Annotated in this window: 59 protein-coding genes and 2 riboswitches (1 of these 61 running past the window's edge); of the genes, 13 read left to right on the top strand and 46 right to left on the bottom strand. The window is 40.3% G+C overall.

Features of this window, described 5'->3' with window-relative positions:
- The 20 genes from V7121_RS10090 to V7121_RS09995 all read right to left on the bottom strand — a co-directional run.
- Positions 1–592 carry the 5' portion of a sulfite exporter TauE/SafE family protein gene (locus tag V7121_RS10090; RefSeq protein ID WP_335502060.1) on the bottom strand. The gene continues 230 nt to the left of window position 1, outside the view, so the window shows 592 of its 822 coding nt (coding positions 1–592); it begins with the start codon at positions 590–592; its stop codon lies beyond the left edge, outside the window.
- A 20-nt stretch (positions 593–612) separates the two neighbouring features.
- Positions 613–1458, bottom strand: coding sequence for a DUF72 domain-containing protein (locus tag V7121_RS10085; RefSeq protein WP_335502058.1), 846 nt, complete (start codon positions 1456–1458; stop codon positions 613–615).
- A gap of 113 nt (positions 1459–1571) precedes the next feature.
- On the bottom strand, positions 1572–2969 hold the full coding sequence (gene sufB, locus V7121_RS10080; protein ID WP_335502056.1) for a Fe-S cluster assembly protein SufB: 1398 nt from the start codon (positions 2967–2969) through the stop codon (positions 1572–1574).
- Positions 2970–3026: 57 nt separating this feature from the next.
- Positions 3027–3464, bottom strand: a complete 438-nt coding sequence (gene sufU / locus V7121_RS10075) for a Fe-S cluster assembly sulfur transfer protein SufU (RefSeq protein ID WP_098572377.1) — start codon at positions 3462–3464, stop codon at positions 3027–3029.
- Positions 3454–4683 (bottom strand): cysteine desulfurase, encoded by a 1230-nt coding sequence (locus tag V7121_RS10070; RefSeq protein WP_335546495.1) that lies wholly within the window; start codon positions 4681–4683, stop codon positions 3454–3456. The genes sufU and V7121_RS10070 overlap by 11 nt, the downstream gene beginning before the upstream one ends.
- Positions 4683–5993 carry a Fe-S cluster assembly protein SufD gene (gene sufD / locus V7121_RS10065; protein WP_335502051.1) on the bottom strand — a complete coding sequence of 437 codons (1311 nt, stop codon included), beginning with the start codon at positions 5991–5993 and terminating at the stop codon, positions 4683–4685. Before sufD ends, V7121_RS10070 begins: the two co-directional genes overlap by 1 nt.
- A 21-nt stretch (positions 5994–6014) precedes the next feature.
- Positions 6015–6800, bottom strand: coding sequence for a Fe-S cluster assembly ATPase SufC (sufC, locus tag V7121_RS10060; protein WP_335502049.1), 786 nt, complete (start codon positions 6798–6800; stop codon positions 6015–6017).
- Positions 6801–7158: 358 nt separating this feature from the next.
- Complete coding sequence (locus V7121_RS10055) at positions 7159–8010, bottom strand: MetQ/NlpA family ABC transporter substrate-binding protein (protein WP_335546493.1); 852 nt, start codon at positions 8008–8010, stop codon at positions 7159–7161.
- Between the two features lie 13 nt (positions 8011–8023).
- A complete protein-coding gene (locus tag V7121_RS10050) occupies positions 8024–8653 on the bottom strand; it encodes a methionine ABC transporter permease (protein ID WP_335502210.1) in 630 nt (209 codons plus the stop codon).
- 34 nt (positions 8654–8687) lie between these two features.
- Entirely contained in the window at positions 8688–9713 is a 1026-nt protein-coding gene (locus V7121_RS10045; protein ID WP_335502045.1) for a methionine ABC transporter ATP-binding protein, read from the bottom strand.
- A gap of 169 nt (positions 9714–9882) precedes the next feature.
- A riboswitch (SAM riboswitch) is annotated at positions 9883–9991 on the bottom strand.
- 131 nt (positions 9992–10122) lie between these two features.
- A complete protein-coding gene (locus tag V7121_RS10040; protein WP_335502043.1) occupies positions 10123–11439 on the bottom strand; it encodes an O-acetylhomoserine aminocarboxypropyltransferase/cysteine synthase family protein in 1317 nt (438 codons plus the stop codon).
- Positions 11440–11510: 71 nt separating this feature from the next.
- Positions 11511–11620: riboswitch (SAM riboswitch) on the bottom strand.
- An 81-nt stretch (positions 11621–11701) separates the two neighbouring features.
- The gene (locus tag V7121_RS10035) at positions 11702–12061 is read right to left on the bottom strand and encodes a hypothetical protein (protein ID WP_335502041.1); all 360 of its coding nucleotides are present in this window, start codon (positions 12059–12061) and stop codon (positions 11702–11704) included.
- A 207-nt stretch (positions 12062–12268) separates the two neighbouring features.
- The gene (locus tag V7121_RS10030) at positions 12269–12577 is read right to left on the bottom strand and encodes a thioredoxin family protein (RefSeq protein ID WP_335502039.1); all 309 of its coding nucleotides are present in this window, start codon (positions 12575–12577) and stop codon (positions 12269–12271) included.
- A 7-nt stretch (positions 12578–12584) separates the two neighbouring features.
- Positions 12585–12941 (bottom strand): toprim domain-containing protein, encoded by a 357-nt coding sequence (locus V7121_RS10025; RefSeq protein WP_335502038.1) that lies wholly within the window; start codon positions 12939–12941, stop codon positions 12585–12587.
- A gap of 147 nt (positions 12942–13088) precedes the next feature.
- Positions 13089–13328: a YusG family protein gene (locus V7121_RS10020; RefSeq protein WP_335502036.1), complete on the bottom strand. Its 240-nt coding sequence runs from the start codon at positions 13326–13328 to the stop codon at positions 13089–13091.
- Between the two features lie 107 nt (positions 13329–13435).
- The gene (gene gcvH / locus V7121_RS10015; RefSeq protein WP_335502034.1) at positions 13436–13819 is read right to left on the bottom strand and encodes a glycine cleavage system protein GcvH; all 384 of its coding nucleotides are present in this window, start codon (positions 13817–13819) and stop codon (positions 13436–13438) included.
- Between the two features lie 81 nt (positions 13820–13900).
- Complete coding sequence (locus V7121_RS10010) at positions 13901–14257, bottom strand: arsenate reductase family protein (RefSeq protein WP_335502032.1); 357 nt, start codon at positions 14255–14257, stop codon at positions 13901–13903.
- 191 nt (positions 14258–14448) lie between these two features.
- On the bottom strand, positions 14449–16233 hold the full coding sequence (locus V7121_RS10005) for an acyl-CoA dehydrogenase family protein (RefSeq protein WP_335502030.1): 1785 nt from the start codon (positions 16231–16233) through the stop codon (positions 14449–14451).
- Between the two features lie 82 nt (positions 16234–16315).
- On the bottom strand, positions 16316–17491 hold the full coding sequence (locus tag V7121_RS10000) for an acetyl-CoA C-acetyltransferase (protein ID WP_335546491.1): 1176 nt from the start codon (positions 17489–17491) through the stop codon (positions 16316–16318).
- 75 nt (positions 17492–17566) lie between these two features.
- Positions 17567–19990 carry a 3-hydroxyacyl-CoA dehydrogenase/enoyl-CoA hydratase family protein gene (locus tag V7121_RS09995; protein ID WP_335546489.1) on the bottom strand — a complete coding sequence of 808 codons (2424 nt, stop codon included), beginning with the start codon at positions 19988–19990 and terminating at the stop codon, positions 17567–17569.
- A 171-nt stretch (positions 19991–20161) separates the two neighbouring features.
- On the opposite strand from V7121_RS09995, the gene V7121_RS09990 reads away from it, so the two are divergent.
- From V7121_RS09990 to V7121_RS09980, 3 genes are all read left to right on the top strand, one after another.
- Complete coding sequence (locus V7121_RS09990) at positions 20162–20293, top strand: YuzL family protein (protein ID WP_098572409.1); 132 nt, start codon at positions 20162–20164, stop codon at positions 20291–20293.
- A 118-nt stretch (positions 20294–20411) separates the two neighbouring features.
- Entirely contained in the window at positions 20412–20690 is a 279-nt protein-coding gene (locus tag V7121_RS09985; protein WP_335502022.1) for a hypothetical protein, read from the top strand.
- Between the two features lie 120 nt (positions 20691–20810).
- A complete protein-coding gene (locus tag V7121_RS09980) occupies positions 20811–21146 on the top strand; it encodes a spore coat protein (RefSeq protein WP_335502020.1) in 336 nt (111 codons plus the stop codon).
- A gap of 41 nt (positions 21147–21187) precedes the next feature.
- Here the strand turns inward: V7121_RS09980 and V7121_RS09975 are convergent, their stop codons facing one another.
- The 5 genes from V7121_RS09975 to V7121_RS09955 are packed head-to-tail and all read right to left on the bottom strand — an operon-like array spanning position 21188 to position 25059.
- Positions 21188–21439: a DUF2573 family protein gene (locus V7121_RS09975; protein WP_335502018.1), complete on the bottom strand. Its 252-nt coding sequence runs from the start codon at positions 21437–21439 to the stop codon at positions 21188–21190.
- Positions 21399–22175, bottom strand: coding sequence for an IucA/IucC family C-terminal-domain containing protein (locus V7121_RS09970; RefSeq protein WP_335502016.1), 777 nt, complete (start codon positions 22173–22175; stop codon positions 21399–21401). The genes V7121_RS09975 and V7121_RS09970 overlap by 41 nt, the downstream gene beginning before the upstream one ends.
- Positions 22168–22986 (bottom strand): ABC transporter ATP-binding protein, encoded by an 819-nt coding sequence (locus V7121_RS09965; RefSeq protein ID WP_335502014.1) that lies wholly within the window; start codon positions 22984–22986, stop codon positions 22168–22170. Before V7121_RS09965 ends, V7121_RS09970 begins: the two co-directional genes overlap by 8 nt.
- A gap of 16 nt (positions 22987–23002) precedes the next feature.
- Positions 23003–24058, bottom strand: a complete 1056-nt coding sequence (locus V7121_RS09960) for a FecCD family ABC transporter permease (protein WP_335502012.1) — start codon at positions 24056–24058, stop codon at positions 23003–23005.
- Positions 24055–25059, bottom strand: a complete 1005-nt coding sequence (locus V7121_RS09955; RefSeq protein ID WP_335546486.1) for a FecCD family ABC transporter permease — start codon at positions 25057–25059, stop codon at positions 24055–24057. The genes V7121_RS09960 and V7121_RS09955 overlap by 4 nt, the downstream gene beginning before the upstream one ends.
- A 181-nt stretch (positions 25060–25240) precedes the next feature.
- On the opposite strand from V7121_RS09955, the gene V7121_RS09950 reads away from it, so the two are divergent.
- On the top strand, positions 25241–26224 hold the full coding sequence (locus V7121_RS09950) for an ABC transporter substrate-binding protein (RefSeq protein WP_335502008.1): 984 nt from the start codon (positions 25241–25243) through the stop codon (positions 26222–26224).
- A 598-nt stretch (positions 26225–26822) separates the two neighbouring features.
- On the opposite strand, the gene V7121_RS09945 is transcribed toward V7121_RS09950, so the two are convergent.
- Positions 26823–27992 carry an FtsW/RodA/SpoVE family cell cycle protein gene (locus V7121_RS09945; RefSeq protein ID WP_335502006.1) on the bottom strand — a complete coding sequence of 390 codons (1170 nt, stop codon included), beginning with the start codon at positions 27990–27992 and terminating at the stop codon, positions 26823–26825.
- A 169-nt stretch (positions 27993–28161) separates the two neighbouring features.
- Complete coding sequence (locus V7121_RS09940) at positions 28162–28926, bottom strand: DUF4931 domain-containing protein (RefSeq protein WP_335502004.1); 765 nt, start codon at positions 28924–28926, stop codon at positions 28162–28164.
- A 204-nt stretch (positions 28927–29130) separates the two neighbouring features.
- On the opposite strand from V7121_RS09940, the gene V7121_RS09935 reads away from it, so the two are divergent.
- The gene (locus V7121_RS09935; RefSeq protein ID WP_335502003.1) at positions 29131–29913 is read left to right on the top strand and encodes an undecaprenyl-diphosphate phosphatase; all 783 of its coding nucleotides are present in this window, start codon (positions 29131–29133) and stop codon (positions 29911–29913) included.
- Between the two features lie 186 nt (positions 29914–30099).
- On the opposite strand, the gene V7121_RS09930 is transcribed toward V7121_RS09935, so the two are convergent.
- Entirely contained in the window at positions 30100–30762 is a 663-nt protein-coding gene (locus V7121_RS09930; RefSeq protein WP_335502001.1) for an FMN-dependent NADH-azoreductase, read from the bottom strand.
- Between the two features lie 237 nt (positions 30763–30999).
- On the opposite strand from V7121_RS09930, the gene V7121_RS09925 reads away from it, so the two are divergent.
- From V7121_RS09925 to V7121_RS09910, 4 genes are all read left to right on the top strand, one after another.
- Complete coding sequence (locus tag V7121_RS09925; protein ID WP_335501999.1) at positions 31000–31950, top strand: helix-turn-helix transcriptional regulator; 951 nt, start codon at positions 31000–31002, stop codon at positions 31948–31950.
- On the top strand, positions 31944–32810 hold the full coding sequence (locus V7121_RS09920) for a substrate-binding domain-containing protein (RefSeq protein WP_335501998.1): 867 nt from the start codon (positions 31944–31946) through the stop codon (positions 32808–32810). The genes V7121_RS09925 and V7121_RS09920 overlap by 7 nt, the downstream gene beginning before the upstream one ends.
- Positions 32811–32879: 69 nt before the next feature.
- The gene (locus tag V7121_RS09915; RefSeq protein WP_335501996.1) at positions 32880–33578 is read left to right on the top strand and encodes an ABC transporter permease; all 699 of its coding nucleotides are present in this window, start codon (positions 32880–32882) and stop codon (positions 33576–33578) included.
- Positions 33575–34318: an ABC transporter ATP-binding protein gene (locus V7121_RS09910; protein ID WP_335501994.1), complete on the top strand. Its 744-nt coding sequence runs from the start codon at positions 33575–33577 to the stop codon at positions 34316–34318. The genes V7121_RS09915 and V7121_RS09910 overlap by 4 nt, the downstream gene beginning before the upstream one ends.
- A gap of 72 nt (positions 34319–34390) precedes the next feature.
- Here the strand turns inward: V7121_RS09910 and V7121_RS09905 are convergent, their stop codons facing one another.
- Positions 34391–35764: a HAMP domain-containing sensor histidine kinase gene (locus V7121_RS09905; protein WP_335501992.1), complete on the bottom strand. Its 1374-nt coding sequence runs from the start codon at positions 35762–35764 to the stop codon at positions 34391–34393.
- Positions 35742–36452 carry a response regulator transcription factor gene (locus V7121_RS09900; protein ID WP_335501991.1) on the bottom strand — a complete coding sequence of 237 codons (711 nt, stop codon included), beginning with the start codon at positions 36450–36452 and terminating at the stop codon, positions 35742–35744. Before V7121_RS09900 ends, V7121_RS09905 begins: the two co-directional genes overlap by 23 nt.
- A 349-nt stretch (positions 36453–36801) precedes the next feature.
- Between V7121_RS09900 and V7121_RS09895 the strand changes: the two genes are divergently transcribed.
- Positions 36802–38163 carry a sensor histidine kinase gene (locus tag V7121_RS09895; RefSeq protein WP_335501990.1) on the top strand — a complete coding sequence of 454 codons (1362 nt, stop codon included), beginning with the start codon at positions 36802–36804 and terminating at the stop codon, positions 38161–38163.
- Between the two features lie 43 nt (positions 38164–38206).
- Here the strand turns inward: V7121_RS09895 and V7121_RS09890 are convergent, their stop codons facing one another.
- The 9 genes from V7121_RS09890 to nadE all read right to left on the bottom strand — a co-directional run bounded on the left by V7121_RS09890 (position 38207) and on the right by nadE (position 49461).
- Positions 38207–40600: an immune inhibitor A domain-containing protein gene (locus V7121_RS09890; RefSeq protein ID WP_335501989.1), complete on the bottom strand. Its 2394-nt coding sequence runs from the start codon at positions 40598–40600 to the stop codon at positions 38207–38209.
- Between the two features lie 318 nt (positions 40601–40918).
- Complete coding sequence (locus V7121_RS09885; RefSeq protein ID WP_335501034.1) at positions 40919–42436, bottom strand: flotillin family protein; 1518 nt, start codon at positions 42434–42436, stop codon at positions 40919–40921.
- A 13-nt stretch (positions 42437–42449) separates the two neighbouring features.
- Positions 42450–42992, bottom strand: coding sequence for an NfeD family protein (locus V7121_RS09880; RefSeq protein ID WP_335501032.1), 543 nt, complete (start codon positions 42990–42992; stop codon positions 42450–42452).
- 259 nt (positions 42993–43251) lie between these two features.
- Complete coding sequence (locus V7121_RS09875) at positions 43252–43986, bottom strand: amino acid ABC transporter ATP-binding protein (protein ID WP_335501030.1); 735 nt, start codon at positions 43984–43986, stop codon at positions 43252–43254.
- 15 nt (positions 43987–44001) lie between these two features.
- Entirely contained in the window at positions 44002–44700 is a 699-nt protein-coding gene (locus V7121_RS09870) for an amino acid ABC transporter permease (protein ID WP_335501042.1), read from the bottom strand.
- Positions 44687–45514, bottom strand: a complete 828-nt coding sequence (locus V7121_RS09865; protein WP_335501028.1) for an amino acid ABC transporter substrate-binding protein — start codon at positions 45512–45514, stop codon at positions 44687–44689. The genes V7121_RS09870 and V7121_RS09865 overlap by 14 nt, the downstream gene beginning before the upstream one ends.
- A gap of 142 nt (positions 45515–45656) precedes the next feature.
- Positions 45657–47087, bottom strand: a complete 1431-nt coding sequence (locus V7121_RS09860) for an amino acid permease (protein ID WP_335501026.1) — start codon at positions 47085–47087, stop codon at positions 45657–45659.
- Positions 47088–47278: 191 nt separating this feature from the next.
- The gene (locus tag V7121_RS09855; protein WP_335501024.1) at positions 47279–48487 is read right to left on the bottom strand and encodes an MASE3 domain-containing protein; all 1209 of its coding nucleotides are present in this window, start codon (positions 48485–48487) and stop codon (positions 47279–47281) included.
- A 152-nt stretch (positions 48488–48639) separates the two neighbouring features.
- Positions 48640–49461, bottom strand: coding sequence for an ammonia-dependent NAD(+) synthetase (gene nadE / locus V7121_RS09850; protein WP_335501022.1), 822 nt, complete (start codon positions 49459–49461; stop codon positions 48640–48642).
- 132 nt (positions 49462–49593) lie between these two features.
- Here nadE and V7121_RS09845 point away from each other — a divergent pair, with 132 nt between their 5' ends.
- Positions 49594–50106: an acyl-CoA thioesterase gene (locus V7121_RS09845; RefSeq protein WP_335501020.1), complete on the top strand. Its 513-nt coding sequence runs from the start codon at positions 49594–49596 to the stop codon at positions 50104–50106.
- A gap of 98 nt (positions 50107–50204) precedes the next feature.
- Here V7121_RS09845 and V7121_RS09840 read toward each other — a convergent pair whose 3' ends face one another.
- Positions 50205–51200: a DUF3231 family protein gene (locus V7121_RS09840; protein ID WP_335546484.1), complete on the bottom strand. Its 996-nt coding sequence runs from the start codon at positions 51198–51200 to the stop codon at positions 50205–50207.
- A 75-nt stretch (positions 51201–51275) separates the two neighbouring features.
- The gene (locus tag V7121_RS09835; protein WP_335501040.1) at positions 51276–52253 is read right to left on the bottom strand and encodes a cation diffusion facilitator family transporter; all 978 of its coding nucleotides are present in this window, start codon (positions 52251–52253) and stop codon (positions 51276–51278) included.
- 153 nt (positions 52254–52406) lie between these two features.
- Between V7121_RS09835 and V7121_RS09830 the strand changes: the two genes are divergently transcribed.
- A complete protein-coding gene (locus V7121_RS09830) occupies positions 52407–53114 on the top strand; it encodes a DNA alkylation repair protein (RefSeq protein WP_335501016.1) in 708 nt (235 codons plus the stop codon).
- 40 nt (positions 53115–53154) lie between these two features.
- On the opposite strand, the gene V7121_RS09825 is transcribed toward V7121_RS09830, so the two are convergent.
- The 3 genes from V7121_RS09825 to V7121_RS09815 form a co-directional block, all read right to left on the bottom strand.
- Positions 53155–53388: a hypothetical protein gene (locus V7121_RS09825; protein WP_335501015.1), complete on the bottom strand. Its 234-nt coding sequence runs from the start codon at positions 53386–53388 to the stop codon at positions 53155–53157.
- A 73-nt stretch (positions 53389–53461) separates the two neighbouring features.
- Complete coding sequence (locus V7121_RS09820) at positions 53462–54457, bottom strand: AI-2E family transporter (protein ID WP_335501012.1); 996 nt, start codon at positions 54455–54457, stop codon at positions 53462–53464.
- 97 nt (positions 54458–54554) lie between these two features.
- On the bottom strand, positions 54555–55565 hold the full coding sequence (locus V7121_RS09815) for a polysaccharide deacetylase family protein (RefSeq protein ID WP_335501010.1): 1011 nt from the start codon (positions 55563–55565) through the stop codon (positions 54555–54557).
- Between the two features lie 201 nt (positions 55566–55766).
- On the opposite strand from V7121_RS09815, the gene V7121_RS09810 reads away from it, so the two are divergent.
- Positions 55767–56234, top strand: a complete 468-nt coding sequence (locus tag V7121_RS09810) for a hypothetical protein (protein WP_335501008.1) — start codon at positions 55767–55769, stop codon at positions 56232–56234.
- Between the two features lie 42 nt (positions 56235–56276).
- Here the strand turns inward: V7121_RS09810 and V7121_RS09805 are convergent, their stop codons facing one another.
- Together V7121_RS09805 and V7121_RS09800 are read right to left on the bottom strand one after the other, a co-directional pair.
- The gene (locus tag V7121_RS09805; RefSeq protein WP_335501006.1) at positions 56277–56642 is read right to left on the bottom strand and encodes a 2Fe-2S iron-sulfur cluster-binding protein; all 366 of its coding nucleotides are present in this window, start codon (positions 56640–56642) and stop codon (positions 56277–56279) included.
- A gap of 4 nt (positions 56643–56646) precedes the next feature.
- Positions 56647–57495, bottom strand: coding sequence for a family 1 encapsulin nanocompartment shell protein (locus V7121_RS09800; RefSeq protein WP_335501004.1), 849 nt, complete (start codon positions 57493–57495; stop codon positions 56647–56649).
- Positions 57496–57671 lie beyond the last annotated feature (176 nt).

The raw sequence follows: 57671 nt of genomic DNA, 5'->3' as shown, positions 1-57671 counted from the left end.
TAGCCGTAGCCACATGGGGCGGAAAAAAGAATATTAATATCATCGTCGGTACCATTAACGAACCGCCGCCTACTCCAAAGATTCCTGAAATAAAACCAACAACTAAAGCAATGAGAATCGCCATCACTGGATTGTATCCATATTCTGAAGTATTTCCTCGATTATCGGTAAATGTGCGGACGATTCCCCGATCCTTTTTATATGGTAATGGCTTTAATTTGTCCTTTAGCAATAAAATAATCGACACAAATATAATAAATAGTCCGAAAAAGATATTAAAGGTCTTCATATGTAAGCCTTCGGTAACCCAGGCGCCCAAAATACTTCCTGGTCCGCTGCCAATCAGAAAAATTAAGCCGCTTTTATAATCAATGGTCTTGTGTTTCATATAAGCTAAGGTCGAAGAGAGCCCTGTAAAAATCATCGTAAAAAGAGATGTTCCCACTGCAACCTGCGGTGTGATATGTCCGAAGGCTGACAGGGTTGATAAATAAAGTAATGAAGGGACAATTACAATCCCGCCTCCTAAACCAATGAGCGAGCCTAAGGAGCTTCCGAGTATACCGATAATTACAATTAAGATCCATTCCATGTTATTCCTTCTCCTAACTTTTATAATAGATCCAACTGGCGTGGAGCAAGCCCATTGTATTCAAGATGCAAAAGATTGATCATTTCCTTAGCATTATCTGCTGCATCTCCGCCAGAATTGTTGTTAAAAAGGAGATAGATATCTTTCGAGTCTTTGACTAATTCTTGAATCGAGTTTGACCATTCTTCTAGCTCTTGATGGTTATAGCGGTAAAGATAACGAACCTCGCGCCAATCCACTCCTATTCGTTTTTGCCAGCCATGAATATTACGGCCATGAAATCGGACGAGGACCTTCTCAGGCGTGGTGGAGTGCAATACTGTTGGGATGGACCCTTCACCTGACTGTGGTTCATCACAAATGCTATGGATCCATTTTTCTTCCGTCATAAACTCGATTGTTTTTTGAAGATATTTCGGTGAGAACCAGGACTGGTGTCTGAATTCTAACGCACAGGGAATCTCTCCCATTTCCTGCTTACACCATCTTAAGTATTGGACATTTTCTCTCGTACACCTAAACCACGGTGGGAATTGGAAGAGAGACATCGCTAATTTATTTGTTTCTATGTATGGTTCGAGCGACTCTTTGAAGGCCATAAACATCGCCTGTTTATTTTCAAATGGAATCCCTCCGCGCATATGTCCGGTCATTCCTTGGTAAGCCTTGACGATAAACTGAAAGCTGGCTGGTGTGTCTTTAACCCACTTTTCAGCGTTGCTTTGCGGCTGAATGGCATAGAAGGCTGAATCAACTTCGACAATGGGAAAATGACCCGCATACGCTTTTAGCTTGTCCCGTGAGGATATAGCGCCAGGATAAAGGCTGTCGTGGTCGCCCCAGCCCGTTACACCAATATAGATCAAACAACTCACCTCCAACTATTAATAATAGCATATCCATTTTTTGTAGGTGGCAATTTTTGAATGAAAAAAACCCACCTGCCAACTATGGCAAGCGGGTAAATTTTTCAAAAATATTAACCGATTGAGCCTTCCATCTCAAACTTAATGAGACGGTTCATTTCAACGGCATATTCCATTGGCAATTCTTTTGTAAATGGCTCGATAAAGCCCATTACGATCATTTCAGTCGCTTCCTGTTGCGAAATTCCACGGCTCATTAGGTAGAAGAGCTGCTCCTCGGAAACCTTTGAAACCTTGGCTTCATGCTCTAGTGAAATGTTATCGTTTAGAATCTCATTGTATGGAATGGTATCTGATGTTGATTTGTTATCCATAATTAACGTATCACATTCGATATTAGAGCGAGCCCCGTCTGCCTTGCGTCCGAAGTGAACCTGGCCGCGGTAGGTTACTTTACCGCCATGTTTAGAAATCGACTTAGAAACGATGGTGGAGGACGTGTTTGGTGCTAAATGAATCATTTTTGCACCCGCATCTTGGTGTTGACCTTTTCCAGCAATCGCAATCGAAAGCGTCAAACCACGAGCGCCTTCGCCTTTTAAAATAACAGCTGGGTACTTCATCGTTAATTTTGAACCGATGTTGCCATCAATCCATTCCATTGTCGCATTTGCGTCACAAACGGCGCGCTTAGTTACAAGGTTAAAGACATTATTCGCCCAGTTTTGAATGGTTGTATAACGGCAGTATGCATCTTTTTTAATAATAATCTCTACAACGGCACTGTGTAAGGAGTTCGTTGTATAGACCGGTGCTGTACAGCCTTCCACGTAATGCACGTGTGCGCCTTCATCAACAATGATTAGGGTACGTTCAAATTGACCCATATTCTCTGAGTTGATGCGGAAGTAAGCTTGTAATGGCGTATCCACTTTTACACCTGGTGGCACGTAGATGAACGAACCGCCAGACCAAACTGCTGAGTTTAATGCGGCAAACTTATTATCTGTTGGCGGAATAACCTTGCCCCAGTGTTCACGGAAAATATCTTCATTTTCTCGTAAAGCAGAATCTGTATCCTTAAAGACAATCCCTAAATCTTCAAGTTCTACCTTCATGTTGTGGTAAACAACTTCCGATTCATACTGTGCCGATACCCCTGCAAGGTACTTCTGTTCTGCCTCAGGAATTCCTAGTTTATCAAAAGTTGCTTTGATTTCTTCAGGAACTTCATCCCACGATTTCTCAGATTTCTCAGATGGTTTTACATAATAAGTAATTTCATCAAAGTTTAATGAATTTAAATCGCCGCCCCATTGTGGCATTGGCATTTTGTAAAAATGCTCAAGCGACTTCAAACGGAAGTCTAACATCCATTGTGGTTCATTCTTCAACTTAGAAATTTCTTTTACTATATCAGCAGTTAAACCGCGCTTAGATCGGAATATGGAAACGTCTTTATCGGCAAAACCATATTTATAATCACCGATTTCCGGCATTTTTTTTGCCATCGCCCTTGTTCCTCCATTTCTTAAACGAATAAGGCCTAAAAAATGCCCTATTTCATCCTATTCTTTTTCCTCTTCTTTCAATCCTTTTTCCATTGCTTTCCAAGCTAAGGTTGCACATTTGATGCGGGCTGGGAATTTAGCAACCCCTTGAAGTGCCTCGATATCCCCTAAATCGATATCTTCGTCATACTCTTTGCCTTGCATCATGTCCGAAAAGATTGTTGATAGCTTTAATGCTTCCTCAATCGTTTTCCCTTTAATCGCCTGGGTCATCATTGAAGCGGATGACATGGAAATCGAACAGCCTTCGCCTTCTTGCTTGGCATCAACCACAATTCCATCAACTACTTTAAGTGTCAATTGAATTCGGTCCCCACATGTTGGGTTATTCATATTAATCGTCAGACTGCCATCCTCTAAAACGCCACGATTGCGTGGGTTTTTATAATGGTCCATAATCACCCGACGGTAAAGATTATCTAAATTAGAAGACATCGCTGAAATACTCCTTTGTTTTAACAAGTCCTTCAACAAGTTTATCTATATCATCTTCTGTGTTGTATAGGTAAAAGCTTGCACGTGCTGTTGCTGAGGCTTTTAGCCATCTCATTAACGGTTGGGCGCAATGATGTCCGGCACGAACTGCAATCCCTTCTGCGTCAAGAACAGTTGCAACATCATGTGGATGAACATCACTTATATTAAAGGTAATTAGTCCAGCACGCTTTGCCGCATCAAGGGGTCCATAAATCGTCATGCCTTCGACAGCAGCCATTTTTTCTAAAGCATACCCAGCCAATTTATGTTCATGTTCGGCGATTTGGTCTAAGCCTACCTCGTTTAAAAAGTCGATGGCAGCCCCAAGACCAATCGCACCAGCAATAATTGGTGTACCGCCTTCGAACTTCCAAGGCAGTTCTTTCCAAGTTGATTCGTACAATTGAACGAAATCAATCATTTCGCCGCCAAATTCAATTGGCTCCATATTTTCGAGCAGATGTTTTTTTCCATAAAGAACACCAATGCCGGTTGGACCGCACATTTTATGTCCTGAAAAAGCAAGGAAATCACAATCTAACTCTTGAACATCAATCTTCATATGCGGGGCACTTTGCGCACCGTCGACTACCATGATTGCTCCATTTTCATGAGCAATTTGAGCAATCTCTTTGACTGGATTAATGACACCAAGTACGTTGGAAACCTGCATAACAGAAACAATCTTGGTGTTTGCAGTAATCGTTGCTCGAGCATCATCAAGCGAAATGGTTCCATCTTTTTTCAGCGGAATATATTTTAACTGGGCACCAGTCCGTCTTGCCACTTGCTGCCACGGAATGATATTACTATGGTGCTCCATATAGGTAATAACAATTTCATCGCCTGCTTTTAGATTAGCTGCAGCGTAACTTGCAGCTACGGTATTAAGAGAGGTCGTCGTTCCTCTCGTGAAAATAACTTCCTGAGTGGACTTGGCATTGATAAACTTACGAACCTTTTCCCTTGCCCCTTCGTAAGCATCTGTTGCTTTTGTTCCTAGTGTATGCACGCCACGATGGACATTGGAATTAATTTCACGATAATATTTTTCAATTGCCTCGATTACTTGGAGCGGCTTTTGTGATGTTGCAGAACTATCCAAGTATACCAATGGCTTGCCATTGACTTCTTGATCTAAGATAGGAAATTGTGCGCGAATATCCTTGATATTCATTAGCGTACTTTCCTTTCAATGACTTCTGTTAACTGTTTCTTTACCCCTTCAATCGGCAGTTGATTCACTACTGGAGCTAGGAAACCATGGATAACTAAACGCTCAGCTTCTTCTCTACGAATTCCGCGGCTCATCAAGTAGTAAAGTTGAACAGGGTCTACACGGCCGACAGATGCAGCGTGTCCAGCCACAACATCATCTTCGTCAATTAAAAGAATTGGGTTGGCGTCTCCTCGTGCTTTTTCACTTAACATCAACACTCGAGATGTTTGTTCTGCATCAGATTTTGATGCACCATGCTCAATTTTACCAATACCATTAAAAATCGATGTCGCACTATCCTTAACCACACCATGATTTAAGATATTTCCTACCGTATGTTTGCCGAAGTGAACAACCTTTGTAGTAAAGTTCTGAGTTTGTTCGCCACGTCCGACAACCACTGTTTTTGTATCGCCAATAGAACCGTCACCTAGAAGGTTGGTTGTATTTTCAGAAATGGTATTTCCCTCATTCATTAATCCAAGGGCCCATTCAATTTGAGAATCTCTGCCAGCAACGCCGCGACGATTCACATAAGTTGTTGTTCCTTTAGCTAATGTGTCTACCGCACCATAGCGTACACGTGCATTCACATTGGCAACAACCTCAGTTAAGATATTAACTAAATTATTAGATGTTTCCACTGTGGAAATGTAGTTTTCAACGTAAGTTACAGCACTATTATCCTCGGCCACAACAATTACATGGTTAAATAAGTTAGCTTCGGCATTGTCTTGAACGAACACTGCCTGGATAGGTTCAGTGACTTCAACATTTTTTGGAATGTATAAGAAAACTCCACCATTAACCAAGGCAGCATTTAAAGCCGTTAAGCGATGTTCATCAGCATTGATAGCCTGAGTGAGATAATACTTCTTCAGGATTTCTCCGTGCTCTTTTGCAGCAGTAAAAAGATCCGTAAAAATTACACCTTTGCTTTTTAGTTCTTCTGATAAAGATAAAAAGGCAGGAGTCTGATTTCGTTGAATATATAAATTCTTATTTTCGGCTTCCATGTCAATTAATGCTTTCACTTCTTCTGATAAATCAGCAAGCGATGTGATAGGAGCACTTTTTACTGTATGTTGAGTAAACTGGGTGAAGTTCCATTTATCAATCTTTGTTTTATCAGGTCTTGGCATTGGTAGTTGCTCGAAGTCAGTTAATGCCTTCAAACGGAGCTCTTCGAACCAAGCAGGCTCGCTCGTTTCTTTTGAAAAAGAACGAACATTTTCCTGATCAAATGGTAATTTGATTTCTGTTGTCATTGTAATCCTCCTAACCCTCTCTTACGCTTCTTGCCCAACTGTTTCATCTTCAATTCCAAGCTCTTGCTTGATCCAGTCATATCCTTCAGCTTCTAAGCGTTGTGCTAGTTCAGCTCCGCCGGATTTTACAACACGGCCTTGCATCATGACATGCACATGGTCTGGAGTGATATAGTTTAAAAGTCGTTGATAGTGTGTAATAACTAAGCAGCCGAAATCTTCGGAGCGCATTTCATTAATTCCCTTTGATACTACTTTTAGTGCATCAATATCTAGTCCGGAATCAATTTCATCCAAAATTGCAATCTTTGGTTCTAACATCATTAATTGCAGAATTTCGTTACGTTTCTTTTCACCGCCGGAGAAGCCTTCGTTTAAATAACGTTGTGCCATATCAAGGTCCATTTCAAGGAATTCCATTTGCTTATCCATTTTACGAATAAACTTCATTAATGAAATTTCATTTCCTTCACCAAGGCGGCTATTTAGGGCAGAACGTAAAAAATCGGCATTTGTAACGCCGTTAATTTCACTTGGATATTGCATTGCAAGGAATAGTCCAGCGCGTGCACGCTCATCTACTTCCATTTCAAGGACATTTTGTCCATCTAATGTGATTGACCCGCTTGTTACTTCATACTTTGGATGACCCATGATTGCTGAAGATAAAGTGGATTTACCTGTACCGTTTGGACCCATGATTGCGTGGATTTCTCCACCCTTTATTTCAAGGTTTACACCTTTTAAAATTTCTTTGCCATCAATTGCTACATGTAAATCTTTGATCGTTAATGTTGATCCAGCCATATCTATACCTCCAAAGAGAACGTGGTGTTTTTATACCCTATTCTCATTTTATTCTCATTACAATCTTATAACAAATGAAATGTATTAGCAACTCTAAAACAGTAAAAACAGACCATCTATTTTCATTAAGCAAGTGCCAAATGAGAATGAAGTGCTGTTTTTAGTGAAAATTCAGACGAATATTGTCCAAGTAAAAGCACTCGAATAAAATCATACCTTATTTTTTTATCATTTTCCAATGAATTCAGGGTTAAAGTTCTTCCTATTTTACCCATAGAAGCTGTTAAGATGTATACGGTCTTTTGACAAAAAAACAGAAAAAAGCCAGTGCTCTCACACTGACTTTTCTATTATTAATCTACTCAGAAACCGGTACAACGGCACCTTTGTATTGTTCAAGAATGAAGTTTTGGATCTCTTTTGAATGAAGGACTTCAACCAATGTTTTGATTGCCGGTTTATTTTCATCACCTTTACGAACTGCAATGACGTTTACATATGGTGATTCTTTGTCTTCTATTGCAATTGAATCCTTGATAGGGTTTAAACCAGCATCAATAGCATAGTTAGAGTTGATAAGAACGGCGTCGCCTTCACCATTGTTATAGATTTTTGGAAGTAATGCTGCTTCATAATTGGTATCAAACTTTAAGTTTTTTGGATTTTCTACAATATCTTTTAATTCAGCTTTTGTTTTATCAATGCCCTCTTTTAGCTTAATAACGCCTTCTTTTTCAAGTAAAGATAATAGGCGGCCATGGTCAGCTACAGAGTTACTCATGATTAAATGTGCACCTTTTGGAAGATCGCTAAGCTTTTTGTATTTTTTAGAATAAACACCAATTGGTTCAATGTGGATGCCGCCAGCGTTAACAAAGCCATAACCATTTTCTTCGTTTTGAGCATTCAAGTACGGGATGTGTTGGAAGTAGTTGGCATCCAATTCTTTTGAAGCTAACGCTTTGTTTGGTAATACATAATCTTGGAATGTTTTGATTTCTAAGTCAATGCCTTTTTCTTTTAATAATGGTTTTGCTTTTTCTAAGATTTCAGCATGGGGAACGTTAGATGCTCCGACTACTAATTTTGTTGCTTCTGCTTCTTTACCTGTACCGGTAGTACCTTCTGATTTTTCATCTGTAGATTTGCCACAAGCTGCGACAACAAATACGATTGATAAAGCTAATAATAAACTTAGTAATTTTTTCATTTTGACCTCTCCTTTATCTTTTATCTAATTTTGAAGTGATAAAATCACCGATAAACTGAATGATAAACACAATAATTAAAATGATGATCGTCGCGACTAGCGTGACATCGTTTTGGCTTCGTTGGAATCCTTGAAGATAAGCTAGATTTCCTAACCCACCTGCTCCAATCACTCCTGCCATTGCTGTATAACCAACAAGGGCAATCGCTGTTACTGTTATCCCTGAAACAAGCGCTGGCATTGATTCTGGTAGGAGAACCTTCCAAATAATCGTTCCTGTCGTTGCTCCCATTGATTTTGCGGCTTCGATAACCCCTTTATCAATTTCTCTGAGGCCGATTTCCACCATTCGTGCATAAAACGGAGCGGCACCAATAATCAGTGCGGGCAATGCGGCATTTTCACCAATCATGGTTTTAAATAAAATCATTGTAAAGGGTATTAATAAGACAATTAAGATAATAAACGGAATCGAACGGAAAATGTTTACGATGCCGCTAATAACAACATTGATTGGTTTATTATTCCACATGCTTCCTTTTGAAGTAAGGAAGAGGAGCAAACCCAGCATGATTCCTAATATAAATGTAGCTACAACGGATATCCCGGTCATATACAGTGTCTGTTTGGTTGCCTCCCACATGGCAAGCCAATCAAAATCTTGGAAATAGGGTTTATTATTCACTTGTAACCACCTCCACTCCTACTTGCTGTGAACGAATATAGGCGACCGCTTTGTCGACCTCTGCTTCGTCCCCATCGACATGAATGAAGAGAGTTCCATAGGATCCGCTTTGGGTTTGTGAAATCTTCCCTTGCAAGATATTAACAGTTACATTATTATGGCGAATGACATTCGTTATAAGCGGCTGTTCAACCGATTCCCCAATAAAGGTTAGTTGAACAATTTGACCGGAGTGATAACGTTCAAGCAAAAGTTCTGCGGTCTCTTTCGTTTCCTCTGGTTCAGTAACCTGCTGTACAAATCGTTTAGTAATTAACTGCTGCGGATTTTTGAATACATCTAATACTTGTCCAAGTTCGACCACCTTTCCGCCTTCCATAACGGCCACGCGGTGGCATATTTTTCGAATGACGTGCATTTCATGCGTGATTAGAACAATCGTTAATCCGAGCCTTTTATTAATATCGACTAATAATTCCAAAATAGAATCGGTCGTTTGTGGATCAAGCGCGGAAGTTGCTTCATCACAGAGTAGGACCTTTGGATTGTTTGCAAGCGCTCTGGCAATTCCGACACGCTGCTTTTGTCCTCCGCTAAGCTGGGATGGGTAGGCATTTTCTCTTCCTTCCAAACCCACTAGCTTAATCAGTTCCCTAACTCTACTTTGACGCTCAGAGCCCTTGATGCCAGCAATCTCTAAGGGGAAAGCAATATTCTCACTAACGGTTCTCGACCACAGTAAGTTAAAATGCTGAAAGATCATACTGATTTCCTGGCGTGCTTTCCGGAGTTGTGCACCCTTGATTTTTGAGACCACACGACCTGCTACTGTTACGGTTCCGCTGGTCGGCAGTTCCAGCCCATTTAACATTCTGATTAACGTACTTTTCCCGGCACCGCTATAACCAATTACCCCGAAAATTTCTCCCTCTTGTATTTCCAAATTCACATCATCAACTGCTGTTAACTGCCCTTGTTTAGAAGGAAAAATCTTTTGAACATTTTTTATTGAAATCATTGAATCACCTGCTTCTCATCCAATTTACACAAGATTCTGAAAGAATTTTCTTGTAATAATCCTTGCAAATATAATATAGGGTTTGAATTTTTTAACAAAAAGATTCTATTTTAACAAATAAAAGCCTTTCTGCGAAGGCAGAAAGGCATCATAAATAGAATAATCCTTTCTCCCATCTCCCAAAGCGTTCGCTTTGTGTGAATTGGCACCATTTCAATATAAATATTGACGGTTGCCGGGCTTCATCGGGCACATCCCTCCACCTCTCTTGATAAGAGCATCAAGTCCTATATTCAATTAATACGTTAATTTGTTTAAGTAAATTATATTACGAAAGTTATCGTATCATGTATAAAAAGTAGTGTCAATGAAAATAACTACATATTCGGAAAAATAAGTTTAGCAGGTTTTAGGCATTAACGTTTAAGGATGTTATACCTGTTGCCGCAACAATCGCCGATTCTAAATCTTCAATTAGATCTTCTACATTCTCAATCCCGATTGAAAGTCGAATTAAATCCTCTGTAACACCTGCAGCTTTTAGGCCTTCGGCATCTAATTGCTGATGAGTAGTGCTGGCTGGATGAATAATGAGACTTTTTGCATCACCCACGTTGGCAACATGTGCCCATAGTGTAATAGAATCGATTAATTTTGCTCCGGCTTCCTTGCCGCCTTTAATTCCAAAAACAACCATCGAGCCTGCACCCTTTGGCAAGTACTTTTTGGCAAGTTCATAATCAGGATGTGATGGGTGACCAGGATAGGATACCCACTCAACCGCAGGATGGTTTGACAAATAAGCGACTACCTCTTTTGTATTGGCCACATGTTCTTTCATGCGAACATGTAATGTTTCAAGTCCAAGAACAAACTGGAAGGAATTTTGTGGACTTAACGCTGGTCCTAAATCACGCAGCAATTGAACACGAGCTTTAATAATGTAGGCTATCGCTCCCAGTGCCTCTGCATAGACAAGGTCATGGTAACTGGCATCTGGTGTGGTAAAACCAGGGAACCGCGGCGAATTCCAATCGAATTTACCACCATCAACAATGATTCCACCTGTGCTTGTTCCATTTCCTAAGAGCCATTTTGTAGCAGAATGAATAACAATGTCGGCTCCATGTTCTATTGGCCGGCAGAGATAAGGCGTGGCAAAGGTATTATCAATGATTAGTGGTACACCTGCTTCATGGGCAATCTCAGCTACTTTTTCAATGTCAAGGACACGCAGGCTTGGATTACCAATCGTTTCAGCAAATACCGCCTTCGTTTTGTCAGTGATCGCGGCGCGGAAATTATCTGGATTTTCCGGGTCAACAAATTTCACGTTAATTCCGTATTTCGGCAGGGTGACTGCAAATAGATTATACGTCCCGCCATAAAGGTTAGAAGCAGATACGATTTCATCACCTGCTTCGGCAATATTTAAAATTGCGAGAGTAATCGCGGCCATCCCGCTTGCGACGGCCAGGGCACCGACCCCGCCTTCCAATAAGGCAACTCTTTCTTCAAAAACGGTAGTCGTTGGGTTGTGTATACGTGTGTATATGTAACCAGGTTCTGCTAAGCTAAATAAGTTTGCTGCATGCTCCGTATTTTTAAATTGGTAGGCATTATTTTGATAAATCGGAACAGCCCTTGCTCCTGTAACTGGGTCGGGTGACAATCCACCATGCACACTCAAGGTTTCGAAACGGTACTTCTTTTGATTTTCAGTCATTTTACTTCCCCCTCTTTTTGGTAGATCCAATTCAAAAAACCCCTGCTTTATTCGAAGAGGGGTTCTCACTCACCTCATCTTCCAAAGCACATTAGCTTTGCTGGATTTAGCACCGTGTTGAATGTTTTTAACCGGTTGCCGGGCTTCAAAGGGCCAGTCCCTCCGCCACTCTTGATAAGAATGTATTGATTAAATTATAGTAATTGGCTAAATATTCTAAATATATAATATCTAAAATTTAATTCCGAGTCAATAGGTTTGATTAAAAATTTCTTGCTGTTGCAAAATTTTCCTGCGCTTTCGTTAAATAAAAGATAGATTCTAGCAATAATGTGGTTCGTAAAGAGGCTGTTATACTGATCTGGCCGCTTCGTTCAAGTGCTCGCAGCCTTTCCTTCCCTTCTAGCAGCTGTTTCATGGCTTGTAAGTCCCCTCGGATTTCAGGTAATGTGTCTGCTGGTTCGGAATCAAAAATGCTAAGAACTTCACCATTCCTGATGATGATTTGAATGTTTTTTTGTTCACAGACTAAATTCAATCTGATATTCACTCGCTCAAGCAACGGCAGAACATGCCCTTGCTGTTTAATAGTTAATTGAAAGTTCTTTAGTGTCTCTATCATATTCACCACTCCGGTCTGCGCTCTTATCATAAATATACAAGAAACAGACCTAAAATCCTCTTTAAAGTAGTCGACAATTATCTACTTTAGGATGGAGACTTGGGAAGATTTCCTGAGAAATATGTCGGATTTAGGGTTGGTGAGGTGGGCACAGTGACCGTTCACAGCTTTAACAAAAAAATAAAACAGATGCATCTGCATCTGCTTTTATAATAAATGCTCTTTAATTTTTTCAAGCAAAAATGGTACGGATTGAAACGCGTAGAGTGTTTCTTTTACTTTTCCAGCTTCGACAAAAATTAGGCAGGGGACGCTTTCTACTTCAAGTTGTCTCGCAAGGTCGGGGTAGAAGTTTAGGTTCATTTTTCCTAAATCTACCTCTACTAGTTGTTCGATGACCTGGAGCATTTTTGAAGCTACCTGACAGGTCCCGCACATCGGGGTGTAAAAATAAATTAGTCCTGATGCCTTATTATCGAAAAAGGAAGTTAGTTCGATTCGATTCCATTCGTTCATATAAACATTAACCCATTTCTAAGAATTCAGTATGGACATCAATATTAGCGCCTATGAGCACAGTTGCCAAGTGGTGGACAGGTGCGGTGGCAACCTCACGATACATCCGGTCAATATATAGATGTTCAGCTTGTGGCAATTCCCGTTTTAACTGCTTCCGAAGCTTTTCACCTGAGAAGTCAGCATCGACAAGAATATAGACATCTTTATCTTCGAGGAACTCAATTAATTCATCTAATTTGGTCATACTGATGGTCCCATTGGTGCAAATAATTTCCACTGGTTCCTTCACGATTTTTTTTACCTTATTTTTATCTGATTTTCCTTCGACAATAAGAACTTTGTCAACATACGAATCATTCATCATCCATCACCTGTATTAGAAGTTGTTTTATGTTAACATATTCTAAAATATTGATTACGTGAGCCTTCTTCTGACTATGTTAACCTTATCATTATTGTCATTTTAAAAATAGGGTTTTGCCTAAAAATTTACATAAAATTCAAATAGTTAACACCAGCCGCCATCATCACAGTCTGTGTATTTCGCATCAGGGTTTTCAGTTGTCGTCACATGTTGATAAATTTTTTGCTGTTCGACCTCAAAATGATGATCTAATTCCACTTGCATTTGATCGGAAATTTTCATTTTTCCAATTGGCGTATTATCAAGATACAGTTCCATTTCCCCATTTTTCATTTTCCCTATAACTCGATCGGTAACATCCACTCTTTGCTGCTTTAACGTCATAATACCACCCTCTTCAATATATTTATTATAAGTTTCCCAAAAATAGTAGAAGAAAAAGTGGGAATTTAAGAGAAAAAGCACCTTGATAAGGTGCCTTTCCAAAATTTTTAGTCTTCTTTAATCATTTCTTCATATTGCTCAGCAGTCATAAGTTTATCAAGTTCACTGCTATCGGTTAATTCGATCGCAATCATCCAAGCTTTTTCATAAGGAGATTCATTAACGAACTCAGGGCTGTCACTTAACTCTTCATTTACTTCAACGACTTTACCACTGACAGGTGCGTAAAGCTCAGATACTGTTTTAACAGATTCTACGCTTCCAAATGGCTCATCAGCTGTTACCTCATCGCCCACTTCTGGTAGCTCAACGAATACGATATCTCCTAATTCGTGCTGTGCAAAAGCAGTGATCCCAACGCGTACGATTTCCCCTTCAACCTTTACCCATTCATGTTCTTCTGAATAACGTAATTCTTTTGGTGTACTCATCGTTTAATCCCTCCATTGTTTTTTCTAAAAATCTATCATCGAAATAAATCGACTTCCATTAGTAATGAGAGAAGAGCAGGCCTACAACCACTTGTTTTCAAACTCTTCATCTTTAAAGCCAACAGTGACATTTTCACCATCTGTTAAAATCGGCCGTTTAATTAGCATGCCATCTGAGGCTAGTAATTCAAGCAGTTCTTCATCTGTTGCAGACTTTATTTTATCCTTAATACCTAATTCACGGTATTTCATACCACTTGTATTAAAGAATTTTTTTAATTCTAGCCCGCTTTTTTGATAAAGGTTGTGCAGTTCCTCACGACTTGGAGGATGTTCAACAATATGTACTTCTTGATAGGAAAGATGATGGGCATCCAGCCATTTTTTCGCGTTTCGACATGTGCCGCATTTCGGATACCAATAAAAAGTTAGAGACATGAGTTTCACCGCCTTTTCCCACAAAAATCCATGACATTCTCATGTCAATAGAATATTATCATAACGTTTTTTAAAATCCTAATGCAAAAATTATGCCCCGTTTAATAAAATTCGACTAATTTTTTAAAACTCCTTCCTTTTTTAATATAAAATTTAAGCTCCCTTTCAAGTAGAAAGGGAGCCCAGTTTTATTACACGATATAGCGTTCTGCCTCAATAATCACATCAGCCGCTTCACGTTTTTTCGCAATTACGTTTATTGGAGTATGCCGTGTAAATTTACGAAGCGATGATAACATCATCCGAAGGGTATCGCCTTGTTCCACTGCCACTAAAGTTTCTTTGGCAATCGCTTCTAGTTGATTGAAAGCTTCTTGGCAATAGATTTGAGTATATAGAAGCTTTTGCTTATTCTTCTCTAATCCCGTTTTTGCGATTGCCTTTTCAGTCCGGAGCACAACAGATTCCATGGCATACACGTTCGAAATAAGGTCGGCGATGTTAGCTAACACCTCTTGTTCTTTTTCAAGTGCTTTGCCAAATTTTTGGGCTGCCAAACCAGCAGCTAATAAGGCGACTTTCTTTGAGTTCCTGACAAGATATTTTTCTTGTGCAAGCGGCTCATCACCAGGCTCTTCAGGCATTAGCATCATTAATTCCTCTTGTAGAGCCATTGCCTTTTGGAATAATGGAAGCTCTCCCTTGAAGGCTTTCTTCAATAAGGTACCTGGCACTAACAAGCGATTAATTTCATTGGTTCCTTCAAAAATACGTTGGATCCGTGCGTCACGATAGGCTCTTTCAATTGGATACTCCTGCATGAAGCCATAGCCTCCATGAATTTGAACGCCTTCATCGGTCACATGGGCTAATACTTCACTGGCGAAGAATTTATTAAGTGAACATTCAATTGCATATTCAGCAATTGAATTCGCGACTAATTTAATGTCCTTTTCCTGCTCAGTTGTCAGTTTGCCTTGATTTTCTTCATATAGACCAATTGTACGGTAAACCGAGCTCTCGGCTGCATATATCTCAGAGGCCAGTGTACCGAATTTTTCTTTTGTTAAATTGAATTGAGAAATTGGTGTTTTGAATTGTTGACGGCCATTCGCATATTTCACCGTTAATTCGAATGCTTTCTTGGAACCACCGACACTTCCAACGGCCAATTTATAACGCCCAATATTTAAGATGTTAAAGGCAATTACATGACCTTTGCCGATTTCTCCTAATAAATTTTCAACAGGAACAGGCACATCTTCTAAAATTAGGGTTCTGGTCGAAGAACTCTTAATCCCCATTTTCTTTTCTTCGGCTCCAGTTGAAACACCTGCGAAATCTCTGTCAACGATGAATGCAGTAAATTGCTCGCCATCAATCTTTGCATAGACCACAAATACATCTGCAAAACCTGCATTGGTGATCCATTGCTTTTCTCCGTTAAGGATATAATGCGTACCTGCTGCATTTAATCTTGCCGTAGTTCTGGCGCCGAGTGCATCAGAACCTGAACCTGGTTCCGTTAACGCATAAGCCGCTAGTTTTTCACCAGATGCAAGAGCTGGTAAATATCTGCGTTTTTGGTCCTCATTCCCGAATAACACGATTGGCAACGATCCAATTCCGACATGTGCTCCGTGTGAAAGGGAGAAACCGCCGCCTCCGGCCATCTTCTCAGTTAGTAGTGAAGAAGTAATTTTATCAAGGGCTAGGCCTTCGTACTCTTCTGGTACATCCACCGCTAAAAGACCAAGTTCACCTGCTTTTTTTAGCAGTTTAACAGTACGATCAAACTCATGATTTTCTAGGTGTTCCAACTGGGGAACTACTTCTTTTTCAACAAAGTCTTCCGCAGTCTTCGCTATCATTAAATGCTCCTCGGTGAAATCCTCCGGTGTAAATAATTGCTCATAAGAGATATCTTCAATTAAAAAGCTTCCGCCTTTAATAATTTTTTCTGTTTGGTTTGTCATTATTTATTCCTCCTAATCATTGATTAGCGGGGGCAGAGCGCCCCCTTGTAAGAGTTATATGCTTGGGAAATACGATAATGAATTAAAGTAATTCAAATACCCCAGCTGCCCCCATACCGCCGCCGATACACATCGTAACGACACCAAATTGCTCATTGCGGCGTTTTAATTCGTGGATTAACGAGAGGGTTAATTTCGCCCCGGTACATCCAAGCGGGTGCCCTAAAGCAATCGCGCCGCCATTGACGTTGACAATTTCTTCATTTAGACCTAATTCACGAATGACTTGAAGTGACTGTGACGCAAACGCTTCATTTAGTTCAAATAAGTTAATATCCGATAATTCTAAACCTGCTAATTTCACAGCCTTTGGAATCGCGACAACCGGGCCGACACCCATGATTTCTGGTGGTACACCGCCAACAGCAAACGAGCGGAATTTCGCTAACGGCTTAAGTCCAAGTGCCTCTGCCTTTTCACGATCCATCACCATCAATGCAGCTGCGCCGTCACTTGTTTGCGAGGCATTACCCGCTGTTACGGTACCTGTCGCCGAAAATGCTGGGCGAAGCTTTCCTAGAGTTTCTAGGTTTGTGTCTGGACGGACGCCCTCGTCCTGAGAAAATTGAATTGTTTTTTCAACCAGTTTATTGTCATTTCCGATGGTGCGGATGGTCACATCAACTGGAACAATTTCATCGACAAATTTCCCTTCGGCAATTGCTTTTGCTGCCTTTTGATGGCTTCTTACGGCAAATGCATCTTGGTCCTCACGGGAAATGCCGTATTTCATTGCTACCTGCTCAGCTGTATGACCCATGCCCATATAATATTGGGGAGCAGTTTCCGCTAGTTTAATATTGGGACGGACGACATGCCCCATCATTGGAATCATGCTCATCGATTCCGCGCCTCCAGCGATGGCAGTATCGGTATGGCCCAGCATAATTCCTTGTGCGGCATACGCAATTGCCTGTAATCCTGAAGAACAAAAACGATTAACTGTGATAGCAGGAACGGTATACGGAAGTCCAGCTAAGGCTCCGATATTGCGGGCCATATTGTTGCCTTGCTCGGCTTCTGGCATTGCACATCCAATAATTAAATCATCTATATTACCTTCGTAATTTCCAGCACGCTTTAATGTTTCCCTTACTACCAATGCCCCCAAATCATCAGGGCGAACATGGGCAAGCGTCCCTTTCTTCGCTTTACCTACCGGGGTCCTTGCTCCGGCAACGATTACCGCTTCTCTCATGTAAGTTCCCTCTCTTTCTGTTAAATTATTAACCTATTTAATAGTTCAGCCTCAGGGTTACTGAGCCCTAGAATGTTAGTTGCGTAACGGTTTACCTTTTACAAGCATATGCTGCATGCGCTGCTGAGATTTTGGCTCCGAAATTAGGCTTAAGAATGCCTGCCTTTCGAGATCGAGTAAATATTGCTCATCTACTTCTGTCCCGAATGGCACTTTTCCACCTGCGATGACATAAGCAATCTTCTTGGCAATTTTCAAATCATGCTCTGAGATATATCCAGATAACCGCATGGCTTCAGCACCGAGTAACAAAGTAGCGTACCCTGTTTCACCGACGACGGGAACTTTGCGGCGAACCTTAGGTTTATAGCCCTTTTCATGTAAAGCAAGGACAGCCTGCTTCGCATCATAAAGCAGATGGTCGTTATTAAAGCTGATTCCGTCAGACTTACTTAAGAAATTGTTTTCCCGTGCTTCTTCAGCAGATGTAGAAACTTTTGCCGTCGCAATTGTTTCAAACACTTTATTAGCGACATTTTGCAAGTCAAACGGGACTCCATTTGGAATGTTTTCTAAGTGTTTCATGTAAAGTTCCTTGTTTCCACCGCCGCCTGGCAATAAGCCGACCCCGACTTCCACTAAGCCCATATACGTTTCAGCGGATGCTTGAATATGCGCAGCTGGCAAGCACACTTCTGCCCCGCCACCCAGCGTCATCCCAAATGGAGCAGCAACGACTGGTTTCGAACTGTATTTAACCTTTAGCAAGGCACTATGGAGGTGGCGGACAATCATATCCAGTTCGTAAATATTGTCATCCTGCACTTCCATCAGCATCATCGCCAGGTTGGCACCGACACAGAAGTTCTTGCCTTGGTTGCCAATAACAAGGCCCTTATAATTATTCTCCACTTCTTCGACGGCAAAGTTAATCATTTGGACGATATCAAGACCAATCGCATTGTTAGGGGAATGGAATTCTAACAGCGCAACGCCATCACCGATATCAATCAAACTTGCCCCGCTATTCTTCTTAATAACACCTTTTTGTTTCTTTATTTTTTTAAGATCGAGAGCCTTCGGATTGAATTCCACTAATCGATATTGACCGTTATCATAGAAGAACTTTTCGCCGTTTTCTTCTATATAGAAGGATGAATGGCCTTTTTCTAGCATTTCTGATACCCAAGCTGGAACCTTAATACCAGACTCCTTCATTTTTTGAACAGACTTTTCAACCCCAATTGCATCCCATGTCTCAAATGGGCCTGTTTCCCAGCCGAAGCCCCATTTCATCGCGCGGTCGATCGAAACAATATCATCAGCAATCTCACCTAATAGTTGGGCGGAGTACACAAGTGACTGGGCAATTGTATTCCATAGGAATTGGCCGGCCTGATCATCCCCGTATACAAGCGCTTTCAATTTATTGGCGGTGCCTTTTTCCTGCTTCGCCAGTTCAACTCCTGGTGTGGACAGCTTCTTCCGCGGGCCATATTCTAATGTATTTGGATCAAGTTCGAGTATTTCTTTTCCTTTTTTCAAAAAGAAACCTTGCCCCGATTTACTTCCCAACCAGCCTTTTTCCACCATAGATTTCAAAAAGGCAGGGATTTCAAAAACATCCTTTTCTTTTCCTTCAACTTTTTCATAAACGTTATTTGCCACATGGTAGAAAGTATCCAATCCAACTACATCAAGGGTACGGAAAGTGGCGCTTTTTGCGCGGCCAATTAATGGTCCCGTGATTGAATCGACTTCACCGACACTAAGTCCCGCCTTTAGCATTTCCTGAACAGTTACGAGAAGTCCGTAAGTTCCAATTCGGTTGGCAATAAAGTTTGGTGTGTCCTTCGCAACTACCACACCTTTTCCTAAAACATCTTCACCAAAAGTTTTCATGAATGAAAGGACTTCTGGTGCCGTATATTGTGTAGGTATCACTTCGAGCAATTTTAAATAGCGCGGCGGGTTAAAGAAATGTGTCCCGAGAAAATGCTTCTGGAAGTCCTCGGACCTACCTTCGACCATCGCTTCTACAGAAATTCCTGAGGTGTTGGAACTGATGATGCTGCCAGGCTTCCGGTATTGGTCCACCTTTTCAAATACTTGTTTCTTAACATTTAAGTTTTCAACTACTACCTCAATGACCCAGTCAACATCCTTCAATTTAACGAGGTCATCTTCCAAATTACCTGCTTCAATCAAGGCCAAATTCTTTTTGACCGCGAGTGGGGCAGGCTTTTGTTTCAATAATCTTTGAATCGAGGCTGCGCTGATTCGATTGCGTACTGGTTTATCTTGTAGTGTCAGTCCTTTTGCCTCTTCTTCCTTTGTTAGTTCACGTGGCACGATATCCAATAATAGTGTTGGGATGCCGATATTTGCGAGGTGGGCAGCAATTCCTGACCCCATGACACCAGATCCTAGGATAGCTGCTTTTTTAATTAATTGATTCAACCTTTTCTCCCCCTTCAAACACTTTGAATGAATACTCATTCATTTTTTATTTAAAAAAAATCTCATTAATGAATGAGTCTTGTTACTACTTACTATAGAATATTTAGAAAATTTGTGCAATCAATAAACGCGGAATTTTGAAATTTCTTAAAAAAAATTTTTTTAAATATTTTCTTATGAAAGGGCATCCTATAATCTGAGGTGATAATGATGGCAAAAATGAAAAAAGATCCTTCAAAAGCTGGCGTTAGTGCCGCAAGTGTGAAGGGCAATGGCGGGCCAGGCAATGAAGAGGCTCATCTTGATAAAAAAAACAGCCAGAATAATCAATATAAGCGCTAAGGATAACAGGCTGAGTTGTCTCAGCCTGTTTCTCTTTTTGCATAAAAGTTCCTGTTTGAGAGACGATAAACTCGTAAAGATACAATGAATGAGGAGGGTTATTATGGAGCAGCAAAATATGAACATGCCCAACATGAACATGCAAAATCAGCAAACAAGGATGCAACAGCCGCCAGGAGTCGTGTCAACTAAGGATGCCCTATATCTCAATGATATGATGTCCTGGAACTTGCTATCTGCGAAGAAAGCACACTTTTTTGCTGGGCAGTGTCAGGACCCAGAAATAAAAGCTGAAGCAGAAAAAGTTGCCCAAATGCATCAGAAGCACTACCAGCAGATATTAGGTCATTTAGGCCAGCATGCAAGCCAGCAGCAGCCGCTTAATAATATGCAATAACGAAAAGTGGAAGCGACCGTTTAGCGGCGTATGGNNTTGACTTATCGTAGGGCGGAGAGCGAAGGACACTAGCCGCTGGGAGCTGGAGCTAGACAACAATATATAAGGAGGAAGGTTGAGATGAACCAACAGCAGAAGATTCAAAATCCTGAAACACAAGTACCAAAAACCCCGCAAATGAATGACCGTGATTTTATTAATGATTTACTGGCAACTGAAAAATATTTGACAACTGCTTATACCATGCCATTGCATGAAGCAAGTCATGAAGGTTTGTATCAGGACATTATGCAGATTTTTTCGGAGACACAACAATGCCAGCGCAACCTTTATGACCTGATGTTTAAAAAGGGCTGGTACGCTATTGAAGCAGCAGACCAGCAGAAGTTACAGCAATCGTATCAGCAGTTTCAAGGATATACGAACCAACTTCCAACTGGCGGTACTCTTCAATAGCAGCAAAAACCGGAGGCATCTGCTTCCGGTTTTTGCTGTAGTTACTTTTGAGAAGAGGCCCGATACTGTTCATTCATAACTTTAATTTCATTAATGATTTGCTTCATTTCTTCCTTCGCATCCGGGTAAAGCCCATTCCAATGCTTCGCTAAAGCAGGCATTGACTTGGCAATCTGGGTGTACAATGCCCACATCTTTACCTTCTCCTTGGTTTCCTCGGTAGATTGCCCCACCAATAATTCACTATATTTTTCAAGCAAAGCTTCGAACTGCTTCACAAATGCTTTCTCCATCATGACACCTTCTGTCTATAGTAATATGGGTACATGGGCAGGTTTTACAGCGTTTTCCTGCCGGCATTTGGTATGTAAAACAACACGTCTTCCTTACTCTTACCCCTGTATCCCATTCTTCCAAATACGTCTTTTCAGTAAAGTACTTTGGTAGTGGATTTATGTTGTAGCAGCCAAACAACTTCCCTTTTGCTTCTGAAATTAAGTAGCGGAAATCCTCTTCAGCATGCTCCTTACCCTTTAGTTCGGTTTCATAGAGCCAAAATAGGTAGACCGCAATATTTTCCCACAGGATTAACTTCGATATTCCGATGGTTTTCTCCAATTGGGTGATGAGTGGATAAATATTATTTGCAAACAAATCATTCAATACACGTGAACGCCATTCAGAGCGGTCGTTTCCATCCCAGTCCTGTACGGCCGCATCCTGTATAGAAATCCCCGGCAGCCAAACTATCCCCTGTACAGCTGATTCCATTTTTACGTTATCCAACGATACATTTAGGTTTTTGTTTAAAGCCGTCATTGTATATAAGGACATCACAGCCAAAAATGCATATCGTTTGATAAAAATGGAAGCAGCTATTTTTTCAGAAGGGGCTCCAATCGCAACAGATAAATTTTTCATGAAATCCCTGAGATACGTTTCATCCAGGAGATCAGCCACATTAAAGGCATGTTTCAGGCTTGGATTAAATCTATACTTGAATAGTTGGTCTAAGATTAATTTATCCATTGACCGCTACCGCCTTATCAAGGATACATCTACCCTTTCCATAAGGAATACAGAGCGGTGTCCCGAATAGCGGATCAACCGTTACCTCACAGTCCATCCCAAATACATTTTTGACCAGATTGCAATTGATAACATGCTCTGGTTTCCCTTGGTCATAGACCTTCTTATCTTTTATAGCAACAATATTATGTGCATAACGGCAAGCTAAATTTAGATCATGAAGCACCATAACAACCGTCCGTTTTTTCGTTTCATTTAGTTCAAACAGCAAATCGAGGATTTCGATTTGGTGGGTCATATCCAGGTAAGTCGTTGGTTCGTCGAGAAGGATGATATCTGTATCTTGAGCGAGCGTCATCGCAATCCAAGCGCGCTGCCTTTGTCCGCCGGAAAGCGAATCAACGGTTCTTTCTTTCAAGTCCTCTAATCGCGTGGCCTTCAATGCATCATTGACCTTTTTCTCATCTTCCTCTGACCATTGTTTTAACCACGATTGATGTGGATAGCGGCCTTGTTTGACAAGCTGCAGAACGGTTAATCCTTCAGGAGCAGAAGGCGATTGTGGTAAAATCGCCATTTTTTTCGCAATCTCCTTCGTGGACAGCTTCGCAATGGCCTTCCCTTCGAGCAAAACAGCCCCAGACTTTGGCTTTAAGAGACGCGCGATTGAACGAAGCAGCGTTGATTTTCCGCAGCCATTTCCGCCAATAAACACGGTGATTTCACCCTTGGGAATCTTCAAGTCTAATTCATCAATAATGAGAGTTTCTCCATAGGATAGTGATAAATTCTTCGTTTCAATCGCATTCATCATCCGACAGCTCCTTTTATGAATTTCTCGTTTTAAAAAGCAGGTAAATAAAGTACGGTGCACCGATACCAGCAGTGAATACGCCCGCTGGCACTTCTAATGGTGAAAACAGGGTTCTGCCAATTAAATCGGCGACCATGACAAGAATGCCGCCAATTAATGCACTCGCAGGAAGCAATGCTCCAAACGAGGAACCAACTAATCTTCTCGCCATATGCGGGGCCATTAAGCCGACAAAGCCTATCCCGCCGGCAAAGGCAACCGAACCACCAATTAAGGCGGTACTAATCATTAATAAGAGAAACCGTTGTTTTTGCACCTTGCCGCCTAAACCTGTTGCCACCTCATCACCGAGCTCTTGGATATTAATTGTCCGGGCCAATGCCAATGCAATAATCACGAAGATAACCGTCCAAGGAACAAGAATAGCTACATTTTTCCAATTTGAGCCGTAAACGGTTCCGGTAATCCAGATATTCGCTTGGCTTGCCTGATAAATTGGACCCATGACCATCGTTAAGGTGGTGATTGCTTGCATTAAAGCAGAGATCCCAATCCCAATCAACACCAGCCTGATTGGTGACACCCCATTTTTCCAAGCAAGGAAATAAACTAAAAATCCTACCACTGTTGCACCTATAAATGCAGCTAATGGCAGCCAAGCGATACTAACAGTTAAGGAATGATTTTTATCACTAAACATCGCTAAAAAACTCACAACGGCCGCTGCCGCTCCACCGGTAATCCCTAATACATCTGGGGAAGCAAGTGGATTGCGAATCATGCCTTGCAATATACCTCCTGCAATCGCTAAAGAGATTCCCACCATTAAGGCGACAATAATTCTTGGAAGGCGAAAAGAGGTAATAATAAGCTTTTCCATCTCAGGACCGCCGCCGAATAATACTGATATTACAGTGAGAGGGTTAATTTTCATTTCACCGCTTCCCGTGCTCCCGACAAAAACAAGGAAAGCAACGACGAGAAGAATCGTGAATGTGATGGTTGCTTTTCGATCCATTAGAAAGGACAGTTTGCCATTAAAAAGGCGGAAATTTTTATATTTACTCATCGTCCATTGAACCCCTTTCTTGCAATGTAAATAAAGAATGGAGTTCCAATGATGGCTGTCATGACACCAACAGGCACCTCAGACGGCATGAACATGTATCGTGCAGCAATATCCGCTGCAATTAAGAGAATCGCCCCTAACACACCTGAAAATGGGATGACCCAGCGATGATCGATTCCTACAATCGATCGGGTAATGTGAGGAACAACAATTCCAACAAAACCAATTGGACCGGCGACCGCGACAGATCCGCCTGCTAATAAAATAACAATGACGCCAATGGCGATTTTGAGAAGTACGGTGTTTAAACCAAGACCCTTGGCCACATCTTCCCCCATGGACAGGATATTCATTTTTCCGGCAATGAACACGGCTCCAATCCAACCTATTCCAATATAAGGTAACACCGAAACAAGCGTCTCTAATTTTCGGCCCTGGACAGAGCCGGCGAGCCAAAATAACACCTGATCAAGCAGGACTTCATCTAACACGAGCAATCCTTGTGTAAAAGAGGCAAACATTGCTGACATTGCAGCCCCAGCTAATGTAAGTTTCATAGGTGTTAATCCTTCACGGCCAGCTGAACCAATGGTGTATACACTTATGGCTGCAACGGCAGCTCCTATAAAAGCCAGAACACTAAACGCTTGTAAACTATTCACGGAAAACACAGTCATCGCAACAACAACCGCAAACCCGCCACCGGCATTGATCCCAAATATACCAGGGGACGCGAGTGGATTTTTCGTTAAAGTTTGCATCAGGACACCGGCAATGGCCAGGCTAGCCCCGACAGCGGACGCGATTAACGCTCTTGGCAGCCTTACGGTTTGAATAATAATATGTTCATTGGATCCGTTATTATTGGTAAATGCATCAACTGCTGTTTGCCAGCTGGTATCGGTGTACCCAAATATGATACTGGCACACATGGATAACAGTAACACCAAGATAGCAATGAGTAAGCCAATCCATTTTAATGAGGTACTTTTTAGGAGCATATCATGGGAACCTTTCTACCTAAATATTTAATTTAAGTCTATCTTCAATTGATAATGATTGTCAATGACTTTGAAAATCATTTTCAATTAAACATTGACATATCTATTTCACTCAATTTATGATTAAGTAGTCATTGAAAATGATTATCATTAACAATTAGCTAAGGGGGCTACATACACAATGAAAGCAATCAAGACCATACTTACTCTTTTTTCAATCATGACGATTTTCTTGTTAGCTGCGTGCAGCGGCAATGAGGAAAAAGTGGGTAATGAAACGAAAACTACTGCTGCTGGTAAATCTTATACTGTTGAACATGCGATGGGTTCTACGACCATAAAAGGCACACCTAAAAAAGTCGTTATTCTTACCAATGAAGGTACCGAAGCACTGCTTGCTTTAGGTGTGAAACCAGTGGGCGCTGTTCAATCATGGCTTGGAGATCCATGGTATGATCATATTAAAGCGGATATGGACGGTGTAGAGGTTGTTGGCGTGGAAAGCGAAGTTAACGTGGAGAAGGTCGCTTCACTAAAACCTGATTTAATTATTGGTAACAAGCTGCGTCATGAAAAGATATATGATCAGTTAAGCGCCATTGCACCGACCGTTTTTTCCGAAACACTTAGAGGCGATTGGCAAGATAACTTTAAATTATATGCAAAAGCTTTGAACCTTGAAGAAAAAGGCAACCAAGTTTTAAGTGATTTTGATCAACACATTGCAGATTTAAAAGGTAAACTCGGTGACAAAGTCAATCAACAGGTTTCAGTTGTACGCTTTATGGCTGGTAAATCTCGTATTTACTACACGGATTCTTTTTCCGGTGTGATTTTCGATAAATTAGGCTTCAAGCGTGCTGCCCAGCAGGAAGCACTGTTTACTCCAGATAATAAGCTTGGTTTGCTTGCTGTAGAGGTTGGTAAGGAAGTTATTCCTAAAATGGATGGAGACCTTCTCTTCTACTTCACTTATGCGCCACAAGGTGATCAAGCAGCCTTAGATACAGCAAAAGAATGGACAAATGACCCACTTTGGAAAAATTTAAATGCAGTGAAGAGCGGCCATGTTTATGAAGTAAGCGACGCAACATGGAACACTGCTGGCGGTGTACTGGCAGCCAATATTATGCTCGATGACCTTGAGAAAATCTTAGTTAAGTAATTTTTATAAAAAACCTCCCAGGTTTTTATATTTGAAAAGAGCGAGGCTTGCCATGGCCTTGCTCTTTTTGTGTTATTTTTAGGCTTCGGATTGGGATTCCGCCGAATTTTGGTGGATTCGCGCCAAACTGGCTTGGTACCGGTTCAAAACCCGGGGCGGGCCCGCTTTACCAGGCGGGATTCCGCCAACTTTACCAGTTTTCCCGCCAAACTAAAGCGGGATTCCGCCAACTTCTTATTTTATTCCGCCAAACTTGGACACAATCCCGCGAACTCCACCAGTTATTCCGCCTAACTGGCCAAGTACCTTTTAAAAAACCCCGGGGCAGCCCTCTTACCAGGCGGGATTCCGCCAACTTCTTATTTTATTCCGCCAAACTTGAACACAATCCCGCGAACTCTACCAGTTATTCCGCCTAACTGGCCTGGTACCTTATCAAAAACCCGGGACGAGCCCGCTTTACCAGCGGGATTCCGCCAACTTTACCAGTTTTCCCGCCAAACTGAAGCGGGATTCCGCCATACCTGAACACAATCCCGCAACCCCAAAATCAACAAAAAAAGAGCAACTAATCAAGTGTCGCTCTTTTCCTCTATTTTTATGCGGTTGTCGAGAACATATACTTTTTATAATGATAACGTATTGAGAAGATTAAGCCGAGCCCGAACATGTTCCCCATCAAGGCACTACCGCCATAACTGATAAACGGTAATGGAATACCGGTAATCGGCAGCACACCAATTGTCATCCCAACATTTTGGAAGACGTGGAAGGTAATCATACTAATCACGCCTACACAAATATACGTATAGAAATTATTTTTAGTCTCCATTCCTACCTTGGTTATATGGTAAATCAATAAGAAGAACAAACTGATTAACACACTCGCCCCAATGAAGCCATATTCCTCGCCAACTACACTAAATATGAAATCTGTTTGGCTTTCCGGTAAGTATACTTCACGGTTTCCTAAACCTTTACCGCCGGTTTGACCTGAGCCAATCGCAAGCAAAGACTTTGTGAGCTGGTAAGCATCTGACCCTTGATAACTATAGGGATCAAGCCATGAATAGATACGATTGAATTGATATTGTTTTACACCTAAATATTTTTCAAGTAAAGCAGGATTCCATAATACGAAATAAAAAATTGTTCCTATTAGGACAACCCCGACTGAAAATAGAGGTGTCAGCAACTTCCACGATATCCCAGAAATAAAAATCATTCCTAATAGAATCGCTAAAAACACAAGAGATGTCCCCAGGTCCTGCTTGATAATAAGGGCTAATGGAGCCATGGTAACAACGCCGAGTTTAACTAACAGCCAAAAATCGGTTTGCATTGTTTTCAATTGATGCTTGAGGTGATGGTCTTCAATCGTACGTGCAAGCGCTAGAATGAGGAAAATCTTAACAAATTCCGAAGGTTGGAGTGTTCCTACTCCTGGAATTTTAAACCAGTTTTTCGCTCCATTTATGACCGGCGCAATACTCTCCGGCGCAACAATTAAGAATCCCAGCAACAGAAGTCCAAATCCATAGGCATACCAGGTCAGCTTTCGTAATTGGTCCGAATCAAGGGTCATTACCCCAGTAATAATCCCACTGCCGACCGCATACCAAAAAATCTGCTTTATTAAGAAATTCTCCTTGTATTGCCCGCTGGCCTGCGCACTATAAATGGCCAAACAACTCGCAAGAAACATTAATATTAATATAAAAACAAGATTATAATCAAGTTTTGAAGTTTTGTTTGTATTTGAAGTCATATAGGTTCCACCTTACCAAGAACTATTACATTCCTTCATTATATTTTTATTATCAACAAAGCACAACTTCTAAACCGTGAATGGATTAAATTACATAAGAAAGCCCTATTTCCTAAAATATTCTCTTCACTGCTTCAGGCAGCCTTGAAACAAAGTTATTCGACTGAAACTATTTACTAAAATATATTCTCTGCAGCTCCCCTGCCATCCAGGCGAGATTACTTGGCACTTGAGGGATGCCGTAACCAATATAAAGCGGGGTGGTAACAAAACGGGAAACCACCTTTGCATAGATTTTATTTTCTATATGATGAAAAAACAAATTATAGCTCGTAGCTTTGAAGGGAAAATGGTTCAGGATATAATGAACAGCGATTTGCAGGTAATCGGAAAACTTCTCCTGGTAGCTTGAATCGTCCATTTCAATATTAAACTCATAAAAGCCTACACGAGGCTTAGTCGAGAGCGAAAACCGAGCGTTTTCTGTTTCATCAATCACAATTCCTTCAAACATCTCATGTGTGACCTTCTCTTTATAATCAATATCATCCAATCCGATGATTTGCATATGCGGATGGGAGAGCGTTCCGCCTGACAAAGGTCCATGGTTTTTGAAAAAAATAACTGATTGATAACGACCCGTTTCCTCCATCGCTAACCAATGCTTAATGCCAAACCGCATTAATTTATGTAAATGCTCTTTTGGGTAGGTTGATAATTCCCCATGACAGTTGTCCGTTTCGATTAAAACCGTTTGAAAGGTATGTTCTAAAACTGGGTACTTATTTTTCAAAAGAATGATTGGTTCGTCCACAGCGATGAGGTTGGTCAACTGATCCCTTTCGCAAAATGGACAAGCCTGGTCTTTGTTGCGAATGTTTTCAGGCTTCTGAACACCAATCGACGTATTAAAATGTAGATGTGAATTTTCCAAATGCGTTTCTCCTCTCGAACGATATACTTCTATTTTATGGGAGAATGCCTTCCAATTGCACTTATTTTGTTTAAGTCACAGATATTTTCATTGACCGAATTGGTAGTGAACTCCTAAAATAGAATAGAATTTCATTAAATAGGGATTTTTAGCATATCTTTTAGATGTACAGGCATATTATTTTTTTGGAATGTGAGGGTAATTATGTTAACAAAATTAGAAGCATTCATTTTAGGGATTATTCAAGGTTTAACGGAATTTCTGCCTATTAGCAGTACAGGTCATCTTTACTTAGGAAGGAATCTCTTCGGTCTGCAGGAAGCTGGGCTCTTGCTCGATACGATGCTTCATGTTGGCACACTGCTCGCTGTGTTTGTTTTTTATAAGGATGAATTTATTAAAATCATCAAAAATCCATTTAGTAAGCTGACCTTTTTGTTGATTGTTGGTACGATCCCGGCAGTGATCTTTGGACTAGCATTTAAAGATTATATCGATGAAATTTCAAAAACTGGTGTAACGATTGGCTGGGAGTTTTTGATTACGGGAATTTTCTTGTGGCTCGCTGATTCGGTGAAAAATGGTTATAAGAAAATGGACGATATCAGCTATAAAGATGCCCTTATCATCGGTACTTTCCAGGCTGTCGCGATTATGCCGGCCATTTCTCGTTCAGGGATGACGATTGTGGCGGCACTTTGGCGAAAATTAGACCGGGAAACCGCTGCCTATTTCTCCTTTTTATTATCCACCCCTGCGATTGCCGGTGCGATTGTCTTGCAAACAAAGGATTTACTCGGCGGTCAAGGCGAAGAAATCTCCTTGTCGGCATTGCTTGTCGGTATTGTTGCATCAGCCATCTTTGGCTATGTAGCAGTAAAATGGATGATTGGCTATTTGAAAAATCATTCCCTAAAACCATTTGCCATTTATGTATGGGCATTAGGTCTTCTAGTCTTATTCTTTCAATTTACAGGGAAGTTTTAATACAAGGACCGGGAGTGGGTTTCGCAAACAAATAGGTTGGTTTCGCAAACAAACTCGTTCATTTCGCAAATAAATAGCCTAATTTCGCAAATAAACTCACTTATATCACAAATAAATATCATTTTCCGCAAATTGATTTATTAGCAATCATGAAAAAGCGACTCGATGCACTCGAGTCGCTCTTTTTTATAACGTAATCGGCAGTTTCGCCATTTCTCTGGCTGCTTCTGCTGCTTCTTCCTTTGCTTTTGCCATAATTTCTGGGATCTGTTTTGGAAAATGGTCCATGCCCTCGGCAACAACCGTTGCTAATCTTTCAAAACCTAGGAATTCGAATACTTTCTGTAAGTAGCGGTCACCCATTTCGAACTCCACCATTGGACCAGAAGAATAAATTCCTCCGCGGGTTTGAATATGAATCGCTTTTCTTCCAGTAAGTAGGCCTTTAGGACCTTCTGGAGTGTTGGTAAATGTTTTTTCTACGATGAATAAGTTATCAATATATTTCTTTAAAATCGACGGTGCACCGAGATTCCATACAGGGGTCACAAACACATAGTAATCAGCCGCAATAAAATTATCAGCTAACTGATGCATTTTTTCTAACTTGGTTAGTTCTGCCTCAGATAGTTGTTCTTTTGAATAGCCCATAAACGATAATTTCGCACGAGCATATAGAAGGTCCATATCGATATCAGGGATTTCCATGTCGTATAAATGCAAGCGCTCAATTTCCACATCCGGCTGTGCCTTTTTGAACTCCTCTAAAAATACTTCCCCAATTTGCATTCCTTTTGAAAGCTTAATATCATTTTTTGGATTTGCTGTAATATATAGAAGCTTTGACATTTGATCCCTTCCCTTACTCACAAATTTTTTCCTCTACTCCTATAGTACAATAAACCAGATTGTTCACGAATGAACAATCCGTGAAGTTTGTGAAAGATGTGTGAAAAATAGATTATATTTGAACAAATCTTGACAATCCCAAACAAAACCTAACGAAACTAAACAAAACTTAACAAAAGTCACTTCTAGTATGCTATTCTTTTTATAAAATAAGAACTGGAAAAAGGAGGGGGACCTATGGAAGAAAAAGCGTATACTCCCGATGAAGTGGCCCAAATCTTTCAAATCTCTAAACACACAGTTTATGAGCTAATTAAAAGAGGCGAGCTGCAGGCATTTAAAATTGGCAACAAAATGAGAATTGAACATGCGGAGCTCGAAAGGTATAAAGAGAACACAAAAGCTCCTGCCAAAAAAAGTCCCTCTGAGCTATCAACTGGGACTCCAAGCAGTCCTGCTCTATCGATTCGATTATCTGGCAGTCACGACTTTCTTGTTGAACATTTCGCAAAACAAGCTGCTTCTGCCTTAAACTTGCAAATTCAGCCTTCCTTTATAGGCAGCCTTGAAGGATTAATGATGCTTTACCGCGGGCAATCCGATATCGCAGCCATTCATCTCTTGGATCCAACATCACAAGAATATAACCTGCCCTTCATCCATCAACTGTTTGTGTATGAATCGATTTTAGTACTTAGGCTGGCCGCAAGACAGCAAGGCTTCATTGTCGCTAAAGGCAACCCGAAAAACATTGAGGATTTTTCTGACCTGACGCGCGCCGATATTCGATTCGTTAATCGCCAAAAGGGTGCGGGAACAAGATTTTTGCTCGACTCTAAGTTATCCAGCAATGGGATTGATCCTAGTAAAATAAATGGTTACAGCACAGAAGAATGGAACCATTTGTCAGCTGCTTCCTTTATAAGCAGGGGTATGGCAGATGCTGCGTTTGGTATTCAATCAGCCGCCAGCCATTTAGGACTTGATTTCATTCCTATTGCAAAAGAAAATTTTGATTTGGTTTTCCGCTTTACAGCTGAAAATAAACAAAGCCTTACAAACTTGATTCAGTATTTACAATCTGCTAGTTTCAAGGATAGTTTAACGGACCTAGAAGGATACGATATTTCTGAATTAGGTAGAATCACCTATCAAACTAATCAAACGGAGGAAACATTCACATGGTAAAAAATCGTTATCTAGCATTCCTTTTCGCCATTATGCTATTAGTTTTAGCAGCATGCGGCAATTCAGACACAAAAGATACAGCATCAAAGGAAAAAAAGACTGAACCTAAAGCAGCACCAACTGAAATGATTCTCGCAACAACAACAAGTACACAAGACAGTGGCTTACTTGATGTGATTATTCCGATGTTCGAAAAAGAAAACAACGTTAAGGTTAAAACAGTGGCCGTTGGTACTGGCCAGGCCTTAGAGATGGGAACAAAAGGCGAAGCAGATGCCCTTTTAGTTCATGCTCCCGCAGCTGAAAAGGCAGTGGTCGATGCAGGGGATGCAATTAACTACAAACGCGTCATGTACAATGACTTTATTTTAGTAGGACCAAAGGAAAATCCAGCAGGCGTTAGTGGCAACGACATTATGGCTGCCTTCAAAAAATTAGCTGATTCTAAAGCTACTTTCGTTTCACGTGGTGACGACTCTGGTACTAATAAAAAGGAACTTGCTATTTGGGAAATGGATAATATTAAACCAGCTGGTGATTGGTATGTTTCAACTGGTCAAGGTATGGGACAAACCTTACAAGTGGCAGCAGAGAAAAAAGGCTACGTATTAACAGACCGTGCAACTTGGTTAGCCCAGGAGAAAAATTTAGATACCCTTCAAATCGTTGTTGAAGGCGGCAAGGATTTAATGAACATTTATCATGTAATGCAAGTAAATCCTGAAAAGCATAAAAATATTAATAGCAAAGACGCAGAAAAATTTGTATCATTTATGGTAGACCCAAAAACACAAGATGTGATTGAAGAATTCGGTAAAAAGGAATACGGTCAATCGTTATTCATCAAGTATACAGAATAATACCATGGAGGCCCTTTTATAAGGGTCCTTCTGTTTATACACCCAAAGAAAATCCTGGAGGCACTAGAGATGGAATTACTTATTGATGGACTAAAAAAAGCAATCGACATGATCCTTTCGGGGGACCAGGAAGTATTTGCGATTACTTGGCTCACGCTTAAAGTTTGTCTTATTTCCATTCTAATTAGTACCTTGATAGGTTTGCCGCTGGGAGTTTTTCTTGGTTTAACTAGATTCAAAGGACGCCGCCTTCTCCTATTATTCATCAATATTGGTTTAGGACTGCCGCCTGTCGTTGCTGGACTCTGGATTACGATGCTGTTATGGCGCTCAGGACCGTTAGGAAACCTCACCCTGCTCTATTCGCCCACTGCGATTGTCATGGCACAAATATTAGTAAGCTTACCGATTGTGACAAGTCTAACTTGTACAGCCTTTCAGCAAATTAGTGAAAAAATGCTGCTCCAGATTAAAGCATTGGGAGCGACAAAATTCCAAACTCTAATTATATTAATTAAGCAATTAAAAATTGCCATCCTTGCAGCGATTATGGCTGGCTTCGGCCGGGTCATCGCTGAGGTTGGTGCGGCGATGATGGTCGGCGGCAATATTCAAGGTGATACCCGCATATTAACCACAACCATAGTCATGGAAGTTTCAAAAGGTAACTTTGATATCGCCTTAGCTTTATCATTTATATTATTATCAGTTGCCCTATTGATCACGGCAGCATTAACCTATTTACAGCAAAGGAAGCGAATATCATGAGTCCGTTAATTGAATTGAAGAACCTAACCTTTAATGCACATAACAAAACGATCCTTGATATTCCTGAATTCCAAATTCATGCGGGGGAATTTCTCGGCATCATGGGACCAAATGGCGCTGGGAAAAGTACCCTCTTAAAGGTGCTGGCCTTTCTTGACCAACAAACGAGCGGCAATATCCTCTACCAGGGTGATGCCATTCCAAAAGGGTATGTTCCACTTGAATTACGAAGAAAATTTTCAATTGCCCTTCAGCAATCCTTACTTTTAGATGGAACGGTTTTTCATAACATTTCGATTGGGCTGAAATTAAGAAAGATACCTAAATCCATTATTAAGGAAAAAGTGGAACAATGGATGGATTTGTTTGGCGTCAGTCATTTGGCGAAAAAAAATGCGCTCTATTTATCCGGCGGTGAGGCACAACGAGTAAACTTAGCGCGGGCAATGATTGTTGAACCAGAGATTCTTTTTCTAGATGAACCTTTTTCCGCCTTAGACTTTCCAACTAAAATTAGGGTAATGGAAGATTTCAAGGGCATTATCGAAAGTGCCAGTACTACAGCAGTATTTGTTAGTCATGATCTGATGGAAATCAATTATCTTACGAATCGGCTTGCAATTATTGTGAATGGTGAAGTGAAACAAGTAGGACAAACACAAGGTGTTCTCGAACATCCTAATTCCTCCACCGCTTCCTTTTTAAATGAGTGGAAAAAGTTTTACCCTATTGCTCGATAACTAACAGTCCTGTTTGTTTATAAACGCACAAAAGACCTCTGCACCAAGCAGAGGTCTTTCTTCATTCTAACGTTAGTCTTTCTGCGGAAACCACAAGGTAACATTCGTTCCTTTATTCAGTCTGCTTTTAACTTTAATGATGCCATTATGTGCATCCATTAAGGCTTTTACAATGGAGAGACCGATTCCGACTCCGCCCGTTTTACGATCACGCGATTTATCCCCACGATAGAAGCGTTCAAAGATGTGCGGAATATCATCCTCTGCCATACCTGACCCTTCATCTTGAATCTTAAAGCCGACATATCCATCCATTTCTGTTTGCACAGACAAGGTAACATTTTTCCCTTCTGGCGTATACTTTAGGGCATTATTTAGGATGTTGGAGAGGATTTGCATGAGTCGATCTTTGTCTGCTTCAAACAATTCATCCTGTGCCGGTTCTTCAATGTGTAGTTGAACACCTTTCTCTTTAAACAATGGCAAAAACATTTCATATAACGCCTCAAGAACACTTCCTGCATCTAATTCAATTTTTTCAAGCCTTATTTGCGGATTTTCAGCAGCAAGCAGCTTTTCTAATTCATTGACCAATCTGACTAAGCGCATTAACTCCTCATGCGTTGTCTGCAATCGCTGCGGTGTTGGTTCCCAAATCCCATCTTGAAAGGCCTCTATTTGACTTCGCAACGTCGCGAGTGGTGTGCGGAGTTCATGGGCCAAATCCCCCGTAAAGTGCTTGCGCAAATTTTCTTCCTTTGCTAGTGACACAGCCAGATTATTAAAGGAAATAGCGATGTCCTTTACCTCAGTTGGCAATCCCGATAATGGAATCCGTATGTCAAGATTATGATTTTGCAGCTCATTAGCCGCGAACGAAAGTTTCTGCAATCCTGAGGTGAGTTTTTTCGAAAACAGCATACTAAAAATAATCGCCAGTATAATCGTTAAACATACGGCAGCATAAATGTATAATTGAATCGTTTGAATAAAGGTGTATTCATCATCAATTAACCCCTTTGGATAGATGGCAACTAGTTTCCCAATCACCTGATTTTCAACCCTTAAGGTATAGGTATTAGAGTGCCACTCTTCATTATTTGGGGCGGGTTCCGTTAACCCAAATCCATTTAACATGCCGCGAATGTTGGATGAGTCCATTTGCAATTGACCGAAACGATCATAGAGTTGAAAATAGAGCTGATCTGTCATGGCATGCTCATGCAATAGCCCAAATACCGGATCACTGGTAAAATGACCATTTTTTTTATAATCCTTTTCAATTTCTGTAATGATTCGATCAATTTTCTTTTCCCGATTACGATCTAAATAGCTGTTAAAGCTCTCTTCAAAACCATACTGGATAAAGAAACTCACAATAATAATCGCAATCATTGAGATGAGTAATAAATAAAAAAGTATCTTAGACCGGAGCGTTTGCAGCATCTAGTACCCCTCCAAATTTATAACCCATTCCGAAAACCGTGACGATAAAATCAGGCTGCCGTGAATCTAACTCAATTTTTTTCCGAAGATTTTTGATATGGGTATCGACACTGCGCTCATAGCCTTCATAATACATGCCTTCATCCTGAATCTTTTCAAGTAAATCCATCCGGCTGTACACTCGGCCCGGATTGACTGCCATATTGGTTAATAGCTTATATTCAATTGGTGTTAAGGTAATGTTTTCTCCATTAGCAGTCACTTCTTTTTTAATTAAGTCAATGACTAGCTTTTTATGATTGAACTCAAGTCGTTCCACTTTTTCCGTCTTTTTAACACGTCTTAAAATCGCCTGCACACGGACAACGACTTCACGCGGGCTAAACGGTTTGGTTAAATAATCATCTGCTCCCATCACGATTCCGTTGATGCGGTCATCTTCAGCAGATTTGGCTGTCAGCATCAGAATCGGCACATCTGACTCTTTTCGCACCAGGCGACAGACTTCTTCACCAGATATGTCTGGCAGCATTAAATCTAATATAATTAAGTCAGGGTTTACTGTTTTTGCTTTTTTCAAGGCATCAATGCCATTATCTGCTGTATGAATTTCGTAGCCTTCTCTGACTAAATAGGCTTCAAGTACTTCTATTATTCTACGTTCATCGTCTACTAATAATATTTTCATTTTTACCACTCCCCACATATTAAATATATCATTTCAGGTCTGTGATGTTTGTAACTTCACAAATTCACCACAAGTTCTTCATAACATCTTCAATCTTTCCAAGTAGGATAGAACTGTAGTTAGGAAGAGGCGATAACTAGAAGGACTCCCAAGTTTGTAGTTATCACCTCTTTGATGAAGTACTTGGTCCTTAGACCATCTTACTCATCCCAAATTTAACCTCTCTTTTTTATATAGTTCGGACGTCCCAACGGTGGGGCGTCCACTTTTTTTTTGTAAATTTGCTACAAATTGATGCTCATCTAAGGCAAACTATATAGTATGCTATGGGAATGAGGTGTTCAATACTATGAATAAAATATCAATTAAGATTGGTTTGCTTTTTTTTCTAGCCATTTTTATATTAGAGGGCATTTCCATGGTTTTCTTGCATAATAATATCATTCATTCCACGGTGCATGAAGAGTTAACTTCTCTCCAAACGCGGGGTAATAATCACCGCGAAATCCTTGAGGCTTCTTTCCATGATGAAACAATCCGGCACATTGCTATGATGGAAGCGCGGACCGATACGCAAGTAATTTTAACGAAGCCTGATGGGACGATCTATATGTCTTCGAATCGGGTCACAGATGCCATGAAAAGGATTATGAAAACACAGCCAAAGAGTATTCCCCACGAGGGATTCATATTAGAAGACGACTGGAAGAATGCTGCCTTTATTGCTTCGATTAGTCCTGTCCTCGTCAATCAGAAAATTACAGGCTATGTATTTATGTTTCAAAACACACAAAAAATAAAAAATTTGATTTCTGGTTTAAATCAGCATTTCTTAATAGCTGGTCTCCTGTCCCTTTTGTTTATGATGATTATTATTATCTTTTTGACAAGGTACGTCACCCACCCGCTAATTGAAATGAGTGAAGCAACCAAAAGGATCAGTAAAGGCGATTTCTCCGTGTCCTTGCCAAAGGTTGGCAAAGACGAAATAGGAGAATTGGCCGAATCAATTAAGGTGCTAGCCAGTGATTTAGAAATTTTAAAAAATGAACGGAATGAATTTCTTGCCAGCATCTCACATGAACTCCGGACACCACTTACTTATATTAAGGGCTACGCAGACATTGCCCGCCGGCGAGAAACGAACGGTGAAGAAAGAGATAAATACTTAACCATTATTTTTGAAGAAACCGGCAAGCTTTCAAAGCTTGTTAAAGAATTATTTCATCTCGCAAAAATGGATGAAAACACTTTTTCGATTGAAAAGGAAGAGGTCCATTTATTGCCTTATTTTCTATCTATAATCGAAAAAGTTACCCCAGCCCTGAAAGAAAATCAAATGGACCTTGTTCTAGAATGTCCTGAGGACCTTTATCTTTTTCTCGATCCGATTCGATTCGAGCAGGTCATTCTCAATTTGATTGACAATGCACGTAAATATTCCGAACCAAATACTACAATTCTTGTGGAAGTTAGGCATATGGGTGAAAGGATTCATATTAAGATTCAGGATGAAGGAAAGGGAATCCCAGCAGAGGACTTGCCGCGGATTTTTGATCGGTTCTATCGCGTGGATAAATCTAGGACCCGGGCTCTTGGTGGAACGGGTCTAGGACTGGCGATTGTCAAACAATTAGTCGAGGCTCATGGAGGTACCATCAAAGTAACTAGTAACCCGAATAACGGGACCATATTTGAAATGATTTTATAAACAATAAAAGACACCAGGCGTGCCCGGTGTCTTTTGCTGCTTCTTATTTGTGGATCCAAACCGCACCAGCGGAGTTATCTTTAGCTTCGCCGATGACTTGGAACTTGATTGGGTACTGAGACGGAACTTTTACTCCAGCATCAGGAATTACTGTATTAATGTAAGTTTTTGTGGAATCAAATTCAGTTACTCCTGGAAGACCTTTGTAATCATAGATTCCACGAGATGGTGAATCAATATACCATGCAGGTGCCTTATCCAATGAGAACGCTGCATCGGCCACTTGATATCTTACACTTTGATTAATAGATGGTTTACCAGCTAATGTACCGATAATTGCCTCAGGGTGTGCATCTACCACACTTAGGAATCCTTCACCAGGGTGAACGCCAGTCCAGTTATCAGTAAACGTATCATCACCATACCAAACTACTAAACCAGTATTATACTTAACACCGCGTGAGAATTGCAGCGCTGTATCCGAACCAGCGTAGTTTCTCCACTCTAGGTAATAATAATGTGGTTTTTTGATAAAGCCATCAGAAACTTCGAACCCATCTAATGTTACTTGTGGTATTCCTTCTGCATCGTCAGAGAATTTCACGTTGCCATCAACTGTTAATTGAAGGTTATCAAGGGCAAATCCGTTTGGAGCAAGTCCACCATCAGTAACATATTCAAAAACCAGCTTCACTTTTTGGCCAGCAAATTGTGATAAATCTAAGGATTTATCTTCCCACTTGCCTTGAGAGGTTTCGAGCCCACCAGCAGTGTTCTCATCCCCAATGACATCTAGGTCTACACTCTTGCCATCTGCAGTTACTGCACTTACAGTTAGGTAGTCATAGTCAGTTTCAACCTCATAAAATTGTTTGTAATCAAATTTAGCAGAAGTAGCACCTGTTAAATCAAAAACTGGTGTTTCTAGGACTGTATCTAAGTCATCACCTTTTGTACTGTAATAGTACTTAGCACCAAATGCAGGAGCAATCCCAGGAACCTTCTTTTCAGGTAGATTTACCTTCACAATACCAGGATTTTTAGATTTTGTGACACTCTGATCGATAACAGCTGCTAAGCCATTTTTATCGATATCTTCATAGTTTACTTCGGTAATATTTGCCCAATTTCCTCCAATAGTTTTTTGGTAGAATTCTTTTACTTGTGGTGAGAAGCTAGGTGGCTGGGTACCGGCAATATTACCACTCCAGCTGCCTCCGCTCATGATTGACCATTGTTCAACTGTATCACCATGACCAGTATATTGTGTGTCATACTCATCAGGAGCCCCTAAGTCATGTCCATATTCATGTGCGAATACACCGACAGCCCCGTCTTCCGGCTCAATTGTGTAGTCGTATGCAGCCATTTTTCCGCCCCAGTAACCTACAGAAGCTGTTGTGTTGGCTACTGGATACACACCATTTAATGTCCATCGGTGTGACCAGATGGCATCGTCACCAAGTGCTCCACCGCCAGCTTCCTGGCCTACACCAGCATGAAGAACCATTAAGTGGTCAACCAAGCCGTCAGGTTCGTTGATATTTCCGTCACCGTCAAGGTCATAGATATCCAAATCATCAAAATTTGATAAATTAATTCCTGATTTTACAGCAGCATTTAAAGCATCTTTAACAAGACCACGTGGACCTTTTGTCCCCGTTGCATTGTCGTGGCCACCTGCAGGATTATCGCTACCGTAATCAGCTGCATTCCCAGCTACTTGAAGCCAATCAGAAACAGTTCCTTTAACTGTATAACTTCCCCCAGATTGCTCTTCATAATATTGTTTGAATGTTTTTATCTTATCACCATTAAATAAAGTGAAATCCGTATCACCAAAAAGCATTTGCTCATAATGCGCTTTGTTGAAGTCATCTGCGTACATGTAACCTGGTTCTTGCTCAATATTGTTGTGCTTAAAATCAGCATATTCTACAAGCAACACAAGGACTTTATCTTCACGAACATCCCCGTTATAACCAGCTTGCTGCGCAGAATCAACTTTAACTGCTCCATTTGGCTTACCTTTTTTAAAGTTTTCGTGCCCCTTAGCAAGTTGCTTAGCAAGCTTGTCCTTTTGCTTTGTCACAAAGTCCTTTGCTTTTTGGTCAAAAGCCTTTTGTTCTTTTGTCAGGTTCTTGTCCGTTTTGCCGGGCTTTTCACCCTGTTTTTTCTTTATGTAGGCTTTTACTGCTTTTGCTACTTCTTCTTGACTAGCATTCTTAGAAATTAGTCCTCTTTTTTGCAATGACTTTGCTAGTCTGTCCTGATCAACAACATTCAAGTCAATCGGTGCCGATTCTGCAGCGTATACAGTTTTAGCAGACACGGGCGATGCTTTTGGTCCAGCAAAAGAACCGGCAAATAATGTCGTTGCCACTAGTGTTGTAGCAGCAACGCTGGATAAAACTTTTAATCCGCTTTTCTTCTTCACGATGTAACCCCCTAATAATTAATATGTTGTAAGTGTTTTCTGAATAGTCTGATTTGAATTTTAACAACAAGAATTAATATTGTAAATATTTTAAATTTTATGTTAATAAGGTGGATTTTTAGATATAACCGATTATAAAAATCCATTTTTTCCTAGTCCACTGAGTCATTTCACCTGAATCAATGAGTAATTTTATAGGAGTAATTGACCCAAAACTCATTTTTTTATTAAAAATCCTATTATTCCGAATTCCGAAATTTAATTCTTTTTACCTACAAAAAAAAATCCTTATCATAGGCGATAAGGATTTTTTTTAATCTATTCTGCTTTTTTCTTCACTTCGTCAGTTAAATGTTCAATGCTTTGTCTAACATTGCCTTTTCCTGAATAGTTTTCAATGAGCTCCTTCACATCAATACCGCTCGAAGCCTTAAGCGACTCTTGAAGGCTCGCCATTAAGTTGGTTGCATAGCTGGTGATTTTGTTTGCCCCGCCACTTTCTCCAGAGCCCCCCGTATCAACTACGGTAATTTTATCAATATTAGCTAATGGACTTGCTACCTGCTTCGCATATTCAGGCAACATTTTAATAATCATATCGAGGATGGCCGCTTGACCGAATTGCTCGAAGGCTTCAGCGATCTTTTCCTTTGCTTCTGCTTCGGCTAAACCTTTGAGGCGAATAATTTCAGCTTCTGTTGAACCCTGCGCTTTTTGCGCCTCTGCTTTGGCAAGACCATCCAATCGAATCCGTTCAGCTTCCGCCTTGGCCATTGCTTCAATCCGGTACTTATTGGCCTCAGCTTCAGCCATTTCTTTGGCCTTATTTGCCGCTGCTGATTGTTCCACGGAATACCGGTCCGCGTCTGCCTTTTTCTTAACTTCTGAATCATATTGCCGTTCGCGGCGCTGAATTTCTTTTTCTTCTAACTCGATTTGTTTTTGTCTTTCAATGATCTTAATTTGCATTTCCTGCTCCATTACTTCCTGCTTCGAACGTGCACTTTCAAGATCGTAAGCCTGGTCCGCTCGTGCTTTGGCAACATCTTGTTCACGGCGGTACTCAGCAATTTTTAAGAGATTGACTTTTTCTGCCTCAGCAATTTCTGTTGCCCGCTCTAACTCATTCTTCTTGGCTTCCTTAGCAGCCTCTGCCTTTTTAATCCGTGTTTCTTTATCCGCTTCAGCTGTAGCAATATCAGCATCTCGTTTTACTTGAGCAATCCGCGGTTTCCCAAGGGATTCAAGGTAACCATTTTTATCACGGACGTCCTTAATCGTAAAGGAGACAATGACTAAGCCCATTTTAGCCAAATCCTGTGAGGCTACCCGTTGGACCTCTTGTGAAAATTTATCGCGATTTTTATAGATTTCTTCGACCGTCATCGAGCCTAGTATCGACCGTAAGTGACCTTCAAGAACTTCACGAGCTTCACTTTCACGATCCTCCCTTGGCTTTCCAAGATACTGTTCAGCAGCCGTAGCAATTTCACTAATGGAGCCGCCTATTTTAATAATCGCTACCCCATCTGCCATAACAGGTACGCCCTGCTCCGTGTAGACTTCGGGGGTTGTAACTTCTAATTTACTTGATAATAAGCTAAGCGGCTTTGCCTGTTGGAAAACTGGTAAAATAAACGTACCGCCGCCACGGATGATTTTAATTTTATTTCCAGATTCGTCGACATGTACATTCCCATTCCCAAGAAAGCTCCCTGTCACAATCAAAGCCTCATCTGGCCCGGCAGTTCTATATTTTGTAATAAAAACACCAATTAACGCAAGTAGAATAAGTGCAACAATTCCGATAATAATCCAAATAATATTAAACTCCATTTCCTAAAACCCCCTATAAAAGACTTTCTAATTCTTGGTGTACTGTGACCTCGAGGACACCATTCTTCACCTGCACAACCAGCACTTTTGCGCCACTTGGAATCGAGTCCTTATCAAAGCTTGACGCCGGCTTGGCAATCCTTCCGCTCGTACTGTCAATCATGACCTCTCCATAGCCATCAACAGGGATCGAAGTGATCACCGTGCCGATCCGTCCTTGTAAATCTGATTCTTTATAGACAAGTGACTCTTCTGCAGAAGAAAGCGGGACGAGGACAAAGACATTTAACAAAGCGACAACAATAAAAGCAGCCACTGCTGATATGCCCAAGATAAGTAAATAATGGATTGAAGATAACCGTTCAAACAAATAACCGCATGCGGACAGAATCGTAATGAATGCAAAGATTAAGACAGGGTTAAGGAATTCCATTCCGTCACCTGGTCCATGAAAATGAAAGACATCAGCAAACAAAACATACAAAACGGTTAATACTCCTGAAATAATTAATCCATATAAATAAATGGTCTCTAACGGAATGCTGAAAGGTTCCATGCGCATCCATCCTTCTTATTCATTTAAAGTACTTTTATTAAACCACCACACCTCATCCATACGCATCCATCCCTTCTTATGTATCTACCTTAAATACGGTTAGATTATGGAAAAGTTTCACTTTTTTCTAAAAATTTTCCGGTTAGTACTAGTTTTCGATAATACTTGTCGAAATCCTGCCATGCTAATAAGGAGAATCTATGAACACTGCTTTCTCCCCCAAAAATAAAAAAGTGCCATAGCACTTAGCTACAACACCTTATTGAATCATATTCAGGAACTTCCTTGTTCGTTCTTCTTTTGGTTTGGTAAAGATTGCTTCTGGCTTGTTCCGCTCGACAATTCTACCCTGATCCATAAAAATGACTTCATCAGCAGCTTCACGGGCAAACCGCATTTCATGGGTAACAACGATCATCGTCATTCCTTCCGCCGCGAGGTCCTTCATAACTTTTAACACCTCACCCACAAGTTCAGGATCAAGAGCAGACGTCGGCTCATCAAATAGCATAACCTCGGGTTCCATCGCTAATGCCCGGGCAATACCGACACGTTGCTGCTGACCGCCTGAAAGTTGTACCGGAAAGTAACCCACTTTATCTCCTAAGCCAACCTTTTCAAGTAAAGCCTGTGCTTTTTTCCGTGCTGATTCTTTATTTTCACCTTTAACAATGATGGGCCCTTCCATCACATTTTGAAGAGCTGTTTTGTGCGGAAAAAGATTATAACTTTGAAAAACCATTCCCGTTAAGCGGCGAAATGAAGCAATATTCTTTTTCGAAACAGCTTTAGAAAAGTCCAAGCTTTGTCCCTCAATCGAAAGGACACCTTTTGTCGGCGTCTCCAATACATTCAAACAGCGGAGCATCGTTGTCTTCCCAGAACCAGACGGGCCGATTATCACGACTACTTTCCCTTTTTCAACGACGAGGTCAATCCCTTTTAAAACTTCTAATTGACCAAATTGCTTATATAATCCTTTAATTGAAATCATCGTAAATCTCCCTCATTAAGACGTGTACCGGTCCAGTCTCTTTTCCAAGAATCCTTGTAGGATCGAAAGGAAAAAGCAAATGACCCAATAAAGTAGTGCTGCTTCTACGTATACCAATAAAAATTCATAGGTGGTTGAAGCAATTTCTTGGGCACGGCGAAACATCTCTGTTACAAGCACAACTGATGCAAGAGAAGTGTCTTTTACAAGACTAATAAACGAATTTGATAATGGCGGTACGGATACTCTTGCAGCCTGCGGAAGAATGATTCTTTTTAAGGCTTGGGTATAGGTCATTCCAATTGAGAAAGCCGCTTCCCACTGACCCTTTGGAATGGAAATAATCGCCGCTCGAATGATTTCAGATGCATATGCACCCACACTTAAGGAAAAGCCAATGACCGCGGATATAAAAGGATCCAAGGTAACACCTATATTGGGAAGTCCATAAAAAATAATAAATAACTGGACCAGTAATGGCGTTCCACGAATCGCTGATACATAAATTCTGGCCATTACTTGAAAAATCTTCACTTGAGAAATTCGGCCAAGCGCAGTCAACACTGCCAATATAATTCCAATGATAAAAGAAATAATCGTTAATGGTATTGTGTTCATAACAGCACCCTCCAGCATCGGCTGGAGGGAAGTTTTCGCAATCTCAATTAATCGATCCACTCTTTCTGGGTCAGCAAAAATACTATTTAAGTACATCTTCACCAAACCACTTCTCGGAGATTTTTTTGTACGTGCCATCATCGACGATTTCTTTGAGCGCTTTATTTACTTCGTCAACAAGTGTGTCACTTTTCTTTCTAAACATAAAACCGCTTGAAGAAGCATCATTGGCAGTATCGACAATCTTGATTGGCGCATCTGGTTTTTGTTTTTTATAATCTAAATAGGAAAGTTTATCGTTAATCGTCACATCCACACGTTTTTGGGCAAGGAGTTCAACTGATTGTTGGAAACCATCCACCCCAACTAGTTTAGCGCCATATTTTTTAGCCATATCTCCGTAATTACTTGTCAACGATTGAGCCGCATTCAATCCTTTAATATCTTCAAATGCTTTAACTTTATCGTTATCTTTATGAGTAATCAGGACTCCTGCTGACGTAATATATGGGTCCGAGAAATCATACTTTTTCTGACGGTCTGGACGAATTCCAACCTCGTTAGCAATCATATCAAACCGTTTCGCATCTAAGCCTGCAAACATCGCATCCCACTGGGTTTCTTTAAAATCAGGTTTAACTCCGATTCGTTTGGCAACTTCAGTTGCAAGATCGACATCAAATCCAGTTAGATTGCCACTTGTATCATGGAAAGTAAAGGGAGGGTAGGTACCCTCTGTTCCAATTAACAGCGTTCCTTTATCCTTTATTGTTTTTAATAAATCTGCTGATTCAGCAGTCTTTTTCTCAGTTTCCTTTTTACCTTTATTTGCTTTATCATCCTTACCGCATGCTGAAAGAACTAGCATAAAGCTTAACAATAGTGCAAAAATAATTGTAAGTTTTCTCATCGGTAAAACCTCCTAATTTTGATTGGTTTTATCACATTGTTTTACTTCTATCGAAGGAAACCTGTTTACGAAATTAAGATTATTTTACCCTTTTAAAAAAAATAAAAACCCATCAGAGAAAATCTGATAGGTTAAAAAATAATTATGCTGATAAAGCTTTCTTCTGTTCAACGTTTGCGGACTTTCTCCCTCTCCATAGCGGTCCATAAAAGAGGATTCCACTCGCAATCAATATCATCCCATAGGTGAAGGTTTTAATGTCTGCTGTTCCTGCGATAATGACCCAAACAGAATAAATGGTCGACAGCAATGCAATGATCCCATCTCCAATTCTAGAACGATCTCCTGCATAGGTCTCCCCAGTAATTACTAATTTCAACTGGTATACAGATGAAATAAAGTAGGGGACTAAGTAGGATAAAGTGGCAATGACAATCACGAAGCCAAAGGCATCTGAAATGGATTTAGATATTGTTGAGAAAATAAACAGTTGTCCTAAACTATTCGAAACAATCATTGAAAACAACGGCAAGCCCTTTTTGTTTTCTTTTTTGAAAGAAGGAAGGAATAATCCTTGTTTCGCCGCTTGATATGGTACTTCCGCACTTAGCATTAACCAGCCAATCGTTGACCCAAATAAACTGATTAGCCCAATAGCGGCTAATGCCTTTCCAGCAATAGGTCCTAAAACCGATGAAATCGCATCAATCAAAGGCTTGTCTGAGTGAATAAGTGTGTTTTGATCCAACATGCCCATAACCAAGGTGCTAATGCCAATATAAATCGCAAGGGCAATAAATAAGCCCAGAATCGTCGCCCTTTTCACATCCATTTGTTGTTTCGCTCGCGATGCAAACACAACCGCAGATTCTACCCCAATAAATGCCCATAAAGTATTAACAGCTGCATTCTTTACTTGGCTCATCATGCCAATAGCATGGCGAGCCTCATCCATTCTAGTGGCCATAAAAGGAAGCATATTACTTTTTTCAAATGCAAATAACCCAACAATAATAAAAATAAAAAATCCGGCAACTTTAGCTGCAGTTGCTAGGAAATTCAGCTTTCCGGCACTTTCCATCCCACGCAGAATGATAAAGTGAGTTCCCCAAAGCAGTACAGAACAGACAATAAAGGTGAAGCCATTTCCAACCTTTAGCGTAAAACCACCAACTGCAAACCAATCCGCTTGGCTCGTTAAAATCGGGAAAAAGGTTGATAGATAACCAGCAAAAGTTGTAATCATCGCGACATTACCGGCGAGGTTACCAATCCAATAACCCCAAGATGACATAAAGCCTGATAAGGTAGAAGCATGAGAACCTGGTTTAAAAAGTTCCTTCGCATAAATTTGCGGACCACCTGTTATGTTTGGTTTTCGAATCGCAAGGTTACCAAACACCAGAGCTGTCATTAATACTCCGAATCCTGTTACGAGCCATGCTGAAATAACGCCGGCTGGACTTGCTGCTTCGGATAGTGAACTTGGCAGCATAAAAATCCCAGAACCCACCATGTTTCCAACTACAAGAGCGGTTAATACCCAGAATCCTAATTTATTTGCGTTCCCCAAGGTGTCATCCCTCTTTTCATCTTTTTAAATTATCTTAAAATAGTGCTTTTTTAGTCATTAAACTGAATAAATATTGATTTTACTTCATTAAATATAAGGCCCGGAACATTAGGTGTCAACGTGAAATTTTATCCTGATAAAGTATTAGGGTAGTAATGCAAAAAAAATAGCAAGTAACCTTTGAAAACTGATTACATTACTATTTTTTGAAGGTTGTTTATCTCTACTTTTTGATTTCTTTTCGGCACAGGAAGTTGATGAATTCCTGTCATATCGATTACTGTTCCTATTATAGTCTCTTTTTCATCCTCATCAATAGCAGGTTTAATGGAAATAAGCAAAGATTTTTCCATGTATTCCATTTCAAATCGGATATTTTCCTGAAGACGTAAAGACAGGTGACAATATTCATTTAAAGTACCATTACTAGAAGAGAAAACCTCTGTTAACGAGCGGTTAATGACCTCTTCTTTGTATAAATCAATTTGACTGAGCATATTTCCTTCTAGGACGGTAAGGATAAATTGATTACCCTTTTTCGCTGCTTTAAAAACAAAACCAGGAAGTTCCTTTAATAGCTGCTCATTGTCCTGCTCTCTTAGATTTTCGTGATTGGGTGAAGGCGAGAAGTAAAAGCTTTTTAAAATGAAATAGAAACCAAATGCCTTAAATATATGACCCGAAAAATTATCTAAATCAAAGACACTTTGATAGATGGTAAAAATTAATTCTGTTAATAGCAGAAAGACAAATGCTAAGGCAATTGCTAATTTTTCCTCACGTTTTTCGATATGGTATTGAAATAAAGCAACCATTAACGACCCGAATTGAATCAGGCTAACAATATACTCTAATCCATTCTTCCATAGGGTTGTACCCCTTCCTTCAACGACAAGCAGTGGAAGGCTATTTTCATAATTAATGATTGAGAATCCAATCAGGAATACGATGATTAAGCCCAAGCTGAGTACCCCGGCACGGTAATCCCTTTTCAGTATTCGGTCGGGAATTAGTAAAATAGAAAAAATTAGCAGCGATTGGATTAAACGTGCGGAAATCCAAAACCAGGTGGCTTTTGCAATTGAACTCTCAGTAATAAAATATGGCATGCCTTTAAAGGAGAGTGTATGAAGTAAATCAAGGGTACCAACTAAGAAAAATGTAACGCCCAAAAGTAACATTCGACTCGACCTTGTTGCACCAAACTTTTTTAGTCCATATAACATTATCGACGCTGAAATAGAAATACTGAAAGATTCTAAGAGTGTATGAAAACCAACGTAGTTTTTAGGATTGTAGATCGTACTAATTTGAGGTTGGAATACATGGGTGGCCATGAGCAGGAGAACGGCTAACGTGGTATAAATAAGAAATTTACCTTCTGTTAAGTTTGTTTTCATTCATACTCACCCTATTCACTCAGAATTATTAATTACATTATAAATGTGGGAGAGTCGTAATAACTTGGTAAAATATAGACTTTTTATGAATTTTTAGAATTTAACATATCTTTAAAAAATGCGCCTGCCATTTAGGCAGACGCTTGTCTAAATCATTTCCACCATTCATCAAAGATCGTAGCTGGAAGCTGGCGTTTATGTTCTGTCATAAGGTAGCGCTGTTCTATTTTGGCAGCGACTTCTGATGAAACTGCTCTTCCTTCCAAAAAGTCATCGAGTTCATCATAGGAAATGCCTAATTCAGTTTCATCAGCTTGACCAGGCTTTTGGTCCAGTAGGTCGGCAGTTGGTGTTTTTAGATATAAGCGTTCTTCAGCTCCAAGCTCTTTTAATAAAGCTTTTCCCTGCCGTTTCGATAGTCCGCTCAATGGAAGAATATCCGCTCCGCCATCGCCATACTTCGTATAGAATCCTGTTACTGCTTCTGCTGCATGATCTGTTCCAATTACAAGCAGTCCTTCCATACCACCGATAGCATATTGAGCAATCATTCTCATCCTAGCCTTAACATTCCCTTTTTGATAATCACTGAGGGTTGTCCCTTGATCGTTGCTATCATATTCTTTTTGGACTTCATCTACTGATGATTTGATATTAAAGACGGACTCACGGTCTGCACGAATAAAAGCTAACGAACGCTTCGCGTCTTCCTCATCTTGTTGGACTCCATAAGGGAGACGTACAGCGATAAACAAAGCATCTGTTCCTTCTGAGCGCAGTTCTTCCACAGCCAATTGGGCAAGCCGTCCAGCTAGAGTCGAGTCCTGACCACCACTTATTCCCAGCACATAGCCCTTTGCCTTCGTTTTGACCAGATAATTTTTCAAAAAGTCGATTCGCTTGCGAATTTCTTCTTGTGGTTGAATGTTCGGCTTTACATTTAAAGCTTTGATAATTTGTGCTTGCAAGTTCATTCCATTTTACCTCCTGACTAACAATGATATAGTAAATAATGTACCACAAATACTCTGATTTCACTAAAAATGAAAAGAATAATGGAGTTGGGGGTAAATTAACTTTAGACAATTTTTTGGGAGGGTATATAGATGGAATCAAAAACATGTAATGAATCCCGAGTCGTAAGGACGAGCAGGATTTTTCCTAATGATGTGAATAACCATAATACATTATTCGGCGGAAAGTTAATCAGTGATATCGATATGATTGCCTCGATTTCAGCTGGGAGACATTCTCGAGCGGAGTGTGTGACGGCATCGATTGATTCAGTTGATTTTCTTAGTCCAATCACTCCGAAGGATTCTGTTTGCATTGAAACATTTGTCTCTTCGACTGGAACCTCTTCGATGGAAATTTTCGTTAAAGTGATTGCAGAGAATCTAATGTCAGGTGACAGAAAAATTGCTGCTACTGCTTTTTTAACCTTTGTTGCATTAGATGACAACGGGAAACCGACTAAGGTTCCGCAGATCATTCCAGAAACCGAAGAAGAGAAAAAGTTATTTGAAACAGGGAAAGAACGAGCAGAAAAGCGAAAAGAACACCGAAAAAGCAGCAAAGAACTCGCTAACGTGCTGACCATACATAAGCCTTGGGAATAACCAAAGCGGAAGCGCCTTGTTCAGGGGCTTATGACCCCGAGCCCCTAGGCGCTGGAGCTGGACGATAACAAAGGTTCGCGGGAAATCCCGCGAACCTTTTACAATTTCTGAAGATCTCTCCGGCTCGGTGCGTGTGGGGGTAACTGGGCCCAACCGCGATCGACCATTAAATCAAAACCTTTAGCTGAATAAGTTAATATTTCTATAATATATTTTTGATAATAGGCAGCTAGGTCCGATCTCATGGACAAGGACAACGCATGACCAATTAGTGTGATATCAATCGCATTAAGTGAATGGAAGAGTGTAACCACAAGTCGATCGGAAAAAGGAGATTCCGTTGAATCCGTAACTTCCATACTTGTCGAGACATTCCCGAGCAATTCCTCCCTCATGAGAATATCATTAAAGGTTCTAATCTGCTCTTCGGAAATTTTTTTGCCTTCTTCAATATAGTTGTGAATTTCTTTGTCCTTAACTACTTGAAGTAAACCCATGCATAATAATATTGAAAAGTAATTCCGTTCGGTATTAAAAAAAATCTCCGTCAGTTCAGCTGCATTTAACGGTCTTTTTTTCCCAATCGCACTTATATAGGACAACTTTTCAATGTATCTAACTTCTTTATGATAAGGAATCATCGGCGGCCGATCATATACTCCCTTTGAAAGCATTAGCTTCGTGGATTGCTGATATAACTTCGAAGATTCTTGGACCATCGTAACAAAAAAATCCATGACATCTTCTCTCGCTACATTGGCAGTAATAAAACCTGTGTTAATCATCCCTAGTCGGCTCAAGGAGTAAACAAAGCTTAAGCTGAATGGATCATAAAATAGCGGTGGAACTGTTAAATCAAGATCCTCAGTTGTAAATCCATCAGGGATTGGGATCCCTTCCTTATTAAATATGGATGTAATGGTTTGGAGATGGCTTTCAGAATGGACATAAGCCTGCTGAAGGACCTCCCCTATCTCCTCATCTACATTATGATGGAGAAAATAAGTAAGTAAACACACCGTCATATTCTCTTGTATATAGATGGCCCATAATGAACCCATTTCAGAACTTGATAATCTTATGTTGTGTTCCACCAATATGCTGCCTCCTAAAAAAGCCTTACTGATAGATTCCCATACGTATAATTTTTTATTCTTCAATCCAGCCAATTACTTTTCGACCATTGTTTTACTCCGTGACTGCCATGACTTCACATCATCTTCTTCGTCAAACTCAATCGTGACATCGACGACACCTTTTTCAGCCATAATTTTTTCCTCGAGACGATCTTTAATATCGTCGGCAGCTGCGACTGTTAGACTTGGGTCGACCTCAATCTCTAATTCCACATGCAGGTCCTCGCCCTCTTTGATGACGGTGATATCTTGAATATCCTTGACATCAGGGTCTTCCATTACAAGCATGCCAATCTTATTTTCCATTTCTTCGTCCGCCTGACCAAGAACCCCTGCGGCATTATCCAAAAATACTCGTCCTACTACAAAGAACATTAACGCACCGATTAAAATAGAGGCAATCCCTTCAATTTGGTGGAATCCTGTAAAGCGGGAAATAACGACGGCAATAATCGCTAACACCCCACCCATGGTTGCCACAAGATCCTCCATAAAAACAAGCTTGGTAGCAGGTTTGGCTTTTCCCAAATTGGCTAAGCTTTTAGTAAACACCTGAAGCCCGCTTGCTTCAATTTCGATATCATGTAATATTTCCTTCATCGCCTTAAATAACACGAACGTTTCAAGAAGGGTTGCAACCGCTAAGACGACTATGTTAATAATAAAACCGCTCGACTTGGTTGGATGAACCACATGGTGGTATCCCTCTTTTATTGTTTCAAACGCCATAATTCCGACAATAAGCACGGCACCCAAAAGAACAAGGTTGACTAAACGGCCAAACCCGTTTGGATATTTTTCTGTCGGTGCCTTTTTACTAAGGGCGGAGCCAATAAAAACAAAAAACTGGTTCGCCGCATCTCCAAGACTGTGCATCGTCTCAGCAAACATCGCTACATTGCCTGTAAATATAAAGGCTACACCTTTAATAATGGAAATAATCGTATTAATAATTGCCGCCAGCATGGCAGATTTATTGCCACGTTTTAATAATTGCAATAGTTCGCTCATTTTGTCCTCTTTTCTTTTCATAACTTTGCTTTTCTTAATATTTTCAAAAATAACCTCTTTCATTATAAATAACTTCAATAAATTATGGCAACAAAAGGGAACTTTTCCACCATCGTGTTACAATAAAATAAACAAGGCATTGGAGGATAGACGATGACTTTAGATGAAATTATGTGGAAACTCGCTGAGCTAGGATCTGATCAAACAAGGAAAACATTTATCAATCATGGTGCACAGGGGACATTCTTTGGGGTGAAAATTGGCGATTTAAAAAAGCTCGTCAAGTATGTAAAAAAGGATCAGGAACTAGCGCTGGAGCTATATAATACAGGCAATCATGATGCAATGTATTTAGCAGGACTTTCTGTTAATCCAAAATTGATAAAAAAAGACACGCTTCAAACGTGGGCAACGAAAGCAAACTGGTACCTGCTTGCTGAATATACGGTGGCGGGAGTGGCAGCAGAAAGTGATTATGCCTTGGAACTGGCAAGAGAATGGATCCAATCTGATGAAGAAATGATTGCTGTTTGCGGATGGAATACATACGCCAACTATTTATCGATTACGCCTGATGAACAGCTCGATATCGAAGAAATTCGCGGCCTCCTTCACCAGATAGAAACAACTATCCATGCGGAAAGAAACCGGGTAAAATACGTCATGAATGGATTTGTGATTAGTACCGGTGCCTATGTAAAGGAACTCCATAACGAGGCTGTTGAAGTGGCTGACACTATTGGAAAAGTTCATGTGAATGTCGGTCAAACAGCATGCAAAGTGCCAATCGCCACCGATTATATTAAAAAAATCGAATTGCGCAATAAGATTGGTGTAAAAAGAAAAACGTGTATATGTTAAGAAAAGCAAAAGGGCCCCCTAGCCAGGAAGGCCCTTCTTTTTATACGTTTTTAAGCACCAAAAAAAGGCGATTATTTCGGTTCTCTTTTTCCTCTTCCGATGCTAAATCATATTTTTTCAGCAAATGGAATACTTCATTTAATAAATCCTGAGTATGCTCTTTTTCAAAAAACTGATGAAATAGTGGCTTCATCTCTTCTGGGAGAAAGGGTCCCTGTGATTCAAATTTACTTTTTACATCTTCATGGGTATGATCTAGCTTACATTCGCTCATATCTTGTCCCCCCTTATTTATTTATCTTTAGTATAAACAAAAAAGCCCTCAGCATGGGCTTTTTTGTCCAACTTTATTTACTCTCGGTCACTTCTAAAACATCTAACAAGAATACAAAGACAGGAATCCCGACGATTAGCCCCCACACACCAAAAAAGTGCTCGGAGAAAATCAAGACAAGGAAAGTATAGAAAACGGGAAGATTTGTCTTTGAACTCATTAAGTTTGGATTGAGAATATAGGCTTCGATGCCATGAATAATCATAATCGCAATACCGACATAAAGGACTGTCATTAAGCCGCCAATACTATAGGCGATGATAGCTAGCGGAATGATTGAGATAATCACACCTGCAACTGGGATAAGGCCCAAGATGAAAATCATAATTGATAATCCGCCCAGCTGTGGAAAATCCAGTATCCATAAGGAGATTGTAGTTAAGATACAGTTTACAACCGCAATAATCAGTTGGGCTTCGATTACCTTACCGAATGTACCAACAAACTTCTTTGCAAAAAATTCAATTTCGGAGTAAACAGGTGCAATCTTACTTTTTCTGAATTTCTTTGTAAAGACAATCAAGCGCGGTTTTTCTAATAAAAAGAACAAACTCATTAATAGTGCTAATAGAACTTGCAAACCAATTTTACTAATATCAGTAAAGTACTTTAATACGAAAGTAAAGCCTTGCTCTAAGTAACTTGAGATCTTAATTTCTTCCAGTCGGGTTACGATATAATTGAGGATAAAATTATCATGCTTCGACGTATAAAAGGCTGTTAACTGCTTGATTAATGCAGTAATTTCACCGGCAATCATTGGCAGGTACATGACTAGACCATAAGAAAGCAAGCCCACTATACTCGCATAAGAAATAACAACAATCAACTTTCGGTTAATCGGTATTTTACCTTCAATGAAATGCACTAATCGGTCCATGAGAAAGGCAAAAATGAATGTAAGTAAAATCAAATTAATCATTGACTTCATTGCATAGATAGCAATGGCAAGTAGGACAAAAATAGATATTCGCTTAAAACCTGTACTCTGCAATAGTTTATTAATCATAGGCTATTATCGGTCCCCATTATCTTCACTAAAATTCACATGAAAAATTTTTAATCATATCGCCATTATATCAAATCGGCAGGTATTTTGTCTTATCTCAAAATTGAACAGGCACTGTAGTTTTTTCAATTGGTTTGCCTTCATATCCATGCTTTTTTAAATAATCTAGAAGTTTTGGCAAATGGGCAAGTGTTTCCTTACGCTCATGTAAAAGGATTACCAGCGGTCCATTTTGATGTTTCTTCTGTTTTATTTGTTCAATTACGCTTTTGACATAGCGCTTATCCTTATAATACCAATCCTTACTATCAATATTCCAATCCCACATGATGTATCCATTTTGCTTAACGGCCTTTTTATACTCATTGGTCATGTATGGTGCACTTCCGTATGGAGTTCTCATAATAAATGAGTTAACACCTGAAACTGACTTTAAGGTGTTTCGGTTTTGGGTTAATTCACTTAGAACTGTTTTTTTAGACTTATAAAATTGCTTTTGACTGTGAGATACACTATGTAATCCAACCGTTTCACCTGTCCTAGTCATTAATTTTACCGCTTCAGGATATCTTTTAATATTCCCGTCAATCATAAAAAAGGTCGCTTTAAATTGATACTTTTCCAGTAGTTTGATAATCTTATCCGAAAATGGTGCTGGACCATCATCAAAAGTTAAATAGACTATTTTTTTTGTTTGTAAATTAGTTTTTTTAATTGGAGTTGCATTTGATTTCTTGGCCGGTGATTGAGAAGTAGTTAGTTTATCTTTTGTGGTGGGGTTTGCTGCAGCTATATCTGTAGTCTTATGATCTGGCACCTTACTAATCTCTCGTTCTTGCTCATTTCTCCAATGAATAGCAGCCTTTTGCTGCTTTTGCATGAATTCCTTTTCCCGCCTTAAATCATTGGTGTTCTGCACAATTGTTTGTGGTGACGCATCTTTTTTTACTGGCAAATTTGTTGCTTCATTTTTTAAGTGATTGTTGGATTCACTGCCTGCAGCTCTTGCTTGAAAATAATTACTAACAAATATTCCAGCAAACAAAAAACCAACGGCAATAACAGCGATTATCGTCCCCTTCGACCAACCACTTTTAAGATTCCCCATTGATCAATCCCTCTTTGTTGTTTTTTATTTATTACATTCATTATAGACGAAATTTTGACCAAAATGTTACCAATCTATGAATTTATAAAATTCCTATTTTGTTCAAATAAACTTCAAAGTTTGGTGCCTGACACCCATTGACAATGATTCTCATTATCTTTAATATGAGCTTATCGATATCATATTGAAGGGGGATACAACATGTTTAACATGCTATATGGGTTGAAGGATATTCACACGGTTATTTCAAATCAACGTAAAATCGGCGGTGCGGCAGAAGCTGATTCGATTCGATTATTATCAGGTGAAACCTATTTAAACCCCGTGTTTACTAATGTGGATCTCTCAAAAGGACAGTTTTTATCAGTTGGTTTTATCGATCAGGATGGTGCTAACGTCATTGCCCATGTCGATCAGATTGCGGTCATCAAGGGGTTGCGCCACAAATTAATTTGCCAGCTAAATAATACGTTTATTAAACAATACCTGTTGAATGATACATTGAAATATCTACAGAAGCTATGTGAAGTGAATGCTGGATTTGTAACAAGTTCCTTTAAAAAAGAAGCGTTGAAACTTGTGCGTGATATTAGTGTGAAGGAATTGAGGAATCACAATATTTCACTTCCGTTTCCACTAGAAGATAAAATAGTGCAATTGTATGCATAATAAAAACGAGGTCACATTTCGGTGTGTACCTCGTTTTTTTGTTTATTGAATGACCGCCTGGCACGCTAATCGATAGCCGTTGTTTAGTTCAGTGCCAAGCTTTTTTTGCTCTTGTTCATTTGGCTGTGAGAGCCGTGTACTTTGCAGAACCTGGACCGTACATTGTCCACAGGTTCCCTTCTGGCATTTGTATTTGATGGACTTCCCTTGGTTTAGAGCAACCTCAAGCAGCTTCCCCTGAGCAGGCATGATCTCAAATCTATTTGATCCTTGAACTACGATTATTTTCTCTAGATGAGATTGGTGTGCAGCTTCTTCTTTGTCAACGATAGGCCGATGTGTTGAGTTCAGCACAGTAGCAATCTTGCCAGGAATGAGTGAGCCTACAGTAAATACTCGATGGTTCATTTAATTAATCCTCAATTGCCTCAAGGGTACAAATGGCACCAGGGCGTTTAATTCGCAAAACTGCTGTTTCATATACTCGGAATGGATGATTCATCCCTTCCACACCCAAGTAGGCTGTATCAAAATCCTCGGAAACGGCAAGGTCCAGATTGTTTCGCCCAGTGTTGAGAATTACTCCTGTTTTCCCTTTTAAAACAGGGGATTGGAACACGCCATCTGTCACGAGCTCACGGATATGTTCAATTTCTAACACATTGGTATCCTTATGAACACGATGAATAAGGGAATACAGCTCTGGTGATAACACAAGCGCAAACGGACCATGATGGTTCATTTCGAGAAGTTTGTTTCGTGCCTCGACAACATCCTGAAAAGCGGTACCTGATTCATACCATTCGCCGATTAAGTGTGTCAGCCTGCCTTGGACATTCATTAATCCAGGAATATCAAATTCCTTGGCCCCATGAAAAATCATCTGATCTTCTAGATTGGCAACGTCTCGGGCTGCATTGGCTGCTGGTGAAAAATCAATGGGTATATCGAGTGACTTCGCCTGTTCAATATCACGCCAATAGAGGATGAAATCCTTATATAGTAACGGAATGGTAAGGTTTACTCGTTTACTTGATTCAACAATGGTATCAAAAGAACCTTGGTAGTCCATTTTTGCTTCCTGGTTTTCGATAAAGATATCATTTGCGATGCTTTGCATCCCACGGCCGAGTGGTCCATATAACTCGATAAAACGCCGTCCAACAAGCTGTCTGCGTGCTGACTCAATAATTGTTTTATCAAGTTCTGAAAATTCCTGGCCGGTTAGTGGTGAATCCGGATATAATTGCGACTTGTTCATTTTGGGTCCTCTTTCCTTTTTACATTTACTGTCTTGTATGTGATTTTGAGTGGGTGGTGTGGTGAGTGGGTGGGTATTCCGCCTATTCTTGGTGGGATTCCGCCGAATTTGGAACGGATCCTGCCAAGACTGGGATTTATTCCACCAAACAGAGCGTGGATTCCGCCGCTCACGGT

Origin of the sequence: Neobacillus drentensis, from assembly GCF_036962125.1 — a bacterium.
In the GTDB taxonomy this organism is placed as follows: Bacteria; Bacillota; Bacilli; order Bacillales; family Cytobacillaceae; genus Neobacillus; species Neobacillus drentensis_B.
This window is presented reverse-complemented; position numbering and strand designations above follow the sequence as displayed.

What these genes read in the sequence shown, in the direction of transcription:
- sufB (WP_335502056.1), bottom strand. Translation starts at nt 2,969, where the DNA reads ATGGCAAAAAAAATGCCGGAAATCGGTGATTATAAATATGGTTTTGCC.
- sufU (WP_098572377.1), bottom strand. Translation starts at nt 3,464, where the DNA reads ATGTCTTCTAATTTAGATAATCTTTACCGTCGGGTGATTATGGACCAT.
- V7121_RS10070 (WP_335546495.1), bottom strand. Translation starts at nt 4,683, where the DNA reads ATGAATATCAAGGATATTCGCGCACAATTTCCTATCTTAGATCAAGAA.
- sufD (WP_335502051.1), bottom strand. Translation starts at nt 5,993, where the DNA reads ATGACAACAGAAATCAAATTACCATTTGATCAGGAAAATGTTCGTTCT.
- sufC (WP_335502049.1), bottom strand. Translation starts at nt 6,800, where the DNA reads ATGGCTGGATCAACATTAACGATCAAAGATTTACATGTAGCAATTGAT.
- V7121_RS10055 (WP_335546493.1), bottom strand. Translation starts at nt 8,010, where the DNA reads ATGAAAAAATTACTAAGTTTATTATTAGCTTTATCAATCGTATTTGTT.
- V7121_RS10050 (WP_335502210.1), bottom strand. Translation starts at nt 8,653, where the DNA reads ATGTGGGAGGCAACCAAACAGACACTGTATATGACCGGGATATCCGTT.
- V7121_RS10045 (WP_335502045.1), bottom strand. Translation starts at nt 9,713, where the DNA reads ATGATTTCAATAAAAAATGTTCAAAAGATTTTTCCTTCTAAACAAGGG.
- V7121_RS10040 (WP_335502043.1), bottom strand. Translation starts at nt 11,439, where the DNA reads ATGACTGAAAATCAAAAGAAGTACCGTTTCGAAACCTTGAGTGTGCAT.
- V7121_RS10035 (WP_335502041.1), bottom strand. Translation starts at nt 12,061, where the DNA reads ATGATAGAGACACTAAAGAACTTTCAATTAACTATTAAACAGCAAGGG.
- V7121_RS10030 (WP_335502039.1), bottom strand. Translation starts at nt 12,577, where the DNA reads ATGAACGAATGGAATCGAATCGAACTAACTTCCTTTTTCGATAATAAG.
- V7121_RS10025 (WP_335502038.1), bottom strand. Translation starts at nt 12,941, where the DNA reads ATGAATGATTCGTATGTTGACAAAGTTCTTATTGTCGAAGGAAAATCA.
- V7121_RS10020 (WP_335502036.1), bottom strand. Translation starts at nt 13,328, where the DNA reads ATGACGTTAAAGCAGCAAAGAGTGGATGTTACCGATCGAGTTATAGGG.
- gcvH (WP_335502034.1), bottom strand. Translation starts at nt 13,819, where the DNA reads ATGAGTACACCAAAAGAATTACGTTATTCAGAAGAACATGAATGGGTA.
- V7121_RS10010 (WP_335502032.1), bottom strand. Translation starts at nt 14,257, where the DNA reads ATGTCTCTAACTTTTTATTGGTATCCGAAATGCGGCACATGTCGAAAC.
- V7121_RS10005 (WP_335502030.1), bottom strand. Translation starts at nt 16,233, where the DNA reads ATGACAAACCAAACAGAAAAAATTATTAAAGGCGGAAGCTTTTTAATT.
- V7121_RS10000 (WP_335546491.1), bottom strand. Translation starts at nt 17,491, where the DNA reads ATGAGAGAAGCGGTAATCGTTGCCGGAGCAAGGACCCCGGTAGGTAAA.
- V7121_RS09995 (WP_335546489.1), bottom strand. Translation starts at nt 19,990, where the DNA reads ATGAGTATTCATTCAAAGTGTTTGAAGGGGGAGAAAAGGTTGAATCAA.
- V7121_RS09990 (WP_098572409.1), top strand. Translation starts at nt 20,162, where the DNA reads ATGGCAAAAATGAAAAAAGATCCTTCAAAAGCTGGCGTTAGTGCCGCA.
- V7121_RS09985 (WP_335502022.1), top strand. Translation starts at nt 20,412, where the DNA reads ATGAACATGCCCAACATGAACATGCAAAATCAGCAAACAAGGATGCAA.
- V7121_RS09980 (WP_335502020.1), top strand. Translation starts at nt 20,811, where the DNA reads ATGAACCAACAGCAGAAGATTCAAAATCCTGAAACACAAGTACCAAAA.
- V7121_RS09975 (WP_335502018.1), bottom strand. Translation starts at nt 21,439, where the DNA reads ATGGAGAAAGCATTTGTGAAGCAGTTCGAAGCTTTGCTTGAAAAATAT.
- V7121_RS09970 (WP_335502016.1), bottom strand. Translation starts at nt 22,175, where the DNA reads ATGGATAAATTAATCTTAGACCAACTATTCAAGTATAGATTTAATCCA.
- V7121_RS09965 (WP_335502014.1), bottom strand. Translation starts at nt 22,986, where the DNA reads ATGAATGCGATTGAAACGAAGAATTTATCACTATCCTATGGAGAAACT.
- V7121_RS09960 (WP_335502012.1), bottom strand. Translation starts at nt 24,058, where the DNA reads ATGAGTAAATATAAAAATTTCCGCCTTTTTAATGGCAAACTGTCCTTT.
- V7121_RS09955 (WP_335546486.1), bottom strand. Translation starts at nt 25,059, where the DNA reads ATGCTCCTAAAAAGTACCTCATTAAAATGGATTGGCTTACTCATTGCT.
- V7121_RS09950 (WP_335502008.1), top strand. Translation starts at nt 25,241, where the DNA reads ATGAAAGCAATCAAGACCATACTTACTCTTTTTTCAATCATGACGATT.
- V7121_RS09945 (WP_335502006.1), bottom strand. Translation starts at nt 27,992, where the DNA reads ATGACTTCAAATACAAACAAAACTTCAAAACTTGATTATAATCTTGTT.
- V7121_RS09935 (WP_335502003.1), top strand. Translation starts at nt 29,131, where the DNA reads ATGTTAACAAAATTAGAAGCATTCATTTTAGGGATTATTCAAGGTTTA.
- V7121_RS09930 (WP_335502001.1), bottom strand. Translation starts at nt 30,762, where the DNA reads ATGTCAAAGCTTCTATATATTACAGCAAATCCAAAAAATGATATTAAG.
- V7121_RS09925 (WP_335501999.1), top strand. Translation starts at nt 31,000, where the DNA reads ATGGAAGAAAAAGCGTATACTCCCGATGAAGTGGCCCAAATCTTTCAA.
- V7121_RS09920 (WP_335501998.1), top strand. Translation starts at nt 31,944, where the DNA reads ATGGTAAAAAATCGTTATCTAGCATTCCTTTTCGCCATTATGCTATTA.
- V7121_RS09915 (WP_335501996.1), top strand. Translation starts at nt 32,880, where the DNA reads ATGGAATTACTTATTGATGGACTAAAAAAAGCAATCGACATGATCCTT.
- V7121_RS09910 (WP_335501994.1), top strand. Translation starts at nt 33,575, where the DNA reads ATGAGTCCGTTAATTGAATTGAAGAACCTAACCTTTAATGCACATAAC.
- V7121_RS09905 (WP_335501992.1), bottom strand. Translation starts at nt 35,764, where the DNA reads ATGCTGCAAACGCTCCGGTCTAAGATACTTTTTTATTTATTACTCATC.
- V7121_RS09900 (WP_335501991.1), bottom strand. Translation starts at nt 36,452, where the DNA reads ATGAAAATATTATTAGTAGACGATGAACGTAGAATAATAGAAGTACTT.
- V7121_RS09895 (WP_335501990.1), top strand. Translation starts at nt 36,802, where the DNA reads ATGAATAAAATATCAATTAAGATTGGTTTGCTTTTTTTTCTAGCCATT.
- V7121_RS09885 (WP_335501034.1), bottom strand. Translation starts at nt 42,436, where the DNA reads ATGGAGTTTAATATTATTTGGATTATTATCGGAATTGTTGCACTTATT.
- V7121_RS09880 (WP_335501032.1), bottom strand. Translation starts at nt 42,992, where the DNA reads ATGGAACCTTTCAGCATTCCGTTAGAGACCATTTATTTATATGGATTA.
- V7121_RS09875 (WP_335501030.1), bottom strand. Translation starts at nt 43,986, where the DNA reads ATGATTTCAATTAAAGGATTATATAAGCAATTTGGTCAATTAGAAGTT.
- V7121_RS09870 (WP_335501042.1), bottom strand. Translation starts at nt 44,700, where the DNA reads ATGTACTTAAATAGTATTTTTGCTGACCCAGAAAGAGTGGATCGATTA.
- V7121_RS09865 (WP_335501028.1), bottom strand. Translation starts at nt 45,514, where the DNA reads ATGAGAAAACTTACAATTATTTTTGCACTATTGTTAAGCTTTATGCTA.
- V7121_RS09855 (WP_335501024.1), bottom strand. Translation starts at nt 48,487, where the DNA reads ATGAAAACAAACTTAACAGAAGGTAAATTTCTTATTTATACCACGTTA.
- nadE (WP_335501022.1), bottom strand. Translation starts at nt 49,461, where the DNA reads ATGAACTTGCAAGCACAAATTATCAAAGCTTTAAATGTAAAGCCGAAC.
- V7121_RS09845 (WP_335501020.1), top strand. Translation starts at nt 49,594, where the DNA reads ATGGAATCAAAAACATGTAATGAATCCCGAGTCGTAAGGACGAGCAGG.
- V7121_RS09835 (WP_335501040.1), bottom strand. Translation starts at nt 52,253, where the DNA reads ATGAGCGAACTATTGCAATTATTAAAACGTGGCAATAAATCTGCCATG.
- V7121_RS09830 (WP_335501016.1), top strand. Translation starts at nt 52,407, where the DNA reads ATGACTTTAGATGAAATTATGTGGAAACTCGCTGAGCTAGGATCTGAT.
- V7121_RS09825 (WP_335501015.1), bottom strand. Translation starts at nt 53,388, where the DNA reads ATGAGCGAATGTAAGCTAGATCATACCCATGAAGATGTAAAAAGTAAA.
- V7121_RS09820 (WP_335501012.1), bottom strand. Translation starts at nt 54,457, where the DNA reads ATGATTAATAAACTATTGCAGAGTACAGGTTTTAAGCGAATATCTATT.
- V7121_RS09815 (WP_335501010.1), bottom strand. Translation starts at nt 55,565, where the DNA reads ATGGGGAATCTTAAAAGTGGTTGGTCGAAGGGGACGATAATCGCTGTT.
- V7121_RS09810 (WP_335501008.1), top strand. Translation starts at nt 55,767, where the DNA reads ATGTTTAACATGCTATATGGGTTGAAGGATATTCACACGGTTATTTCA.
- V7121_RS09805 (WP_335501006.1), bottom strand. Translation starts at nt 56,642, where the DNA reads ATGAACCATCGAGTATTTACTGTAGGCTCACTCATTCCTGGCAAGATT.
- V7121_RS09800 (WP_335501004.1), bottom strand. Translation starts at nt 57,495, where the DNA reads ATGAACAAGTCGCAATTATATCCGGATTCACCACTAACCGGCCAGGAA.